This window comes from Mesorhizobium sp. M0019 (genome assembly GCF_040323975.1).
Taxonomy (GTDB): Bacteria; Pseudomonadota; Alphaproteobacteria; order Rhizobiales; family Rhizobiaceae; genus Mesorhizobium.
Genome location: NZ_JAMYVK010000003.1, coordinates 167,802 through 208,808, shown reverse-complemented (window position 1 = coordinate 208,808; position 41,007 = coordinate 167,802). Strand labels below are relative to the sequence as shown.

Annotated in this window: 38 protein-coding genes, 1 tRNA gene and 1 riboswitch (1 of these 40 cut by a window edge); of the genes, 13 read left to right on the top strand and 26 right to left on the bottom strand. The window is 63.5% G+C overall.

Annotation, left to right across the window (positions count from 1 at the left end; genetic code table 11):
- Nucleotides 1-67 precede the first annotated feature (67 nt).
- Together soxR and NKK47_RS04475 are read left to right on the top strand one after the other, a co-directional pair.
- Nucleotides 68-502 carry a redox-sensitive transcriptional activator SoxR gene (gene soxR, locus NKK47_RS04480; RefSeq protein WP_352458231.1) on the top strand — a complete coding sequence of 145 codons (435 nt, stop codon included), beginning with the start codon at nucleotides 68-70 and terminating at the stop codon, nucleotides 500-502.
- A gap of 865 nt (nucleotides 503-1,367) precedes the next feature.
- Nucleotides 1,368-1,742 (top strand): hypothetical protein, encoded by a 375-nt coding sequence (locus NKK47_RS04475; protein ID WP_352575219.1) that lies wholly within the window; start codon nucleotides 1,368-1,370, stop codon nucleotides 1,740-1,742.
- Here NKK47_RS04475 and NKK47_RS04470 read toward each other — a convergent pair.
- Both NKK47_RS04470 and NKK47_RS04465 read right to left on the bottom strand, forming a co-directional pair.
- On the bottom strand, nucleotides 1,702-3,084 hold the full coding sequence (locus NKK47_RS04470) for a DUF6538 domain-containing protein (RefSeq protein ID WP_352575217.1): 1,383 nt from the start codon (nucleotides 3,082-3,084) through the stop codon (nucleotides 1,702-1,704). The two genes, NKK47_RS04475 and NKK47_RS04470, sit on opposite strands and share 41 nt — an antisense overlap.
- Nucleotides 3,085-3,221: 137 nt before the next feature.
- Nucleotides 3,222-3,306: transfer RNA gene (locus tag NKK47_RS04465), tRNA-Leu, on the bottom strand.
- Between the two features lie 175 nt (nucleotides 3,307-3,481).
- Here NKK47_RS04465 and lipB point away from each other — a divergent pair.
- Nucleotides 3,482-4,225, top strand: a complete 744-nt coding sequence (lipB, locus tag NKK47_RS04460; protein ID WP_352450002.1) for a lipoyl(octanoyl) transferase LipB — start codon at nucleotides 3,482-3,484, stop codon at nucleotides 4,223-4,225.
- A gap of 387 nt (nucleotides 4,226-4,612) precedes the next feature.
- Here the strand turns inward: lipB and NKK47_RS04455 are convergent, their stop codons facing one another.
- From NKK47_RS04455 to NKK47_RS04345, 23 genes are all read right to left on the bottom strand, one after another.
- Nucleotides 4,613-5,296, bottom strand: coding sequence for an ABC transporter ATP-binding protein (locus NKK47_RS04455; protein WP_023676610.1), 684 nt, complete (start codon nucleotides 5,294-5,296; stop codon nucleotides 4,613-4,615).
- Nucleotides 5,293-6,579, bottom strand: coding sequence for a lipoprotein-releasing ABC transporter permease subunit (locus tag NKK47_RS04450; protein ID WP_352458234.1), 1,287 nt, complete (start codon nucleotides 6,577-6,579; stop codon nucleotides 5,293-5,295). Before NKK47_RS04450 ends, NKK47_RS04455 begins: the two co-directional genes overlap by 4 nt.
- On the bottom strand, nucleotides 6,576-7,904 hold the full coding sequence (gene proS, locus NKK47_RS04445) for a proline--tRNA ligase (protein ID WP_023676612.1): 1,329 nt from the start codon (nucleotides 7,902-7,904) through the stop codon (nucleotides 6,576-6,578). Before proS ends, NKK47_RS04450 begins: the two co-directional genes overlap by 4 nt.
- A 560-nt stretch (nucleotides 7,905-8,464) precedes the next feature.
- The gene (locus NKK47_RS04440; protein ID WP_254818117.1) at nucleotides 8,465-8,749 is read right to left on the bottom strand and encodes a DUF1467 family protein; all 285 of its coding nucleotides are present in this window, start codon (nucleotides 8,747-8,749) and stop codon (nucleotides 8,465-8,467) included.
- A complete protein-coding gene (gene mce / locus NKK47_RS04435; protein WP_352450005.1) occupies nucleotides 8,746-9,150 on the bottom strand; it encodes a methylmalonyl-CoA epimerase in 405 nt (134 codons plus the stop codon). The genes NKK47_RS04440 and mce overlap by 4 nt, the downstream gene beginning before the upstream one ends.
- A 140-nt stretch (nucleotides 9,151-9,290) precedes the next feature.
- Nucleotides 9,291-10,961, bottom strand: a complete 1,671-nt coding sequence (locus NKK47_RS04430) for a ribonuclease J (RefSeq protein WP_352575215.1) — start codon at nucleotides 10,959-10,961, stop codon at nucleotides 9,291-9,293.
- A gap of 119 nt (nucleotides 10,962-11,080) precedes the next feature.
- Nucleotides 11,081-11,902: a biotin--[acetyl-CoA-carboxylase] ligase gene (locus NKK47_RS04425; RefSeq protein WP_352575213.1), complete on the bottom strand. Its 822-nt coding sequence runs from the start codon at nucleotides 11,900-11,902 to the stop codon at nucleotides 11,081-11,083.
- Nucleotides 11,903-11,906: 4 nt separating this feature from the next.
- Nucleotides 11,907-13,343 (bottom strand): NADH-quinone oxidoreductase subunit NuoN, encoded by a 1,437-nt coding sequence (nuoN, locus tag NKK47_RS04420; protein WP_352575211.1) that lies wholly within the window; start codon nucleotides 13,341-13,343, stop codon nucleotides 11,907-11,909.
- 18 nt (nucleotides 13,344-13,361) lie between these two features.
- Nucleotides 13,362-14,867, bottom strand: a complete 1,506-nt coding sequence (locus tag NKK47_RS04415) for an NADH-quinone oxidoreductase subunit M (protein WP_352575209.1) — start codon at nucleotides 14,865-14,867, stop codon at nucleotides 13,362-13,364.
- Nucleotides 14,867-16,840, bottom strand: a complete 1,974-nt coding sequence (nuoL, locus tag NKK47_RS04410; RefSeq protein ID WP_352458240.1) for an NADH-quinone oxidoreductase subunit L — start codon at nucleotides 16,838-16,840, stop codon at nucleotides 14,867-14,869. Before nuoL ends, NKK47_RS04415 begins: the two co-directional genes overlap by 1 nt.
- Nucleotides 16,841-16,850: 10 nt before the next feature.
- Nucleotides 16,851-17,159 (bottom strand): NADH-quinone oxidoreductase subunit NuoK, encoded by a 309-nt coding sequence (gene nuoK, locus NKK47_RS04405; RefSeq protein WP_023676620.1) that lies wholly within the window; start codon nucleotides 17,157-17,159, stop codon nucleotides 16,851-16,853.
- Between the two features lies 1 nt (nucleotide 17,160).
- Complete coding sequence (locus tag NKK47_RS04400; RefSeq protein ID WP_352575207.1) at nucleotides 17,161-17,781, bottom strand: NADH-quinone oxidoreductase subunit J; 621 nt, start codon at nucleotides 17,779-17,781, stop codon at nucleotides 17,161-17,163.
- A gap of 118 nt (nucleotides 17,782-17,899) precedes the next feature.
- The gene (gene nuoI / locus NKK47_RS04395; RefSeq protein WP_254818109.1) at nucleotides 17,900-18,391 is read right to left on the bottom strand and encodes an NADH-quinone oxidoreductase subunit NuoI; all 492 of its coding nucleotides are present in this window, start codon (nucleotides 18,389-18,391) and stop codon (nucleotides 17,900-17,902) included.
- A complete protein-coding gene (gene nuoH / locus NKK47_RS04390; protein WP_352450011.1) occupies nucleotides 18,391-19,434 on the bottom strand; it encodes an NADH-quinone oxidoreductase subunit NuoH in 1,044 nt (347 codons plus the stop codon). The genes nuoI and nuoH overlap by 1 nt, the downstream gene beginning before the upstream one ends.
- 2 nt (nucleotides 19,435-19,436) lie before the next feature.
- Entirely contained in the window at nucleotides 19,437-21,518 is a 2,082-nt protein-coding gene (gene nuoG / locus NKK47_RS04385; RefSeq protein WP_352575205.1) for an NADH-quinone oxidoreductase subunit NuoG, read from the bottom strand.
- A 74-nt stretch (nucleotides 21,519-21,592) separates the two neighbouring features.
- Nucleotides 21,593-22,288: a helix-hairpin-helix domain-containing protein gene (locus tag NKK47_RS04380; RefSeq protein WP_352575203.1), complete on the bottom strand. Its 696-nt coding sequence runs from the start codon at nucleotides 22,286-22,288 to the stop codon at nucleotides 21,593-21,595.
- Between the two features lie 77 nt (nucleotides 22,289-22,365).
- The gene (nuoF, locus tag NKK47_RS04375) at nucleotides 22,366-23,670 is read right to left on the bottom strand and encodes an NADH-quinone oxidoreductase subunit NuoF (RefSeq protein WP_023676626.1); all 1,305 of its coding nucleotides are present in this window, start codon (nucleotides 23,668-23,670) and stop codon (nucleotides 22,366-22,368) included.
- Nucleotides 23,671-23,680: 10 nt separating this feature from the next.
- The gene (gene nuoE, locus NKK47_RS04370) at nucleotides 23,681-24,748 is read right to left on the bottom strand and encodes an NADH-quinone oxidoreductase subunit NuoE (protein ID WP_352575201.1); all 1,068 of its coding nucleotides are present in this window, start codon (nucleotides 24,746-24,748) and stop codon (nucleotides 23,681-23,683) included.
- Nucleotides 24,749-25,183: 435 nt separating this feature from the next.
- Complete coding sequence (locus NKK47_RS04365; RefSeq protein WP_023676629.1) at nucleotides 25,184-26,374, bottom strand: NADH-quinone oxidoreductase subunit D; 1,191 nt, start codon at nucleotides 26,372-26,374, stop codon at nucleotides 25,184-25,186.
- 51 nt (nucleotides 26,375-26,425) lie between these two features.
- The gene (locus NKK47_RS04360) at nucleotides 26,426-26,821 is read right to left on the bottom strand and encodes a four helix bundle protein (RefSeq protein ID WP_352575199.1); all 396 of its coding nucleotides are present in this window, start codon (nucleotides 26,819-26,821) and stop codon (nucleotides 26,426-26,428) included.
- Nucleotides 26,822-26,842: 21 nt separating this feature from the next.
- Entirely contained in the window at nucleotides 26,843-27,445 is a 603-nt protein-coding gene (locus tag NKK47_RS04355; protein WP_023676630.1) for an NADH-quinone oxidoreductase subunit C, read from the bottom strand.
- 5 nt (nucleotides 27,446-27,450) lie between these two features.
- Nucleotides 27,451-28,032, bottom strand: a complete 582-nt coding sequence (locus NKK47_RS04350; protein ID WP_023670824.1) for a NuoB/complex I 20 kDa subunit family protein — start codon at nucleotides 28,030-28,032, stop codon at nucleotides 27,451-27,453.
- The gene (locus tag NKK47_RS04345; RefSeq protein WP_023676631.1) at nucleotides 28,023-28,388 is read right to left on the bottom strand and encodes an NADH-quinone oxidoreductase subunit A; all 366 of its coding nucleotides are present in this window, start codon (nucleotides 28,386-28,388) and stop codon (nucleotides 28,023-28,025) included. The genes NKK47_RS04350 and NKK47_RS04345 overlap by 10 nt, the downstream gene beginning before the upstream one ends.
- A gap of 336 nt (nucleotides 28,389-28,724) precedes the next feature.
- Here NKK47_RS04345 and NKK47_RS04340 point away from each other — a divergent pair, with 336 nt between their 5' ends.
- The 8 genes from NKK47_RS04340 to NKK47_RS04305 all read left to right on the top strand — a co-directional run bounded on the left by NKK47_RS04340 (nucleotide 28,725) and on the right by NKK47_RS04305 (nucleotide 38,949).
- Nucleotides 28,725-29,924 carry a winged helix-turn-helix domain-containing protein gene (locus NKK47_RS04340; protein ID WP_352575197.1) on the top strand — a complete coding sequence of 400 codons (1,200 nt, stop codon included), beginning with the start codon at nucleotides 28,725-28,727 and terminating at the stop codon, nucleotides 29,922-29,924.
- 29 nt (nucleotides 29,925-29,953) lie between these two features.
- A riboswitch (cobalamin riboswitch) is annotated at nucleotides 29,954-30,157 on the top strand.
- 38 nt (nucleotides 30,158-30,195) lie between these two features.
- The gene (locus tag NKK47_RS04335) at nucleotides 30,196-30,630 is read left to right on the top strand and encodes a DUF1636 family protein (RefSeq protein WP_352458247.1); all 435 of its coding nucleotides are present in this window, start codon (nucleotides 30,196-30,198) and stop codon (nucleotides 30,628-30,630) included.
- On the top strand, nucleotides 30,627-31,667 hold the full coding sequence (cobW, locus tag NKK47_RS04330; RefSeq protein ID WP_352458248.1) for a cobalamin biosynthesis protein CobW: 1,041 nt from the start codon (nucleotides 30,627-30,629) through the stop codon (nucleotides 31,665-31,667). The genes NKK47_RS04335 and cobW overlap by 4 nt, the downstream gene beginning before the upstream one ends.
- A 17-nt stretch (nucleotides 31,668-31,684) precedes the next feature.
- Nucleotides 31,685-35,332, top strand: coding sequence for a cobaltochelatase subunit CobN (locus tag NKK47_RS04325; RefSeq protein WP_352575195.1), 3,648 nt, complete (start codon nucleotides 31,685-31,687; stop codon nucleotides 35,330-35,332).
- Entirely contained in the window at nucleotides 35,329-36,789 is a 1,461-nt protein-coding gene (gene cobG, locus NKK47_RS04320; RefSeq protein WP_352575193.1) for a precorrin-3B synthase, read from the top strand. Before NKK47_RS04325 ends, cobG begins: the two co-directional genes overlap by 4 nt.
- Complete coding sequence (locus NKK47_RS04315; protein ID WP_502903603.1) at nucleotides 36,786-37,433, top strand: precorrin-8X methylmutase; 648 nt, start codon at nucleotides 36,786-36,788, stop codon at nucleotides 37,431-37,433. The genes cobG and NKK47_RS04315 overlap by 4 nt, the downstream gene beginning before the upstream one ends.
- Nucleotides 37,430-38,188 carry a precorrin-2 C(20)-methyltransferase gene (locus NKK47_RS04310; protein WP_352456471.1) on the top strand — a complete coding sequence of 253 codons (759 nt, stop codon included), beginning with the start codon at nucleotides 37,430-37,432 and terminating at the stop codon, nucleotides 38,186-38,188. The genes NKK47_RS04315 and NKK47_RS04310 overlap by 4 nt, the downstream gene beginning before the upstream one ends.
- Nucleotides 38,185-38,949, top strand: coding sequence for a precorrin-3B C(17)-methyltransferase (locus NKK47_RS04305; RefSeq protein WP_352456472.1), 765 nt, complete (start codon nucleotides 38,185-38,187; stop codon nucleotides 38,947-38,949). Before NKK47_RS04310 ends, NKK47_RS04305 begins: the two co-directional genes overlap by 4 nt.
- Here the strand turns inward: NKK47_RS04305 and NKK47_RS04300 are convergent.
- Nucleotides 38,913-39,695, bottom strand: a complete 783-nt coding sequence (locus tag NKK47_RS04300) for a cobalt-precorrin-6A reductase (RefSeq protein ID WP_352456473.1) — start codon at nucleotides 39,693-39,695, stop codon at nucleotides 38,913-38,915. The two genes, NKK47_RS04305 and NKK47_RS04300, sit on opposite strands and share 37 nt — an antisense overlap.
- A gap of 1 nt (nucleotide 39,696) precedes the next feature.
- On the opposite strand from NKK47_RS04300, the gene cbiE reads away from it, so the two are divergent.
- Nucleotides 39,697-40,938, top strand: a complete 1,242-nt coding sequence (cbiE, locus tag NKK47_RS04295; RefSeq protein ID WP_352575191.1) for a precorrin-6y C5,15-methyltransferase (decarboxylating) subunit CbiE — start codon at nucleotides 39,697-39,699, stop codon at nucleotides 40,936-40,938.
- A protein-coding gene (locus NKK47_RS04290; protein WP_023676642.1) for a cobalamin biosynthesis protein crosses the window boundary here: on the top strand, nucleotides 40,935-41,007 show its beginning. It continues 308 nt past the right edge of the window; 73 of the gene's 381 nt are visible here — the first part of the coding sequence; it begins with the start codon at nucleotides 40,935-40,937; the stop codon falls past the right edge of the window. The genes cbiE and NKK47_RS04290 overlap by 4 nt, the downstream gene beginning before the upstream one ends.

The following is a 41,007-nucleotide window of genomic DNA, read 5'->3' as shown; positions in this document are numbered from 1 at the left end:
CCGCATGCCTCTTGCTACAAGTTCAAGTTAACTTGAAGTCAAGCGGGAATTGTGCTTTCGTTCATGCATGGATTCCATGCTGACCATCACCGACGTGTCACGGCGCAGCGGCGTCGCCTCATCGGCCCTGCGCTTCTACGAGGAGCGCGGGCTGATCGGGTCCGAGCGGGCCGGCTCGGGACACCGACGCTATCCGCGATCCGTGCTGCGCCGGATCGCCTTCATCGTCTTCGCGCAGCGAATTGGGCTGACGCTCGAGGAGATCGGCGCCGAGCTGGCCAAGTTGCCAGCCGATCGCGTGCCGTCGCGTCGGGATTGGTCGCGGTTGTCAAGCCAGTGGACCAAGCGCATCGACCAGCGCATCGCCGAGTTGCAGCGCCTGAGGTCGGGGCTTACCGAGTGCATCGGTTGCGGCTGCCTGTCGATCGACCGGTGTAGCCTTGCGAACCCTGCCGATATGGCAGGACGCAAGGGGCCGGGGCCGAGGTATTGGCTGGGGTGAGTTGGCAGCCAAGTGCGAGACGCTGCGGACCGGTAACGTTCAGCGGCGGTATCGTTTGTCGCTGACTTTCTCGATCCACTCGACGGCGTTGCCATCAATTGCTTGCGCCGTCCTGCCAGACGGTTCGTTCCTTCTAAAGATGCGGCTGCATTTCAGCGGGCCAAGCGAAATAAGGAAATACGTCGAACTGCTCCGGGTGCGGCAGTCATCAACCTCTTCAGCCCCCCGAAACGCTGAGCATTGGAGCCGTTGCGCGTTGCCACAGGCTGATCGGATTGATCCGGCGGTTGGCGATACCTTTCTTGCGGCAACGAAGGACGAAAACGGTGTGTAGGCCATCGGTAATGGTAGCCTGTTCAAAATTTCGCCAATCGTTGGCTGATCGCCCGCACGGTACTGCATTCGGACAGCATGACCCAAGACTTTACATTAAGTATTCGAATTTGTTCGCTTTCGGCGCAGTTGGTCCCGCCCATCATTGAACCGACACGAATCTCATGACCGATTTCCTGCCAAGCGATCGCCGTGTGAAGCTTGTCAAACTCACCCCAAAGGTGCCGCAATATCGAGGAATGCTAATGATAAGATAATCATAAGCGACCTCCCGAGATACTCGCGCTCCCACGCACTGATCCGGATCAGCTGATTGCCTCTCCTCAGGTAATTATAGCCCACCAAATCCGGCATTGCCTGCGTCCTCCGATCGGTTTGGTCGGATCGGATGAGGCATTCCGGCCCGCCGACAGCCTGCGGATCGATTCGGTCTCGTGTCCGGTTCAAGGGCATCGACCCGTCTGAGTCCGCTCAGCAATTCATGTGGCCGGATGTGGCTAGCTGCATCTGACAGTGCAGAGTTGCCGCAAGCGTGTTTTCCGATTTCTACGTCGAAGTATCGCCGCTGCACGATGCGGGAGGCAAACCGCTTTTCTCACCTGCGCCTGCTGCCATTATCTCGTCTGTGTCATCGCCGAACAGGAAACAGACGGGACAGACAATGACCTGTGTTCTGCCACAGGTAAGCACTGTTCCTGAGCCCGTGACCTTAGACAGAATTGACCGCGCTCTGGATACGCTCGCCCTAGCTATCCACAAGGCTGGCAACAAAGGACGAGCGTATCTCCCGATTTACGAGCGTTTTGAACGGGAGAAGAAGAAATTGATTGCAGAGATGGGCGCAATGCTGCGCGTCCAGGAACGGCTCAAACGATCTCGGGATCGAAAGGCAAAGCAATTTTTTTGAGTTCGTCTCGTCGCCATTGCAACGATCCGCCCGTACCATACTCTACACGCTCTATCGTATGGCCCATCAAGATTTTGCGAAGCTCGCTGTCGATACCTGCCTCCTTCATACGATCCTCGAAACTGTGCCGGAGCGAATAAATCTTGTGCTTCGGTGTCGGGAAAAGTTTGTGTGTTTTAAAGAATTTATTGAGGTTTGCAGAAAGCGCCTCTTCACGATTGCGGTAGCGCGGAAAGCCCTGCGGATTTTTCTTAAAAACTTCCAGCGCGACGCCTACCAGCGGTACATCTCGCACTGACCATTCGGTCTTGATCTCGCGCGGATCATCGGCGTCCTCTCGTGGGGTAATGCGAACATACGGAACCGGCGTGTCAAGGAAGATCACGGTCTCATCAACATTGCATATCTCGCTTGGGCGTGTGCCTGTCTCGATCAGCGCCAGAACGCAGCGACGCGCTTGAGCATCCAGGGATGCTAAAGCGCCCGGCCTCATGATCTGATCGGTTATCCATTTGGGTTCGAATGACGGCCGTTTACGACGGCGCTTGCCACGCTCCGAAAAGCGGAGGTCATCGAATGGGGTGCCTTTTTGTTCCTCGCCCAAATGAGCGAAATAACGCCTGTAGAGATCCCGCATGTTGCCGAGGTCTCGATTGCCGGCAGACGCCGAATGTGTCGCGGCTCCGATGTCTGGCGGCGGCGCGATGCGCTTGAGCCAGAACCGGTAGAAGGTCAGTCCGTCTTCACGCGTGACGTCGCCGATCGGCTTGTCACCAACCAGGGCAACGAAATTGTTTACGGCTCTCTGCTTTACCTTCTTCCACATTCGGCGCTGCGACTGGCTCTTACCCGCGACTTCATGGGCCATGATCTCATCGGCGTAGAGATCAAAAGCTTTGGAGACTTTGACCGGCGGCACCTGCACCCCGCCGAGGAGAGCGTCGGCGACCGCGGGGGCCGCTTGAACGCGCTCCAGCGCCTCGACACGCTTTAAAATTGAATCGACATTCTGAAAGCCTGCCACCTGTCCATTTGAAAGGTAGGAAACGCCCATGGCTTCAGCCCGGCGAACGGCGTCGCGATACTGATCGAGTGCTGACCTTGTCTCGCCGCCGCAAAGAAGCACCGCCCACAGGGTCTTGTCCGCGTCTTCGAGCTTGTCGCGCATGGCACGTGCGAGGCGGCGTTCGTCCGTTCCCAGGGACTTGCGAATGAACCTGCCGCGATCGTCGATGCCGACCATCTTGGCGGGCATTCGCCGATGATAATAGAAAATTCCGTCGCGCTGGACGAGGTAGCGATCCGGGTCTCTGGCGGGCTCTGCGACGGCCTCTTTTCGCATGGGCCAAACTCGCGATGTATCTCAGTTTGTATCCCAAATTGTATCGCATTTCGGCAAGAACGCCAAGCGCCCTCATCAACGGGTGCTCTGCCGGACTGGAGTTTCAATGGCTTAGAGGGCCAAGTTCACGAATTTGATGGTGCGGTCGAGAAGACTCGAACTTCCACGGGTTGCCCCACAGCGACCTCAACGCTGCGCGTCTACCAATTCCGCCACGACCGCACGTGGTAGGAGCCGGAACCAACCGGCCCGCGGCGTGTAGCAAATCGTTTCCGGTGAAACAAGTGCGCGGCCAGCAATAATCGGCCGGACATCGGCATAACTCTTCAAGGGCCGAACGTGCCGGAACTGGACGTTTGTACCGATTGCCGCCATATGAGTGGCGAGACGAGATATCATGACAGAACGCAGCCAGATCGCCACGTCGTTCCTGCCCTTGCCCGGCTCGGCGCCGGTCGAATGGCGCATCGAGCCCGGGCTCACCGCCTATCCCGATGCGCTCGCCGTGATGGAGGCGCGCGCCGAGGCAATCCGCAGCGGCGCCGCCGGCGAGATGGTCTGGCTGGTCGAGCACCCGCCGCTCTACACCGCCGGCACCAGCGCCCGCATCGAGGACCTGATCGAGCCGGACCGTTTCCCGGTCTTTGCCGCCGGGCGTGGCGGCGAATACACCTATCATGGGCCGGGCCAGCGAGTCGCCTACGTCATGCTCGACCTGAAGCGGCGGCGCGAGGATGTCCGCGCCTTCGTCGCCGCACTCGAACAATGGATCATCGGCTCGCTGGCCGCCTTCAACGTACGCGGCGAACGCCGCGAGGACCGCGTCGGCGTCTGGGTGGTTCGGCCGGACCGCCCCGCTTTGCCCGACGGCTCGGCGGCCGAGGACAAGATCGCCGCCATCGGCATCAGGCTGAGGCGCTGGGTGAGCTTTCACGGCATCGCCATCAATGTCGAGCCGGACCTTAGCCATTTCAGCGGCATCGTGCCGTGCGGCGTCCAGGATCACGGCGTCACCAGCCTTGTCGACCTCGGCCTTCCCGTGACCATGGCCGACCTCGACCTGGCGCTGAAATCCGCTTTCGAGGACGTGTTCGGGCCCGCCGCGGTGTCGCCTGTCGAAGTGTCCCGCAAGGCCGGCTGAAACACTCGCCCAATGCCTGCGCCAATATGCGAAGGCGGCCCTCGCTCATCAGCATCGAGCCCGCCCTTGAGCTCAATCCTCACATCGCGCCGATCCAGATTGCCATGGAAATGAGGAACGTGCTCATGCACACCAGCGAGACGACATCCTGAACAAGATCGGTCATAACTCTCTCCTGTTGTTAGTATGTTCGTATTTTGTTCTAGTTTTGTTCGAATGTCAACGATCGCAGTCCGGGCGTCACCCGAATTGCGCTCGGTCATTTCGACAGGGTTAAGAAAGGGTTGAGAAGGAGATGCCGAGCGTTTCGGGGCCGACAGGCGCGCGAAAGCGGCGGGACGGCGCACGGCAGCTCGCGGGCCGTCATCGCCTCAATTGCAGCGCACCCTAAAGCGGCACAACCTTGCCGTCGGACAGCGTCACGCGGCGGTCCATGCGCGAGGCGAGCTCGTGATTGTGGGTGGCGATGAGCGCCGCCAGGCCCGATTGCCGGACCAGTGCTGCCAGCGCCTCGAACACATAGGAAGCGGTCACCGGGTCGAGATTGCCGGTCGGCTCGTCGGCCAAAAGCACCAGCGGCGCATTGGCGACGGCACGCGCAATGGCGACCCGCTGCTGCTCGCCGCCGGAGAGCTCGGAGGGGCGATGCTGTGCCCGCTTGCCGATCTGCATATAGTCGAGCAATTGCGCCGCCCGCTCGGCCGCCTCCTTGCGCGGCAGCCCTTTTATCAGCTGCGGCATCATGATGTTTTCCAGCGCAGAAAACTCAGGCAACAAATGATGGAACTGGTAGACGAAGCCGACATCGTTGCGGCGGATCGCCGTGCGCTCGTCGTCGGAAAGCCGGCCGCAGGCGCGCCCCGCCAGGATCACGTCGCCGGCGTCCGGTCGCTCCAGCAGCCCGGCCGTGTGGAGCAGCGTCGACTTGCCGGTGCCCGACGGCGCCACAAGCGCCACCATCTCGCCACGCTTCAGCGAAAAATCGGCGCCGTTCAGGATGGTCAGCTTGCGCGGCCCCTGTACATAATGGCGTTCGACGCTCTTCAGCTCGATAATGGCCTCGGCCATCATTCGTACCTCAGCGCTTCGACCGGATCGAGCCTGGCAGCGCGCCACGCCGGAAACAGTGTCGCCAGGAACGACAGCGCCAAAGCCATGAGAACAACCGAGATCGTCTCGCTGGCATCCATGCGCGCCGGCAGCTGGCTCAGGAAATAAAGCTCGGGATTGAACAGCCGCTCGTTGGCCAGCCAGGAGAAGAACTGGCGGATGCGCTCGACGTTGAGGCAGATCACGATGCCGAGCAGCACGCCGGCGATGGTGCCGACAACGCCGATCGCAGCCCCGGTCATCAGGAAGATGCGCAGGATCGCGCCGCGCGTGGCGCCCATGGTGCGCAGGATGGCGATGTCGTGGCCCTTGTCCTTCACCAGCATGATCAGGCCCGAAATGATGTTGAGCGCCGCCACCAGCACGATCAGCGTCAGGATCATGAACATGACGTTGCGCTCGACCTGCAGCGCGTCGAAAAACGTCTTGTTACGCTCCCGCCAATCGACGAGGGTGATCGGCCGTTGCGCCGCCTCTTCGACCTTCGGCTTCAGCGCGTCGATATTGTCGGGATTGTCGGCGTAGATCTCGATCGTCTGCGCCCTGCCGTCCATGTTGAAATAAAGCTGCGCTTCCGAAAACGGCATGTAGACGATGGAGCTGTCATATTCCGACATGCCGACCTCGAAGATCGCGGTTATCGGATAGCCTTTCATGCGCGGCGTCGTGCCGAGCGGCGTGACGTCGCCCTCGGGCGAGATCAGCGTGATGGTATCGCCGAGCACAAGGCCGAGATTCTCGGCCATGCGGCTGCCGATGGCGACGCCCTCGCCGGTGTCGAAGCCGACGATCGAGCCCGCCTTGATGTTGTTGGCGACGATCGTGATCTTGCCGAGATCCTCGCCGCGTATGCCGCGCACCAGCGCGCCGGTGCCGCCGCCGACATTGCCTTGCGCCAGCACCTGCCCGTCGATCAGCGGAATGGCGTATTTAACGCCGGGCACGCCGTTGATGCGGCCGGCGACCTGGTCATAGTCCTCCAGCGGCATGTCGAGCGGCTGCACGATCAGGTGCCCGTTGACGCCAAGGATGCGCGTCAGCAGTTCGGCGCGAAAGCCGTTCATGACCGCCATGACGACGATCAGCGTGGCAACGCCCAGCATGATGCCGAGGAAGGAGATCGAGGCGATCACCGAGATCACCGTCTCCTTGCGGCGCGAGCGCAGATAGCGCCACGCCACCATGCGCTCGAAGCCGGAAAAGGGTCCTGCCGCCGAAGGTTTGGCTGCTGCCGCTTCACTCATACGGCGGCACCGAAACGCTTTTTCACGTCGCCGATCGGCAGCGTCTCGCGCTCGCCGGTCCTGCGGTTCTTGATTTCGACCTCGCCGGCGGCGACACCACGCGGCCCGACGATCACCTGCCACGGGAGCCCGATCAGGTCGGCGGTGGCGAACTTGCCGCCCGGCCGCTGGTCGGTGTCGTCGTAGAGCACCTCCTTGCCGGCGGCGGCAAAGGCGGCATTCAGCTCGCCGCAGACGCGGTCGCATTCGGCATCGCCAGCCTTCATGTTGATCAGGCCGATGTCGAACGGCGCCACCGCTTCCGGCCAGATGATGCCGTTATCGTCATGGCTGGCCTCGATGATCGCCGCTACCAGCCGCGACGGGCCGATGCCGTAGGAACCGCCAGAGACAAAATGATCCTTGCCGTCCGGGCCGGTCACCTTGGCGCCCATCGGCTTGGAATATTTGTCGCCGAAATGGAAGATATGGCCGACCTCGATGCCGCGCGCCGAGACCTTGTCGCCTTCGGAGAGCTTTTCCCATGCCGCCTCGTCATGCATTTCGTCGGTGGCGGCATAGGGCGTCGTCCACGTCTTGACGATGCCGCCGATCTCGGCGTCGTTCGAAAAATCGGTGTTCGCCCCGGGCACTGCCAGCGAAAGATAGTCGCGATGGCAAAACACCTGGCTCTCGCCGGTGTCGGCCAGGATGATGAACTCATGGCTGAGGTCGCCGCCTATCGGCCCAGTGTCGGCGCGCATCGGGATCGCCTGCAGACCCATGCGCGTAAACGTCCTGAGATAGGACACGAACATGCGGTTGTAGGCGGCCTTGGCGCCTTCATAATCGAGGTCGAAGGAGTAGGCGTCCTTCATCAGGAATTCGCGCGAACGCATGACGCCGAAGCGCGGGCGCACCTCGTCGCGAAACTTCCACTGGATGTGATAGAGATTGAGCGGCAGGTCCTTGTAGGACTTGACGTAGGAGCGGAAGATCTCGGTGACCATCTCCTCGTTGGTCGGCCCGTAGAGCATATCGCGGTCTTGCCGGTCCTTGATGCGCAGCATCTCCTTGCCGTAATCTTCATAGCGGCCACTTTCGCGCCACAGCTCGGCCGATTGGATGGTCGGCATCAGGATTTCGAGCGCGCCGGCGCGATTCTGCTCCTCGCGAATGATCCGGCAGACCTTGTCCAGCACCCGCTTGCCGAGCGGCAGCCAGGAAAAGCTGCCCTGCCCCTGCTGGCGGATCATGCCGGCGCGCAGCATCAGCCGATGCGAGACGATCTCGGCCTCGCGCGGATTTTCTTTGAGAATGGGCAGGAAATAGCGCGACAAACGCATGGACTGGTCCGTGAGAGAGGATGGCGGCGCCGGAATCGGCGCAGCGCTGGCTTGCTTGCCCCGGCTTCATAGCCATTTCATGGCGGAATGGAAACCCGGCCCAGGCGCTGCATAGACGCCGCAATTGCCGCACACGGCTTGCTGGGCGTTTCGCAAGCAACGCCTGCCGTACTATTGTGCACTGCAGCACGAGATTGCCTGTTTCCGAGCAAAATTCTTCGTGACATTTTCACCCGCCTTAGGCTAGTGTGCCCCCATAACCGAGAGGGCGGAGAAAAATCTGCCCTCCTACGCGGTCAAAGTCTTGGGAGGATGCGATCTAGGCGCGGTAACTCGCTGCCGCCGGACACCGGAAACAGATCGGACGCGTTTAAATTGCAAGGCCTCGCGCCTTGCATTTTTTTTGTGCAATCATCTGGTTAGCACGACAGATTACCAAACTACATGACGTTGCGTCAGCCCAAACCCGCCCCGGCCTTTACTTTGGGTTGACCTTGCTGGCTCAGCTTGATTTCAGAGCCTCGGCTAGGCTGGGATAGTCGGACACGGTAGGTAGCCGGCTAATGCGCTGGGCTCTGGTTGAAATCCGGCACGATGTGCGGGATGTCGTCGATACCGAGGCCAAGCCCTCTCGTGATGCCGTAGAAGATACCCATGAGGACCAGCGTGGCGATCGTCGTGCGCAGCGCCGCGCGCAGCATGTGCGGTCCGCGCGGTGCGCTCGGAACCGTGCCAAGCGTCACGTCCCGATCCTCGTCCTGCGTCCGCATGCTGAACGGCAGGACGGCGAACAACACCACCCACCATGTGGCGAAGAACAGGGCGACAAACGAAACCCAACTCATGCTTGCTCCAGTTCGACCAGCGTGCCGAAGAAATCCTTGGGGTGCAGAAACAATACCGGCTTGCCATGTGCGCCGATCTTCGGATTGCCGTCGCCCAGCACGCGCGCGCCGCTGGCCTTGAGACGGTCGCGCGCCGCAACAATGTCGTCCACCTCATAGCAGACATGGTGCATGCCGCCGGACGGATTCTTCGCGAGGAATGCGGCGATCGGCGAGGCTTCGCCGAGCGGCTCGAGCAACTCGATCCTGGTGTTGCCGACGTCGACGAACACCACCGTAACGCCATGCTCCGGCAGCGCCTGCGGCGCGGTCACGCGCGCGCCAAGCGTATCGCGATAGACCGCCGCAGCCGCGGCCAGATCCGGCACCGCAAGCGCGACATGGTTGAGGCGTCCGAGCATAGCGTACTCCCGGGTTAGGGGAGTAGGGGAGTAAGGCAGTAGGGGAGTAGGGAAAAAAGGATCTAGAAGTGCATCTGTTTGCGCTCCTACCTCCTACTTCCCTACTCCCTTACTGCCCTACTCCCCTACTCCCTTGTTCGTCACCTCGTGACGAACACCGTCACCAGCGGCTTCTTGCCCCAGGCTTCGTTGGCCGCGCCGCGCACCGCGCGCCGCACCGCCTCCTGGACCAGGTCGAGGTCTTTTCGGCGCTGGCGGGGGATGGAGTCCACGGCGCCGATTGCCGCATCGATCATCAGGTCTTCCAGGCTCTCGCCGCTGCCGTCGGCCTCGGCGACGCCGATGGCGACGAGATCGGGATCGCCGGCAAGCTCGTATTTGTCGTCGAGCACGACATTGACGGCGACATGGCCGGCAAAGGACAGCTTGCGGCGGTCGCGAATGCCCATCGCCTGGTCGGTGCCGATCAGCCTTCCGTCCTTGTAGATGCGGCCGAACGGCACCTGGTCGATGATGGCGGCGGCACCCGGATACAGCCTGAGCATGTCGCCGTCGCGCACCTGCGCGACCTGGCCGATGCCGGACGTCGACATCAGCGAGCCGTGCGCCACCAGATGCGCCGCTTCGCCATGCGCGGGCACGCCGATCTGCGGCCGCACCCATTCATACATCTTGCGCAATTCGCTGCGGCGTGGATGGCCGGAGACATGCACCAGCGCATCGCCGTCCTCGATGATCTTGATGCCGAGATCGATCAGGCGGTTTTTGATTTCGAGGATCGCCTTCTCGTTGCCGGGAATGGTGCGCGAGGAAAACACCACCGTGTCGCCGGCCGTCAGCGCCACCGACTTCATCTCGTCGCGCGACAGCTTGGCAAGTGCGGCAAGCGGCTCGCCCTGGCTGCCGGTGCAGATGATGACGAGGTTTTCGCGCGGGATGAAGCCGTAATCCTCCTCGGCGATGAATTCCGGCAACCCGTCCATATAGCCGAGTTCATCAGCCACATCGATGACGCGCTTCATCGAGCGGCCAATCACCAGGCACTGGCGGCCGGCATCCCGCGCCGCCTTGGCGATGGAGACGATACGGCCGACATTGGAGGAGAAGCTGGTGACGGCGACCCGGCCCTTGGCGTTCTGGATGACGCTCTTGAGGCCCTCGCCCACCGCCACTTCGGACGGCGATTCCCCTTCCCGCATCGCATTGGTGGAATCGCAGACCAGCGCCAGCACGCCCTTGTCGCCATAGGCTCGGAAGCGCGCCTCGTCGGTCATCGGCCCGACCGTCGGCGCCGGATCGATCTTCCAGTCGCCGGTATGGATGACGACGCCGGCCGGCGTCGTGATCGCCAGCGACATCGGTTCGGGAATGGAGTGCGCAACAGGGATCGCCTCGATCTCGAACGGGCCGACGGTGAATTTCTCGCCGGCCCGGTAGATCGTCACCGGGATCTTCGGCGCCCCTTGCTCGCCCTGCCGCTTGGCTTCCAGCAGGCCGGCGCTGAACGGCGTCATCCACACCGGCGCCTTGAGCTTCGGCCAGATGTCGTGGAGCGCGCCGTAATGGTCCTCATGCGCATGGGTGATGACGATGCCGCGCAGATTGGCGACGTTCTCCTCGATGAAACGCGTGTCGGGCAGAACCAGGTCGACGCCGGGCAGGGTTGCATCGGGAAAAGTGACGCCGACGTCGACCACGATCCATTCGCGCGCATTGGCCGGCCCATAGCCGTAGAGGGCGAAGTTCATGCCGATCTCGCCGACACCGCCGAGCGGCACGAAGACAAGTTCGGCGTTTTCCGCTATCGCCATGGTCTTTCCTTCCTTGCCGGTCAAAATTGTGGGCCGGTCAAAATTGTCGGCCGGTCAAAATTGTCGGCCGGTCAAATTCAAGCTGGTCAAATACCTGGCCAGTCAAACGTATTGGCCGGTCAAACGCCGGCCGAGGCAACCGCGCCGAAATGCACGTCGCCGGCGGCGATCGTCAGAACCGAACCTTGATCGTCGCGGATCACGAAACGGCAGTCCTCGTCAATGGTCTCGAAGGTGCCGCGCACCACATTACCGTCAATTCTGACAGCAACCTGCCCGCCAAGCCCCGCCGCACGCGCCAGCCAGCGCCGCCTGACGGCGGCAAGCCCGCGCCCTTCGTTCCACAGCCGCGCATTCTCGCTCCATGTATCCGACAGCGCCAGGAACAGCGTCTCGGCATCGCAAGCAGACCCCAGCGCGCTGAGCGACGTCGCTGGATAAGGCAAATCCTTGGGATAAGCCACCACGTTGACGCCGACACCGAGAGCCACCGCGGAACGGCCACCATCCAGCATCGCCGATTCCAGCAGGATGCCGGCGAGCTTGGCGCCCGAGGCAAGCACATCGTTCGGCCATTTCAGTTCGAAACGGTTCTTGCCTTGGCTCGCACCATCGAGGCCGATCGCGATCCTGCCCTTCGGCACGACAGCGTCGAGCGCGTCGGCCAGCGCCAGTCCGGCAACGAAGCCGAGCGTCGCGGCAAGCCGAAGCTCGGTGTTGGTGATCACCAGCAGCGTCGCCGCCAGATTGCCCTCGGGCGTCGCCCAGACGCGGCCACGGCGGCCACGCCCGGCTTCCTGCTTTTTTGAGACGACCCAGAGTTTGCCCGGATCGCCGGCCCGTGCGTGCTCCAGCGCCAGCGCGTTGGTGGAGCCGACCGTGTCGTGCGCCTCGAGCCGGAACCCGTCCGAAGCCGCGGTTGGGGCCAGCCTGAACGTCATTCCGTCAGAAGAAGGTCTTGGCCGCGGCAGCGGCGTAGGTTCCGATCGGGCCGCCGATCAGCACGTAGAACAGCACGAAGGCGCCACAGACACCGAGCACGACGCGCAGTTCGGACGCCATCGGCACGAAGCCGCCGACCGGTTCGTCGAACCACATGATCTTGATGATACGCAGATAATAGTAGGCGCCCACCACAGAGGCGAGCACGCCGATGATCGCCAGCGCGTAGAGGTTGGCATTGATGGCGGCGAGGAACACGTACCATTTCCCCCAGAAGCCGGCGAGCGGCGGGATGCCGGCCAGCGAGAACATCAGGATGGTGAGGATCGTCGCCATGATCGGATTGGTCGCCGACAGGCCGGCGAGATCGCTGATCTGCTCGACATTGCCCTCCTTGCGCCGCATGGCGAGGATGAAGGCGAAGGTGCCGAGCGTCATCACCAGATAGATCAGCATGTAGATGGCGACGCCGCGCACGCCGTCCTGGCTGTTCGCGGCAAGGCCGACCAGCGCATAACCCATATGACCGATGGAGGAATAGGCCATCAGCCGTTTGATGTTGGTCTGGCCGATGGCGGCGAAGGCACCAAGCGCCATCGAGGCGATCGAGATGAAGACGATGATCTGCTGCCAGTCGGCGGCGATCGGCTTGAAGGCGCCCATGGTGACGCGCACCATCAGCGCCATCGCCGCCATCTTCGGTGCCGCCGCCAGAAAAGCCGTCACCGGCGTCGGCGCGCCTTCATAGACGTCGGGCGTCCACATATGGAACGGCACCGCCGAGATCTTGAAGGCAAGGCCGGCCAGCACGAAAACCAGGCCGAAGACGAGCCCAAGCTGGCGCTCACCGCCGCTCAGCGCCGTGGCGATCTCCTGGAAGCCGGTGTTGCCGGTGTAGCCGTAGACCAGCGAGATACCGTAAAGCAGCATGCCCGACGACAGCGCGCCAAGGACGAAATACTTCAGCCCGGCCTCGGTCGAGCGCAGATTGTCCCGGTTGATCGCCGCCAGCACGTAGATCGCCAGCGATTGCAGCTCGAGGCCGAGATAGAGCCCGATCATGCCGTTGGCCGAGATCATCAGCATCATGCCGAGCGTGCAGAGCAGGATCAGCACCGGATATTCGAACTTGTCGAAACGCTCCGCCTGGGCAAAGCGGACCGACATGACCAGCGTCACCGCCGAGCCGACGAGCGCCAGCACCTTCATGAAGCGGGCGAACGGATCCTGGATGAAGGCTTCGCCATAGGCGTTGCCCTGTCCCGGCGAAAAGACCAGCCAGGCGCCGGCGATCACCAGCACGGCGACGGCAAGGCCGCTCACCGTGACGGTGGTGTTGGCGCGCGAATAGGCGCCGAGCATCAACAGCGCCAAGGCGCCGATGGCGAGGATCAGCTCTGGCGTCGAGAGCGACAGGCTTGAGAGAAGGTCCGGCGTCATGTTTCGCAAAACCCCCAGTCAGTTCGCCGCCGCGGTCTGCGCGGCGCCGATGGATGCGGTGACATTGGTAACGAGCGCCTTGACCGATTCGGCGGTCGCGTCGAAGATCGGCGCCGGATAGACGCCGAAGAAGATGACCAGCGCGACCAGCGGATAGATGATCACCTTCTCGCGCGTCGACAGGTCGAGCAGGCCTTTCAGGCTTTCCTTGGTCAGCGCGCCGAAGATCACCTTGCGGTAGAGCCAGAGCGCATAGGCCGCCGAAAGGATGACGCCGGTGGCGGCGAAGAACGCTACCCAGGTGTTGACCCGGAACACGCCGAGCATGGTCAGGAACTCGCCGACGAAGCCGCTGGTGCCGGGCAGGCCGACATTGGCCATGGTGAAGATCATGAACACGGTTGCATATTTCGGCATGTTGTTGACCAACCCGCCATAGGCGTCGATGTCACGCGTATGCATGCGGTCATAGACGACGCCGACGCAGAGGAACAGCGCGCCGGAGACCAGGCCGTGCGACAGCATCTGAAAGATCGAACCCTGGACGCCTTCCTGGTTCATCGCGAAGATGCCCATGGTAACGAAGCCCATGTGAGCGACCGACGAATAGGCGATCAGCTTCTTCATGTCCTCCTGCATCAGCGCCACCAGCGAGGTGTAGATGATGGCGACGCCGGAGAGCGTGAAGATCAGCGGCGCGAACATTTCGGATGCGATCGGAAACATCGGCAGCGAAAAGCGCAGGAAGCCGTACCCGCCCATCTTGAGCAGGATGGCGGCCAGGATCACCGAGCCGGCCGTCGGCGCCTCGACATGCGCGTCCGGCAGCCAGGTGTGCACCGGCCACATCGGCATCTTCACCGCAAAGGACGCGAAGAAGGCAAGCCACAGCCAAGTCTGCATATCGGCCGGGAAGTTGTGGGTCAGAAGCGTCGGGATGTCGGTGGTGCCGGACTGGAAGAACATCGCCATGATGGCGAGCAGCATCAGCACCGAGCCGGCCAGCGTATAGAGGAAGAACTTGAACGAGGCATAGACGCGCCGCTTGCCGCCCCACACGCCGATGATGATGAACATCGGGATCAGGCCGGCTTCGAAGAAGACATAGAACAAGACGATGTCGAGCGCGCAGAACACGCCGATCATCAGCGTCTCGAGCAGCAGGAAGGCAATCATATAGGCCTTGACGCGCTTCTCGATCGATTCCCACGAGGCGAGGATGCAGAGCGGCATCAGGAAGGTGGTCAGGATGACGAACAGCATGGAGATGCCGTCTACGCCCATATGGTAGGAGATGCCGGAATCCAGCCAGGCAAACTTCTCGACGAACTGGAAGCCGGGCTGCGAATTGTCGAAGCCGGTCCAGATGAACAGCGAAATCACAAACGTGAACGCGGTCGTGAACAGTGCTATGGCGCGGATGTTGCGGCGCGCGTTCTCGCTGTCGTCACGCACGAAAAGGATGAGCAGCACACCAACCAGCGGCAGGAAGGTGACCAGCGATAGGATCGGCCAGGCGGTCATCAGAGCATCATCCAGGTGACGAGTGCGGCAACGCCGATCAGCATGGCGAAGGCATAGTGGTAAAGATAGCCGGTCTGCAGCTTGACGACCCGGTTGGTGACGTCGACGACGCGCGCCGAAATGCCGTCCGGCCCGAGCCCGTCGATGACGGTGCCGTCGCCGGTCTTCCACAGGAAGCTGCCGAGGCGCTTTGCCGGCCGCACGAACAGGAAGTCGTAGAGCTCGTCGAAATACCATTTGTTGAGCAGGAAGGCGTAGAGCAGGCGATGATTGGCGGCGACGCTCCGAGGCATTTCCGGCGCGCGAATATAGAACTGCCAGGCAATCGCAAAGCCGATCAGCATGGCGATGAACGGTGACAGCTCGACCCACAACGGCACTTCGTGGATTTCGTGCAGGATGTGGTTGTCCGGCAGCGTGAACAGCGACGCCTTCCAGAATTCGGCATAGCCCTCGCCGATGAAGGCGCCGTGGAAGATCACGCCGGCAAACAGCGCGCCCGCCGCCAGGATGAACAGCGGCACCAGCATGACCGGCGGCGATTCATGGACGTGGTGCATGACCTCGTGGCTGGCCCGCGGCTCGCCGTGGAAGGTCATGAAGATCAGTCGCCACGAGTAGAAGGAGGTGAAGCAGGCAGCAATGACCAGCAATATGAAGGCAAACGCGGCGACCGCATTGTGGCCGGCGAAGGCCGCTTCGATGATGGCGTCCTTGGAGAAGAAGCCGGCCGTGCCGATGATCGTTACCGGGATGCCGACACCGGTCAGCGCCAGCGTGCCGATCACCATCATCCAGTACGTTTTCGGAATGAGCGTCCTCAGGCCGCCCATCTTGCGCATGTCCTGCTCGTCGGAGACGGCGTGGATGACCGAGCCCGAGCCGAGGAACAGCAGCGCCTTGAAGAAGGCGTGCGTGAACAGATGGAAGATCGCCGCGCCATAGGCGCCGACGCCGAGCGCCACGAACATGTAGCCGAGCTGCGAACAGGTCGAATAGGCGATGACGCGCTTGATGTCGTTCTGGACGAGACCGACGGTCGCCGCGAAGAAGGCGGTGAAGGCGCCGATGAAGGTGACCACCGTCAGTGCCGAATGCGACAGCTCGAACAGCGGCGACAACCGCGCCAGCATGAACACGCCTGCCGTCACCATGGTGGCGGCATGGATCAGTGCCGAGACCGGCGTCGGGCCCTCCATGGCATCCGGCAGCCAGGTGTGCAGCGGCACCTGCGCCGACTTGCCCATGGCGCCCATGAACAGGAGCAGGCAGACGACCGTCATCGCGGCCTGCTTGTCGAGCGCATAGCCGAGGAAGGTCAGCACGGCCGCACCTTGCGGCGCGCCTTCCGCCGGAATGAACGTCGCCGCATTGGCGAAGATGGTGCCGAGATTGACCGAGCCGAACAGCACGAACACGCCGAATATGCCGAGCGCAAAGCCGAAATCGCCGATGCGGTTGACGATGAAGGCCTTGATTGCAGCCGCATTGGCCGACGGCTTCTTGTACCAGAAGCCGATCAGCAGATAGGAGGCAAGGCCGACGCCTTCCCAGCCGAAGAACATCTGCACGAGGTTGTCGGCCGTCACCAGCATCAGCATGGCGAAGGTAAACAGCGACAGATAGGCGAAGAAGCGCGGCCGGTCCGGATCGTGATGCATGTAGCCGATCGAGTAGATATGGACCAGCGACGACACCGTGTTGACGACGACCAGCATCACCACCGTCAGCGTGTCGATCCTGAGCGCCCAGGACGCCTCCAGCCCGCCCGACTGGATCCAGCGCATCACCGGCACGGTGAACACCTCTCCGCCGCCGAAGCCGACCGAGAAGAAGGCGACCCACGACAGCACAGCCGCAATCACCAGGAAACCGGAAGTGATGTATTCTGAAGCTTTGGCGCCGAGCGAAGTGCCGAACAGGCCGACGATCAAGAAGCCGAGCAGCGGAAGGAAGACGATGGCCTGATACATGGTGGTTCCGTCAACCCTTCATCATGTTCACGTCTTCGACCGCGATCGAGCCGCGGTTGCGGAAGAAGACGACGAGAATGGCAAGGCCGATCGCCGCTTCGGCCGCCGCGACCGTCAGCACGAACAGTGCGAACACCTGGCCGACCAGATCGCCGAGCGCCGCCGAGAAGGCGACGAAATTGATGTTGACCGCAAGCAGGATCAGCTCGATCGACATCAGGATGACGATGACGTTCCTGCGGTTCAGGAAGATGCCGAACACGCCGAGCGTAAACAGGATCGCCGATACGGTCAGGTAGTGCGCGATGCCGACGACCATCTCAGAGTCCTTCGCCCGTCTTGACCTTGCGGATTTCCACTCCGGTTGCCGCCGTGCGGCCGACCTGGGCGGCGATCGACTGCCGCTTGACGCCCGGCTTGTGGCGCAGCGTCAGCACGATGGCGCCGATCATGGCGACCAGCAGCACCAACCCAGCCACCTGGAAGTAATAGAGGTAATCCGTATAGAGGATGTCGCCGAGCGCTGCCGTGTTGGAGCGCGCGGCCAGGTCCGGAATGGGTTTCGCGACCGTCGCCGCCAGTTTCGGCGCGAATGTATAGCCGCCGAGCACCACGATCAGCTCCGCCGCCAGGATCAGCCCGACCAGCGCGCCGATCGGTGCATATTGCAGGGCGCCTTCCTTCATTTCGGCGAAGTCGACGTCGAGCATCATGACGACGAACAGGAACAGCACCAGCACCGCGCCGACATAGACGACGAGCAGGATCATCGCCAGGAACTCGGCGCCGGTCAGCATGAACAGGCCGGCGGCGTTGAAGAAGGTCAGGATCAGGAACAGCACCGAATGCACGGGATTGCGCGCCGAAATGACCATGAACGCCGATGCCACCGCGACAAAGGCGAAGAGGTAGAAAAAGGCCGCCTCTAGTCCACTCAGCATGGGTTCCCTCGGGTTTCCTGTCAGAACAGGACGTTCGTCCTGTTTTTTGCCACCGCCTCCGGTCGGCAAGTTGCGTGTTCCTTAAACGAGGCCCCTCGCCCCGTCCATGCGTCAAATATCAGCGGTAAGGCGCATCCAGCGAGATGTTGCGCGCCAGTTCACGCTCCCAGCGGTCGCCATTGGCCAGGAGCCTGTCCTTGTCGTAATAAAGCTCCTCGCGCGTTTCCGTCGCGAATTCGAAATTCGGGCCCTCGACAATGGCGTCGACCGGGCAGGCTTCCTGGCAGAAGCCGCAGTAAATGCATTTCACCATGTCGATGTCGTAGCGCACCGTGCGCCGCGTGCCGTCATTGCGGCGCGGGCCGGCCTCGATGGTGATGGCCTGCGCCGGGCAGATCGCCTCGCACAATTTGCAGGCGATGCAGCGTTCCTCGCCGTTCGGATAGCGGCGCAGCGCATGCTCGCCGCGGAAGCGCGGGCTGACCGGCCCCTTCTCATGCGGATAGTTGATCGTCTCCTTCGGCGCGAAGAACTGGCGCATCGACAGGAAGAAAGCGCCGACGAAATCCTGCAAAAGCAGTGACTTGGCGGCCTGGGATAATGCTGACATCAGGCAAACCCGGTGAGTTTGAGGAAAGCGGCGGTAGCGACCACCATGAACAGCGAGATCGGCAGGAAGACCTTCCAGCCGAGCCGCATCAGCTGGTCGTAGCGGTAGCGCGGCACGAACGCCTTCACCATGGAGAACATGAAGAACACCAGGCAGACCTTGAGCACGAACCAGATCAGCCCCGGCACCCAGGTGAACGGCGCGAAGTTGAAGGGCGGCAGCCAGCCACCGAGGAACAATATGGTGGCCAGCGCGCACATCAGGACGACGGCGACATATTCGCCGAGGAAGAACAACAGGAACGGCGTCGAGGAATATTCAACCATATGGCCGGCGACAAGTTCCGATTCGGCTTCCACAAGGTCGAAGGGCGGCCGGTTGGTCTCGGCCAATGCCGAGATGAAGAAGACGATGAACATCGGGAACAGCGACAGCCAATGCCAGTCGAGGAAGGTGTTGGGCAGGCCGAGCCGCGTGCCCAGCCCGTCCTGTTGCGACAAGACGATGTCGGACAGGTTGAGCGAGCCGACGCAAAGCAGCACGGTGACAATGACGAAACCGATGGAGACTTCGTAGGACACCATCTGCGCCGCCGAGCGCAGTGCGCCGAGGAAGGGGTATTTCGAATTGGAGGCCCAGCCGCCCATGATCACGCCATAGACCTCGAGCGAGGAGATGGCGAAGACATAGAGGATGCCGACATTGACGTTGGCGATCGCCCAGCCTTCATTGACCGGTATGACCGCCCAGGCAGAGATCGCCAGCACCGCCGACACCAAGGGCGCCAGCAGGAAAACGCCCTTGTTGGCGCCGGACGGGATCACCGGTTCCTTGAAGACGAATTTCAGCAGATCGGCGAAGGCCTGCAGCGTGCCCCATGGGCCAACGACATTCGGGCCTCGGCGCAATTGCACCGCCGCCCAGATCTTGCGGTCGGCGTAAAGCACATAGGCGACGAAGATCAACAGAACGACGATCAGCACGACCGACTTCAAAAGGATCAGCAGCGCCGGCAGCACGTAGAAGGAGAAGAAGGTGTCCATGTCTACTCCGCCGCCTGCCTGAAGCCGTTTTTCGCCAAAGCCGAGCACTCGGCCATCACCGCGGAAGCCCGCGCGATCGGGTTGGTCAAGTAGAAATCCTTGACCGGCGAGGTGAAGGTGCCCTTGTTCAGCCGCCCGCCGAGCTTGGCAACCCTGGCGATGTCGGCCGGGTCGCCGGCCGCGACATGGTCGATGCGGGCAAGATGCGGGTATTCCGCATAGAGCTTAGCGCGCAGCTGCGGCAGCGAATCGAACGGCAGCTTCTTGCCGAGCACATCCGACAGTGCCCGAAGGATCGCCCAGTCCTCGCGCGCCTCGCCGGGCGCGAAGCCGGCCCGGTTGGTCTGCTGCACGCGCCCCTCGGTGTTGACGAAGGTGCCCGACTTCTCGGTATAGGCGGCACCCGGCAGGATGACGTTGGCGCGATGCGCGCCCTTGTCGCCATGCGTGCCGATATAGACGACGAAAGCGCCGCCGGTCTTGGCCATGTCGATTTCGTCGGCACCGAGCAGGAACAGCACATCGGTCTCGCCCAGCATGCCGGCGACATTCCTGCCGCCCTCGCCCGGCACGAACCCGACATCGAGGCCGCCGACGCGTGCCGCGGCGGTGTGCAGCACGGCAAAACCGTTCCAGTCGGCCCTTGCGGCATTGACGGCGACGGCGAGCTTCGCCGCCTGGCCAAGCACGGCCGCGCCGTCCGGACGCGCCAGCGCACCCTGGCCGACGATGATCAGCGGATGGGTCGCCTTCTTCAGCAGCTGGAAGAACTTGCCGTTGCCGTCGGCCAGATCCTTCAGCGATTCCGGCCCGGCGCCGAGCTGCTCGTAATCATAGCGCGTATCGCCGACATCGCCGATGACGCCGACCGGCAGATTGCCGGCCCGCCAGCGCTTGCGGATGCGGGCGTTGAGCAAGGATGCCTCGAAGCGCGGATTGGCGCCGATAATCAGCACCGCATCGGCCTGTTCGATGCCTTCGATGGTCGGGTTGAACACATAGCTCGCCCGGCCGAGCGACGGATCGAGTGCGGCGCCGTCCTGGCGGCAGTCGGTGTTCTTCGAGCCGAGCGAAGCCATCAGAAGCTTCAGCGCGTAGATCTCCTCGACGGCGGCAAGATCGCCGGCAATTGCACCGATCTTGTCGGGTGCCGCATTCGACACCGCTTCCTTGATCGCGGCAAAAGCCTCGGCCCAGCTTGCCGGGGCCAGTCTGCCATCCTTGCGCACATAGGGGCGGTCGAGGCGCTGCGTGCGCAAGCCGTCCCAGATGAAGCGGGTCTTGTCGGAAATCCATTCCTCGTTCACCGCCTCGTTGGTACGCGGCAGGATGCGCATCACTTCGCGGCCTCGGCTATCGACGCGGATCGCCGAGCCGACGGCGTCCATCACGTCGATGGATTCTGTCTTGGTCAGTTCCCACGGCCGTGCCTGGAAGGCGTAAGGTTTGGAGGTCAGCGCACCGACCGGGCAAAGGTCGATGACATTGCCCTGCAGTTCCGAAGTCATCGCGCTTTCGAGATAGGTGGTGATCTCGGCATCTTCGCCGCGGCCGATCAGGCCGAGTTCCGATATGCCGGCAATCTCGGTGGTGAAGCGGACGCAGCGCGTGCAATGGATGCAGCGGTTCATGATCGTCTTGACCAGCGGCCCGATATACTTGTCTTCGACCGCCCGCTTGTTCTCATGGTAGCGCGAGGAATCGACGCCGAACGCCATCGCCTGGTCCTGCAGGTCGCACTCGCCGCCCTGATCGCAGATCGGGCAATCCAGCGGGTGGTTGATCAGCAGGAATTCCATCACGCCTTCGCGTGCCTTCTTGACCATCGGCGTGTTGGTGAAGATTTCCGGCGGCTCGCCATTCGGACCGGGGCGCAGGTCGCGCACGCCCATGGCGCAGGACGCCTGCGGCTTGGGCGGGCCGCCTTTCACCTCAATTAGGCACATGCGGCAATTGCCGGCGATCGACAGCCGCTCGTGGAAGCAGAAGCGCGGCACTTCTGCGCCGGCGTCCTCGGCCGCCTGCAGCAGCGTGTAATGGTCGGGTACAGTGATCTCTTTCCCGTCGACCTTGAGCTTTGCCATTTCGCCTCAAACCCCTGCGGACGTTCCGCAATCTTTCCTTCCGGGCGCGGCCGAGACCGCGCACGATATTGAATTCACTTTTTGGCCCCGGCCAACGCGGCCGCCTGACCGATCCAGCCGTCACGGCCGATGCGGCCCTTCAACGACAGGTAATCTTCGACCCAGGCGATTTCTTGCGGCGTCCACGCGGCGATCTGGGCGTATGTCCAGATGCCAAGGCCGTTCAGCACCTTTTCCAGTTTCGGCCCGATGCCCGATATCGCCTTGAGGTCGGCGGGCTCGGCGGGCCGGTCCATCGGCCTGGGCTGCTTGAAATCCTCCGGCATCAGCCCGGCCGACGCATCCGCTGCAACGGTGCTGGCATTCGCCAAGCTCCGCGCAGCGGTGCTCGACGCAATGTCGGTCACATCGTTGGCGAAGGACTGCGCCTCGGCAATCAGGGTTTTGGTCGCCGCGCGCGCCTTTATCGATGAGCTTTTGCCGGTCGCGGAAACGCGTTCCGTTCGAGCCTCGAAATCCTCGGCGACCGGCTGCCAAAGCCGCTGCGAGGTCTCGGCCGCGCCTGAAAGCACGCCCATCCAGATACCAAAGGCGTGGTTGGCAAGGCCGATGCCGAGTGCCGTCATCGCCGCCGCGCCCGCGACAGGATGCGCCAGGAGATTGACGGCATTGGCCATCTCCTTCGGCATCATCCTGGTCAGATCCTGGTTCATCTTCAACAACGGGTCCATATCGGGCGTAAAATCGTCGGGTGTCGAAAACAGCGACATAGGTGGTCTCCTGGTCGTTTCCGTCTGCCCCGCGCTCGTTTCCTCGTGTCGGACATTCGTCCGCATTTTGAATTCTTCTATTCCGCCGCCGCCAGCACCGGTTCGGCGCGGTGCGCGTTGCGCGAAAACTCGTCGATGCGCCGCTCCACCTCGCCGCGGAAATGCCGCATCAGGCCCTGGATCGGCCATGCTGCCGCATCGCCCAGCGCACAGATCGTGTGGCCCTCGACCTGCTTCGTCACGTCGAGCAGCATGTCGATCTCGCGCTTCTGCGCCTCGCCGCGCACCAGCCGTTCCATCACCCGCCACATCCAGCCGGTGCCCTCACGGCAGGGCGTGCACTGGCCGCAGCTCTCGTGCTTGTAGAAATAGGACAGCCGCGCGATCGCCTTTACGATATCGGTCGATTTGTCCATGACGATGACAGCCGCCGTGCCGAGGCCCGATTTCAGGTCGCGCAGCGCGTCGAAATCCATCGGCGCGTCGATGATCTGCTCGGCCGGCACCAGCGGCACCGAGGCGCCGCCCGGAATGACCGCCAGCAGATTGTCCCAGCCGCCGCGAATGCCGCCGCAATGCGTCTCGATCAGTTCGCGGAACGGGATCGACATCGCCTCTTCGACGGTGCACGGATTGTTGACGTGGCCGGAGATGCAGAACAGCTTGGTGCCGACATTGTTGGGCCGGCCGAAGGACGAGAACCAGGCCGCACCGCGGCGCAGGATGGTTGGCGCGACAGCGATGGACTCGACATTGTTGACCGTCGTCGGGCAGCCATAGAGGCCGACATTGGCCGGAAACGGCGGCTTCAGCCGCGGCTGGCCCTTCTTGCCCTCGAGGCTTTCGAGCAGCGCCGTTTCCTCGCCGCAGATATAGGCGCCGGCGCCATGGTGCATGTAGATGTCGAAATCGTAGCCGGAGGTATTGTTCTTGCCGATCAGCTTGGCCGCATAGGCCTCGTCTATGGCGCGTTGCAGCGCCTCGCGCTCGCGGATGAACTCGCCGCGCACATAGATGTAGGCGGCGACCGCGCCCATGGCGAAGCCCGCAAGCAGGCAGCCTTCGACCAGCGTGTGCGGGTCATGGCGCAGTATGTCGCGGTCCTTGCAGGTACCGGGCTCGGACTCGTCGGCATTGACGACGAGATAGCTCGGCCGGCCGTCGCTTTGTTTGGGCATGAACGACCATTTCAGCCCGGTCGGGAAACCGGCACCGCCGCGGCCGCGCAGGCCCGATGCCTTCATCTCGTTGACGATCCACTCGCGCCCCTTGGCAACGATGCCGGGCGTGTTGTCCCAGGCGCCGCGCGCCATGGCGCCGGCCAGCGACTTGTCGAAGCGGCCGTAGATATTGTTGAAGATGCGGTCTCTGTCCTGAAGCATTGCTCGTTCCTCAGACCGGCTTCTTGCCGGTCGGCCGGCTCCTGTTTTCGGGCGACGGCTTGGCCGCCTTGGCGACAGCCTTCGCCGGTTTAACCTTGGCCTCCGGCGCCTTGAAGGCAGACGCCGGCTCGGCCTTGTTCTTGGGGCCCTTGCGCTGTTTCGAGACGTCCTCGACCTGCGGCTCGGCCTTGTTGGCATTGGCGGCCGAATGCAGAGGCGCTGCGACGCTCGCCGCCTTCTCCACCGCGGGCGCGACTTTTGTCGCCGATGGCGATTTCAGCGCCGGGCTGGTCTCGACCGCATCGGTTTTCGGCTTGCTGGCATTCGAGGGCGCAACCGGCGCCGGTGCAGGCGCGGCCGAAGCCGCTGGCGGAACTGGTGCTGCGGCGGCAGCCGCCGGCTCTGCATCCTTGGCGGCCTTGGTCGCCGCCCTGGTTTCCCGGTCGCGGGTCGCCTTGAGGATCGCCTTTTCGCTCTTGAGGGTCGTCAGGCCGCTGGCCGGCTCCGAGGTGATGCGGCCGTTTTGCGGTCCTGGCGTCACCGAAGCACCTTTGCCGGCGTCATAGAGGTCGATGATCTCGGCAAGCCGCTCCGGCGTCAAATCCTCAAAAGTATCCCTAAAGATCATCACCATCGGTGCGTTGACGCAGGCGCCGAGGCATTCGACCTCTTCCCACGACAGCGTGCCCTTGTCGTTGGTGTGGAATTGGTCGTGATGGATTTTCGAGCGGCACACATCCATCAGCGCTTCCGAGCCGCGCAGCATGCAGGGCGTGGTGCCGCAGACCTGGATATGAGCGCGCGTGCCGACCGGATTGAGCTGGTATTGCGTATAGAAGGTGGCGACTTCCAGCCCACGGATATAGGGCATGTCGAGCATGTCGGAGATCGTCTCGATCGCCGCCTTGGTCACCCAGCCTTCCTGTTCCTGCGCCAGCATCAGCAAGGGAATGATCGCAGACTGTTCGCGCCCCTTCGGATATTTCTTGATCCACTGCTTCGCCGCCGCCGCATTCGCCCGGTTGAAGGCGAAGGAGGCTGGCTGGAGGCTGGCTTCTGCGAGACGGCGGACTGACATTGCGATTTCGCTTCTTCGGTTTCTACTGGCTGGAGCCATAGGCACGATAGCAATCCTCGGATCGCCCCAAAACGCATACGAACTCTTCATTTCCACGCTTCAGGCGGATGTATCCGTCATAGCGGCTATACACCCAAGCTATTGGCTTGCAACGATATTCTTCGGGGATCAATGACGCTACGAGGTTGTCATGAACCGCGCAGTTGGACGATGTCGACGGCCGGCCATGGACAAGAATGCCCTCATCCATTGCTGGGGTCTGGGTGCTCAAGCCACGGACTGTAAGCAGATCGCCTTCTGCAATAAGCTTGAACCCCTCTTTGAGAAGATCGGTTGACGAGGGACCCTCACCGGACCCAGCAAGCGACACTTCAGCGGAAGCCGCAAGGCATGCCGCGGCCAGAAACGCCTTTGACGGTCGAGCCATTCCCATCATCACCGATCGACCTCACCAAACACGATGTCGAGTGAACCCAACACGGCGGTGACGTCGGCCAACATGTGGCCGCGACACAAAAAGTCCATGGCCTGGAGATGCGCGAAGCCGGGCGCGCGCAGCTTGCAGCGGTAGGGCTTGTTGGTGCCGTCGGAGACGAGATAGACGCCGAACTCGCCTTTCGGCGCCTCGACGGCCGCATAGACCTCGCCGGCCGGCACGCGGTAGCCTTCGGTGTAGAGCTTGAAGTGATGGATCAGCGCTTCCATCGAGCGCTTCATCGCCGCACGCTTCGGCGGCACCACCTTGCCGTCGAGGTTCGACACCGGCCCGCTGCCTTCCTTGCCGAGCAACAGGTCGACGCACTGGCGCATGATCTTGGCCGACTGGCGCATCTCTTCCATGCGCACCAGATAACGGTCGAAACAGTCGCCGTTCTTGCCGATCGGAATGTCGAAATCCATCTCGGCGTAACATTCATAGGGCTGCGATTTGCGCAGGTCCCAGGGTGCACCCGAGCCGCGCACCATGACGCCCGAAAAACCCCAGGCCCAGGCGTCGGCCAGAGACACCGTCGCGATGTCGACATTGCGCTGCTTGAAGATGCGGTTGCCGGTCAAGAGCGAGTCGAGGTCGTCGAGCGATTTCAGGAACGGGTCGATCCAGCTGCCGATGTCCTCGATCAGCTTCTGCGGCAGGTCCTGGTGGACGCCGCCGGGGCGGAAATAGGCGGCATGCATGCGCGAGCCGCTGGCACGCTCATAGAACACCATCAGCTTTTCGCGTTCGACGAAGCCCCACAGCGGCGGCGTCAGCGCGCCGACATCCATCGCCTGCGTCGTCACGTTGAGGATGTGCGACATGATGCGGCCGATTTCCGAATAGAGCACTCGGATCAACTGGCCGCGCTTCGGCACCTCGATGCCGAGCAGACGCTCGGCGGCAAGCGCAAAGGCATGCTCCTGGTTCATCGGCGCGCAATAATCGAGCCGGTCGAGATAGGGCACGGCCTGCAGATAAGTCTTGGCCTCGATCAGCTTTTCCGTGCCGCGGTGCAACAGCCCGATATGTGGATCGACGCGATCGACGACTTCGCCGTCAAGCTCCAGCACCAGACGCAAAACGCCATGCGCCGCGGGATGTTGCGGGCCAAAATTGATGTTGAAGTTGCGAACGGAGGTTTCAGCCATGAGCGTGTTGCTCGCGCGCCACGTGAATGGTGAATGGTGAATGGTGAATAGTCATTGGCCTGAATCGACCTCCAGCGATCGAATGAACGAACGCATCATCTTCCCTAACTTCTCGAACCTGACCGACAACAGCCCTGCACTCTTCTCGTCCAACAGTCCCACGCTCATCGAAAGAAGCGTATGGGTTTCCAGTTCCTTCAACGAACCTTGCGCAATACGAAGGAACTGAACGAAGGGCTTGCGCTGACCGCGGCCGAAACCCTCGGCGATATTTGCCGGTATCGACGATACCGCGCGCCGCATCTGGGATGTCATGCCGAACATTTCCTCTCGCGGGAATGCTTTCGTCGCGAGATAGATGTCCGCAGCCAATACCATCGAATCCTTCCATACGTTCAGATCTCGATAGTCGTTGATTTTCCCGGACGTTCCATCCCGCTTTTCCATTCACTATTCACAATTCACCACTCACTGCTTTGCCTTCTCGTCGCCCGGAAGGACGTAATCCGTCCCCTCCCAAGGGCTGAGAAAATCGAAATTGCGGAATTCCTGCTTGAGCTCCACCGGCTCGTAGATGACGCGCTTGGCTTCGTCGTCGTAACGCACCTCGACGAAGCCGGTCAGCGGAAAGTCCTTGCGCAGTGGATGGCCTTCAAAGCCGTAATCGGTCAGAATCCGGCGCAGATCCGGATGGCCTGAAAACAGCACGCCGTAGAGATCGTAGGTCTCGCGCTCGAACCAGTCGGCGCCGGGATAAATTCCGGTGATCGACGGCACCAGCGTCTCTTCGTCGGCCTGGACCTTGATGCGGACGCGGATATTCTGTCTCGGCGACAGCAAATGATAGACCACATCGAAGCGCTTTGCGCGCGATGGATAATCGGCGCCGCAAACGTCGATGATCGAAATGAACTGGCATTTCGGGTCGTCGCGCAGGAAGGTCACCACCTCGATCAGGTCGCGCGGCTCGACCGAGATGGTGAGTTCGCCATAGGCGAGCACCGCCACGCCGATCCGGCCGATCAGCTTCTCGCCGAGATAGGTCGAGAGGTCATTCAACGCCTGGGTCATGCCGCTCACCGCTCGATCGTGCCGGTGCGGCGGATCTTCTTCTGCAGCAGAAGGATGCCGTAAAGCAGCGCTTCAGCGCTCGGCGGGCAGCCGGGCACGTAGATGTCGACCGGCACGATGCGGTCGCAGCCGCGCACCACCGAATAGGAATAATGATAATAGCCGCCGCCATTGGCGCAGGAGCCCATCGAGATGACGTAGCGCGGCTCCGGCATCTGATCGTAGACCTTGCGCAGCGCCGGCGCCATCTTGTTGGTCAGCGTGCCGGCAACGATCATGATGTCGGACTGACGCGGAGACGCGCGCGGCGCGACACCGAACCTCTCCGAGTCATAGCGCGGCATCGACGTATGGATCATCTCGACCGCGCAGCAGGCGAGACCGAAGGTCATGAACATCAACGAGCCGCTGCGCGCCCAGGTGATCAGCGCCTCGGTCGAGGTGACGAGAAAGCCCTTGTCGGCGAGCTCGTTGTTGATCTCCAGGAAGAATGGATCGTCAGACCCTACCGGCCTGCCGGTGTTGGGGTCGATGAGGCCCTTGGGCTTCGGCGCGACGAGCGTGCCGGAACTGTCGTTCAATCCCATTCCAGCGCTCCTTTTTTCCATTCATAGGCAAAGCCGATGGTCAGCACCGCCAAAAACACCATCATCGACCAGAAACCGAGCATGCCGATCTGACTGAACGACACCGCCCAAGGAAACAGGAAGGCCACCTCCAGATCGAAGATGATGAACAGGATCGATACCAGGTAGAAGCGGATATCGAACTTCATGCGGGCGTCGTCGAACGAGTTGAAGCCGCACTCATAGGCCGAAAGCTTTTCCGGATCGGGGTTGCGGTAGGCCACCAGGAAGGGTGCGGCGAGCAGCGCCAGCCCGACGATCAGCGCCACGCCGATGAACAGGACGATGGGCAGGTACGAACCTAAAAGTGCGTTCATGCTGCAGTTTCCGTTGGCGGCCAATCCACTCTGATTACAGCACCGGACCCACTTGCGGAAGCGTGACAGTTTAACCACTGAACCGTTTTAAGGGGGCTCTATGCTGCAACGCGGCGAGGGTTAGCGCAGCGCTTTCGGCGAAGCAAGTCAAACCTTGTTCAAATCGCGGTGCTGGACGGGCATATCCGGGAAAACTGGTCCGATCCGCTCCTGTTTGATTTCCTGCACTTTTTACTCCACTTTTCTCTCCTGACATGGATGCCGCCAAAACCCTGCTAGCATGGCACGGAATCGTAGGTCATTTTCTCTGTCTAAAATTGTCCGGATGCCGCCTTCATGAAGGAAAAAATCTCGCTTGCCACGGCCCGCCGCATCGCGCTGGCGGCACAGGGATTCAATGACCCCCGACCCGCCGGTACACCCGACCGCCGGCATCTGGCCCGCGTGCTTGCCCGTACCGGCCTGCTGCAGATCGATTCCGTCAGCGCCGTGGTGCGCGCCCACTATATGCCGCTCTATTCGCGGCTTGGCCCCTACAAGCTGGCGCTGCTCGACGACGCCGCCGTAACGCGCAAGCGCATGGTCTTCGAGTATTGGGCGCATGAAGCCTCGTTCTTGCCGGTCGAGACCTATCCGCTGATGCGCTGGCGCATGCAGCGGGCCGAACGCGGCGACCAAATGTACAGCGGACTGGCCAAATGGGGCCGCGAGCACGCCGCCTATATCGAAGACATCTATCGCGAGGTCGCCGAACGAGGCCCGATCGCGGCGTCGGCTTTCGAAGGGCAGAAGGGTTCGGGCGGCTGGTGGGGCTGGAGCCATGCAAAGCACGCCTTCGAATGGCTGTTCTGGGCCGGCCGCATCACCACGGCGCATCGCCGCGGCTTCGAACGGTTCTACGATCTGCCGGAGCGCGTGCTGCCGCCAACAATACTGAGTCTGCCAACGCCCTCCCCCGAAGACGCTCACCGCGAATTGCTGCGCATCTCGGCCCGTGCCCACGGCATCGCCACGGCAGGCGACCTGCGCGACTATTTCCGCCTCTCGCCCGCCGACATCAAGGGCCGCATCGAGGAGCTGGTCGAGGCCGGCGAGCTGTTGCCGGTGAGCGTCGACGGCTGGAACAAAACAGCCTATCTCCACAAGGACGCCCGTTTGCCGCGCAAGATCGAGGCGCGCGCCTTGCTCGCGCCGTTCGATCCCGTCGTCTTCGAACGATCGCGCACCGAGCGGTTGTTCGATTTCCACTACCGCATCGAGATCTACACGCCGGCCGAAAAGCGCCGGTATGGCTATTATGTGCTGCCATTCCTGCTCGGCGACAGCATCGTCGGGCGTGTCGACCTCAGGGCCGACCGCCCGGCCGGCGTATTGCGCGTCCATGCCGCCTATGCGGAGCCCGGCGCCCCGCCACAAACCGCTGCCGAACTCTTCGAGGAATTGAAGCAGATGCAGGGCTGGCTCGGGCTTGAGCGCATCGAGGTGACAGCTGCCGGCGACCTTGGCCAGCCGCTAGCGGATATCGCCGCGTCATAGACGTGCGTTGACACGACTGCCTCCACAAGCCTAAATCCGTTCCAGACGGTCCCCTGCCCGCAACGGCAGGGGCCAAGAGGGAATGCGGTGCGAAATCTCGATTTCAAATCCGCGGCTGTCCCCGCAACTGTAAGCGACGAGCCTCGGCCGAAAACCACTGGGATATTCCCGGGAAGGCGGCACCCAGGCGATGACCCGCGAGCCAGGAGACCTGCCGTCTAGGACATAAGAATCCGATCGCCTGGCGGGTTTTCCGGGCAAGGAGCCTGATTTGGAACGCGACAGCAGTTTTCCGGCTGAGACAGCGGATTTATTGTCCGGCCATGGTGATTCCCCGGCCGGCGTTACCGTCATCGTCTGCTCGTCCTGCCGTGACGAGACCGGTTCGGACGCTCATCCGCGCGCCGGCGAACTGCTCGCAGAGGACACGCGCCGCGCCGCTTCCAGCGAAAACATCAAAATCCGTACCGTCGAATGCCTCGGCAATTGCAAGCGCCGGCTCAGCGCGGCCATGCTGCGCGACGGCTGCTGGAGTTACGTCTTCGGTGATCTGACCACGACCAGCGGCGCCGATCTCGTCACCGGGGCAAAGCTGTTCGCCACCTCGACGGATGGGCTCATTCCATGGCGCGGCCGTCCCGATTGCCTGAAGCGCGGCCTGGTTGCCCGCATCCCTCCCCTTGACCTTTTGAAGGACCTGACATGACCGCTGCCTCCCTTTCGCGCGTTCCCTGCACCGTGGTCACCGGCTTTCTCGGCGCCGGCAAGACGACGTTGATCCGCCATTTGCTCGAAAACGCCAAAGGCAAGCGCCTGGCCATCATCGTCAACGAGTTCGGCGACATCGGCATCGACGGCGAGATCCTGAAGGGCTGCGCCATCGACACCTGCCCCGAGGAAAACATCGTCGAGCTGGCCAATGGTTGCATCTGCTGCACCGTCGCCGATGATTTCGTCCCGGCGCTGGACCAGATCCTGTCGCTGACGCCGAGGGTCGACCACATCCTGATCGAGACATCCGGCCTCGCTTTGCCCAAGCCGCTGGTCCAGGCCTTCCAGTGGCCGTCGGTGAAAAGCCGCGTGACGGTGGACGGCGTCATTGCCGTGGTCGACGGACCGGCGCTGGCTGATGGCCGCGTAGCCAACGACATGGACGCCCTGCAGGCCCAGCGCGCGCAGGACGAGACGCTCGACCATGACGATCCGGTCGAGGAAGTGTTCGAAGACCAGCTCGCCTGCGCCGACCTGATCATCCTGTCGAAGAGCGACCTGATGGACGCAGCCGGCTCGGTCCGTGCCAATGCCGTCATCGGCAAGCACGTTGCTCGGGCGGTGAAGATCGTGCCGACTTCGCAAGGCAAGGTCGACCCGTCGGTGCTGCTCGGCCTCGGCCTCGCCGTCGAGGACGACATCGAGAACCGCAAGACCCACCACGACGACGAGCTCGACCACGAACATGACGATTTTGACTCGTTCGTCATCGACATCACGTCTGTGTCCAACCCGGACGAGCTCGCACAACGGGTCGCCACGGCGGCGGAGGAAGAAAACGTGTTGCGCGTCAAGGGTTTCGTCGAAGTCGGCGGCAAGCCGATGCGGCTCCTGCTGCAGGCCGTCGGTCCGCGCGTCAACCACTATTACGACCGCGCCTGGACCGCCGAAGACGACCGCCGCTCGCGCCTGGTCGTCATCGGCCTGAAAGGGCTGAACCGCCCGGCCATCGAGCGTATCCTCGCCGGCTGACCCAGGTACGAGCCGCGATGCACATCCTCACCACCACATCCGCCTCGCTCGACGATCTCGCCGAGCCTGTCGATCTCAGGCAAACGCCTGCGGATGTCGTGGCGCTGTCCTTCACCGACAGCGACCTGGCCGGGCTGGCGGCGGCGTGGAAGGCAGATGCGCACCGCCTGCCGTCGATGCGGCTCGCCGCCTTGCGCGACCTGCGCCATCCGATGTCCGTCGACCTGTGGATCGACAGTGTCGCCCGCCACGCCAAGGTCATTCTGGTCCGCATCCTCGGCGGCTACGAGTGGTGGCGCTATGGCTGCGACCAGCTCGCCGTTATCGCGCGAAATCGCGGTATCAAGCTGGCGCTGCTGCCCGGCGAGAGCCACGACGAGGATTTGCGGCTGATCGAAGGCTCGACGCTGCCGCGCGAGGAGTTGGACGGCCTGCTTGGCTATTTCCGCGAGGGCGGACCGGCGAATATGACGGCGCTGGTGCAGAGGCTGGCAAGTCTCGCTGGATCGGGTGCGGCGGTAGCCGAACCTGTTAGCGTGCCAAAGGCGGGATTTTACGAGCCGGGACTGGGGGTCGTAGAACGCGGCGTCCCCCTCCCCCTCGAGGGGAGGGTCCGGCCGCAGGCCGGGGGTGGGGTCCTCTCCGAAGCGCGCCTACACAAAACGTCGCGCATTGCCGTGACGACCCCACCCGGCTCTGCGGGCCACTCTCCCCTCGAGAGGGAGGGGGACGTCGTGCCAATTCTCTTCTACCGTTCGATGCTGCTCGCCGCCGATGTTGCGCCCATCGACGCGCTTTTCGAAGCCCTGCGCCACCGCGGGATGGCTCCCGTGCCTATGTTCGTCTCCAGCCTCAAGGACCCGGCGTCGCTCGCCTTTGTCGAAACCGCGCTCGCAACCCTGAAGCCTGCCGCCATCATCACCGCCACGGCTTTCGCCTCGGGTGCCGAGCCCGGCGTTGAAACCCTGTTCGACCGCGCCGGCGTGCCGGTGTTCCAGGTCATCGTCGCGACCACCCGCCGCGACATCTGGCAAACCAATCAGCGCGGCCTGGCGCCCGCCGACCTTGCCATGCATGTCGTCCTGCCCGAGCTCGACGGCCGCATCCTGGCCGGCGCCATTTCATTCAAGGGCGAAAGCGAAACCGACCCGGCGCTGGCCTTCCGCGCCTTCGCCAACCGGCCTGAGCCCGACCGCGTGGCGCAAGTGGCGAACCGTGTCGAGGCCTTCGTGCGCCTGCAGCGGACGCCGCGTGCGGAGCGCAAGCTCGCCATCCTGATCCCCGACTATCCGAGCGCCCCCGGTCGCACCGGCTACGCGGTTGGTCTCGACGTGCCGTCCAGCGTGCTGGCAATGCTGCACGACCTGAGCGAACAGGGCTACGCCGTTGAAAGGATTCCGCAAACGCCGCGCGAGTTGCTGGATGCGTTGGGGCGTGGAGGTGAAGGGTTGGGGTTTGAGGACTATCTCGAATACTCGGCGGAATTGCCTGCTGAGGCGATAGCTGCCGTGACGGCCGCATGGGGGAATGCGGCAGATGACACAAGTTTGTGCGAGGCACCCCCCTCTGTCCTGCCGGACATCTCCCCCTCAAGGGGGGAGATTGGCAGTTCCGCCACCGGCTCTCCCTTAAGGCCCTCGGTAATTGGCGAAAGCAGAGACAACAGCGCAATCTCCCCCCTTGAGGGGGAGATGTCCGGCAGGACAGAGGGGGGTGTTCAAGCGCCTGCCGCCGCAAAATTCGCCTTCCGCGCAGCCACCTTCGGCAACGTCACCGTGGCACTCGCACCTGACCGCGGGCGCTCAGCCGACCGCCGCGCCGACTATCACGACCCGACGCTGCCGCCGCGCCATGCGCTGGTCGCCTTTGGCCTCTGGCTGCGCAAGTCGCTCGGCATCCATGCAATTGTCCATGTCGGCGCCCACGGCACGCTGGAGTGGCTGCCCGGCAAGACCGTGGCGCTCAGCGAAAACTGCTTTCCCGAGATAGTCACCGGTCCCCTGCCCATCATCTATCCCTTCATCGTCTCCAACCCGGGAGAGGCAGCACAGGCCAAGCGGCGCATTGCCGCCGTCACGCTCGGCCATCTGCCGCCGCCGCTGACCGGCGCCGGGCTGGACGAAAACCAGCACAGGCTTGAACGACTGGTTGACGAATATGCCCAGGCCGACGGGCTCGACCGCCGCCGCCGCGACCGCCTGGCGAAGCTGATCGTCGAGACGGCGGAAAAGACCGGCCTCGCCTCAGAGGCAGGCGTCGCCAGGGCCGACGCAGCCGACGAGGCTTTGCGCCGCATCGACGCCTGGCTCTGCGATCTCAAGGATTTCGCCATCAAGGACGGCCTGCATATTTACGGCCGCTCGCCCGAAGGCGAGACCGATCCGTTGCGCCGGCAAAGCGCGGCAGCTGAAAAGGCCGCAGTGCTTGCGGCCCTCGACGGCCGCCATATCGCTGCCGGTCCGGCCGGTGCGCCGGCGCGTGGCCGGCGCGATGTGCTGCCCACCGGCCGCAATCTGTTTACCGCCGATCCGCGCACCATGCCGACGCCGACCGCCTATGATCTGGGCAGGGTGGCAGCGGAGGAAGTCGTCCGCAGCTACATGCAATCGCATGGCGACTGGCCGCGCTCGCTGGTCATCGATCTCTGGGGCTCGGCCTCGCTGCGCACCGGCGGCGAGGAGATCGCGCAAGGCCTGGCGTTGATGGGCTGCCGGCCGCAATGGGATTCCGCCACCGGCCGCATCACCGGCATAGATGTGCTGCCGCCGGCAACACTCGGCCGTCCGCGCATCGATGTCACCTGGCGCATATCGGGCCTGTTCCGCGACATGTTCCCGACCCAGATCGCGCTGATCGACGCCGCGGCCAACGCGGTGGCGACCCGCGACGAGGATGATTCGGAAAACCCGCTCGCCGCTAGGACCCGCATCGACGGCAAGATCAGCCCGCGCATTTTCGGCACCTCGCCGGGCACTTACGGCGCGGGCGTCGAGGACTTGTTGTCGAGCGGCGACTGGGCCGCGCGCGAAGAGATCGGCCGCACCTATCTCGCCGCCACCTCGCACGCCTATGGCGGCTCCGAGGGCAAAGGCATTTCGGCGCCCGGCGCGTTCGAGGATCGCCTCGCCGAGGCCGATCTTCTGGTTCATACCGGCGACGACCCCGGCCGCGACATCCTCGAAGGCTCGGCCGACGTCGCCTTCATCGGCGGCTTTTCGGCAGCACTTGCCGCGCTCGGCAAAAACGCCGACGTGATCGTGCTCGACACCACGGACCCGCAAAGACCGAAGCCGCGCTCGATCAGTGAGGCCGTGTCGCGCGTCGTGCGGGCACGCGCCGTCAATCCGCGCTTCATCGCCGGCCAGATGCGTCATGGCCCGCGCGGCGCCTCGGAATTCGCCGAGACGGTCGACCGGCTTGTCGGCTTTGCTGAGACTACCCATGCCATATCGGGCACGCTGATCGAGGCGGTGCACGACGCCTATCTTGGCGACCCCGTGGTGCGCGCCTTCATCCTGCGCGAGAACCCGGCGGCGGCGAAGGTGATTGCCGAGCGTTTGCTGTCGGCACGGCGGCGCGGGCTCTGGCATCCGCTGCGCAATTCGATCGATGACGATCTCGCCGCACTGATTGCCGAAGCGCAAGCTCTGGGAGTGGCGGCATGAACGCTTTCTCGCGCCGTGGCGCCTGCCCTGCCTTGTCCGCGCCGATGCAGACCGGCGACGGGCTGCTGGTGCGGCTCAATCCGGTCGCTGGAGGACTGTTGCCGAAGTCGTTGATCGGACTCTGCGAATCTGCCTTGCGCCATGGCAACGGTATCATGGAAGTGACCGCCCGCGGCAGCCTGCAGATCCGCGGCCTGACGCCGGCAAGCGCGCGGCTGCTGGCGATGGAGGTCGATGCGCTCGGCATCGCGGTGCGCACCGGCGTGCCGGTCGAGACCGGCCCGCTGGCCGGGCTCGACCAGGAGGAGATAGCCGACCCGCGCCCAATGGCGCGGCGGATTCGGGCGGCAATTGAGGACGCCGGTGTTACGCAACGCCTTGGCCCGAAGGTGTCGGTGATTGTTGACGGCGGCGGGCAGCTGACAATGGATGCGGTTACGGCCGATGTCAGGCTGGTCGGGGTGCGGGCCGCCGACGGAATTAAGTGGCGGGTATCGCTCGCCGGAGATGCGCAGGGTGCCACGCCGCTGGCGATGTCCGAGGAAGATGCGGCTTGTGACATCGCCGTCGCCATTCTCAGGATGGTTGCCGAAAAGGGCCGCGATGCCCATGCGCGGGATTTGACGGCGAGGCAGCTGAGATCTCTCGCAAGTTGGCGATCCGTCGCGCCCCCCTCTGTCCTGCCGGACATCTCCCCCACAAGGGGGGAGATTGCGCCCTCATCTCGGCTTTCGCCTATCACCCGAGGTCCTGAGCCGCCGCTGAAGCTGCCGATCTCCCCCCTTGTGGGGGAGATGTCCGGCAGGACAGAGGGGGGCGCGACGGAACGCCAGCCCATCGGAGTTTTTAACCTAGCCGCCGCAATCGCCCTCGGCATCGGCCTGCCGTTCGGCAGCATACCAGCGCAAAAACTTATCGATCTCACCCAATACGCCCTCACCCTCGGCACCACCGAAATCCGCCTGGCGCCGGGTCGCGCGCTGCTTTTGCTTGGCCTCTCCCCAGCCGCATGTCTTTCACTCCAGAAAACCGCCGCAACCCTCGGCTTCGTCACCGACGCAGCCGATTCGCGCACCAGGATCGCCACCTGCCCCGGCGCACCCGCCTGCGCCTCCGGCCGGATCGCCACCCGCGACATCGCCGAGATCATCGCTACAGAAAACCGCGACATCCTCGATTCCTCCTTAACGCTGCACATCTCCGGCTGCGCCAAGGGCTGCGCCCATCCCGGTCCGGCGGCGCTGACCCTGGTCGGTGGCGAAAACGGAGCCGGACTTGTCGTGGACGGGACGGCAAAGGCATTGCCCGCCGGATACAGGCCGGGCTACGACGCCGCGCACGGCATCGGCCGCGTTGCAGCGGTGATCCGCAGCGCACGACATCCCGGCGAAACCGCTGCCGCCTGCCTGGCGAGGCTCGGCGCGGCCGGCATCACCGAAATCTATCGACAGGAATGAGCATGCCCGCCCAGAACGCCTACGACTACATCCGTGACGGCACGGCGATCTACGAGCGCTCCTTCGCCATCATCCGCGCCGAGGCCGACCTGTCGCGCTTTTCCGAAGCCGAGGCCGACGTCGCCATTCGCATGATCCATGCCTGCGGCCAGGTCGACGCTTGCAGGCACTTCGTTTTCTCGAGCGATTTCGTCGCCGCCGCGCGCACGGCCCTGGGCGCCGGCGCGCCGATCTTCTGCGACGCGCAGATGGTCTCGCACGGCGTCACGCGCGCCCGGCTGCCGGCCGGCAACGATGTGATCTGCACGCTGCGCGATCCGCGGACCGCTGACATCGCGAAAAAGATTGGCAACACCCGCTCGGCCGCCGCGATCGACCTGTGGGGCGAGCGCATGGCCGGTTCGGTCGTCGCCATCGGCAATGCGCCGACAGCCCTTTTCTATCTGCTGGAAAAACTGCGCGACGGCGCGCCGAAGCCGGCGGCGATCATCGGCATGCCGGTCGGGTTTGTCGGCGCCGCTGAATCGAAAGATGCGCTGGCCGAAAATTCCTATGGCGTGCCTTACGCCATCGTGCGCGGCCGGCTGGGCGGCAGCGCCATGACCGCCGCCGCCCTCAATGCATTGGCGAGGCCGGGCCTATGAATGCGATTGCAAAAGGCAGGCTTGTCGGCGTCGGCACCGGACCCGGCGACCCGGAACTCTTGACGCTGAAGGCAGTGCGCGCGCTGGCTGAGGCCGATGTCGTCGCGCATTTCGCCAAGCGCGGCAACAACAGCAATGCGCGCGCCATCGTCGGCGCCCATTTTCGCCCTGATTTGATAGAGTTGCCGCTGCTTTATCCGGTGACGACCGAAATTAATAAGGATCACAGCGATTACCGCTCGCAGATCACCGATTTCTACGAGGAATCGGCCGAAAAGGTCGCCGCGCACCTCAGCGCCGGCAGGATGGTCGCGGTGCTTTCGGAAGGCGATCCGCTTTTCTACGGCTCCTACATGCATCTTCATGTCCGGCTGGCGCACCGTTTTCCGACCGAAGTCATTCCTGGCGTCACCGCCATGTCCGGCTGCTGGTCGGCGACCGGCCTGCCGATCGTCCAGGGCGACGACGTGCTGACGGTGCTGCCGGGCACCATGAGCGAATTCGAGCTGACGCGGCGCCTCGCCGACACCGACGCTGCGGTGATCATGAAGGTCGGCCGCAACCTGCCCAAGATCAGGCGCGGGCTGGAGGCAACCGACAAGCTGGCGCGGGCCATCTATGTCGAGCGCGGCACCATGCCGGGCGGCGTCTCGATGCGGCTGGCCGATAAAAAGGACGACCAGGCGCCTTATTTCGCCATCGTGCTGGTGGCCGGCTGGTCGGGCCGGCCAAGCGCATTGAAAGCCGAAGCATGAGCGGCCGCCTCACTGTCATCGGCCTCGGGCCCGGCAACGCCGACCAGGTGACGCCGGAGGCAAGCCGCGCCGTTGCCGAGGCAAAATTCTTCTACGGCTACAAGCCTTATCTCGACCGGCTCGATCTGCGCCCCGACCAGATTCGCGTCGCTTCCGACAATCGCGAGGAACTCGCGCGCTCCAGGGACGCGCTGCTCAAGGCTGTGGAAGGCCACGATGTCGCCGTCGTGTCGGGCGGCGATCCGGGCGTCTTCGCCATGGCCGCGGCCGTCTGCGAGGCGATAGAGGCGGGCCCACCCGAATGGCGCGCGGTCGACATCGCCATCGTGCCCGGTATCACCGCCATGCTCGCCGTCGCCGCCCGCATCGGCGCGCCGCTCGGCCATGATTTCTGCGCCATCTCGCTGTCCGACAATCTGAAGCCGTGGGACCTGATCGAGCTACGCCTGCTGGCGGCAGCCGGCGCCGGCTTCGTCATCGCGCTCTACAACCCGATCAGTAAGGCGCGCCCATGGCAGCTAGGCCGCGCCTTCGAATGCCTGACGGCGATCCTGCCCGGCACCACGCCGGTGATCTTCGGCCGTGCCGCCGGCCGTCCCGACGAGCGCATCGAGGTTTTTCTGCTGGCCGACGCCGATGCCGCGAAGGCCGACATGTCGACCTGCATCATCATCGGCTCGCCGGAAACCAGGATCATCAAGCGGGGTGACAAGGCCGCGCTGGTCTACACGCCGCGTTCGGCAGCGGGCCCAAGAACATGACCGACCAGAAAATGATCGACCATCGCGGCAAGAGATTCGACGGTCTCAGCCGACGTGACGTCCGGCAGCGCCGGCCTGCGGATCATCACCACCTCGATTCCCAGCGCTCGCGCCGCCGCGATCTTGCCGTAGGTCGCCTCGCCGCCGCTGTTTTTGGAAACAACGACTTCGATGCCACGGCTTCCGAGCAGCGCGCGCTCATCGACCTCATGAAACGGCCCGCGCGCCAAGAGATAGGTCGCGTCGGGCACAGCGAGCCTGGGCTCGACCGGGTCGACACTGCGGATGAGATAATGATGCTGGGGAGCGGCCTTGAAGGCAGCGACCTCCTGTCGCCCGAGCGCCAGGAACACGCGGCGCGGCACCGATCCCAGAGCCGTCACCGCGCTGGCAACGGTGTCGACCAACATCCAGCGATCACCTTCGACCGCCTCCCATCCGGGACGCCTGAGCGCAACGATAGGCACGCCGGTCATGCGCGCTGCTTCCGCCGCATTGGCGGAGATTCGCGCCGCATAGGGATGCGTGGCGTCGATCAGCAGGTCGATCTTGTTCTGGCGGAGATACGCCGCCAGCCCGCCGGCACCGCCGAAGCCGCCGACCCGCACCGGCACCCCCTGCGCGGCCGGGTTTTCGGTGCGGCCGGCCAGCGACAGTATGACCGAAATATCCGCGCGCGCGGCCAGCTTTCCGGCCAGTTGCCGGGCTTCGGTGGTTCCGCCGAGGATCAGAATGCGGTGGGTCATCATGCCTGCTGAACCTCCGCGCGGCGCCAAGCTCACCTCAAAGTGGCTCACGATCATCGGCATCGGCGAGGACGGTGTAGCGGGTCTCGGCGACGAGGCCAAGCGGTTGATCGCGGAGGCCGAATTCGTCTTCGGCGGCAAGCGCCACCTTGCCCTCGTCGCGTCGCTCGCCAAAGGTGAAGTGCGCGCCTGGCCGGCCCCTTTCGATGCCGAAATGCGCGACGTGCTGGCACTGGCCGGCCGACGCGTCTGTGTGCTGGCCTCCGGCGACCCGTTTTTCCATGGTGTCGGCGCCACCCTCGGCCGCAAGCTGGCGGCGGAGGATATGCGGGTGATCCCTGCGCCCTCGGCCTTCTCGCTGGCCGCCGCCCGCCTTGGCTGGCCGCTGCAGGATATCGAGACCGCCTCGCTGCATGGTCGCTCGCTCGACCTGATCCGGCCGTTGCTGCATCCTTGCACCCGCATTCTCGCGCTGACCTCGGACAGCGATGCACCGGGAGCGATTGCCGGTCTGCTGACAGAGCTCGGCTTCGGCGCCTCGCAGCTGACCGTTCTGGAGGCGCTCGGCGGTCCGAACGAAAGGCTGCGCTCGGCGAGCGCCGGCACCTTCGATCTCGAAAAGATCAACCCACTCAACGTGCTCGCGATCGAAGTTGAATCGACTTCGCAAGCACGCATCCTGCCGCTGACAGCGGGACTTGCCGATCATTTGTTCGAGCATGACGGCCAGATCACCAAGCGCGAAGTGCGCGCCGTCACCCTGTCCGCTCTCGCGCCAAGACGCGGCGAACTGCTGTGGGACATCGGCGCCGGATCGGGCTCCATCGGCATCGAATGGATGCTGGCCCATCCTTCCATGCGTGCGATCGCCGTTGAGGCCGATCCGGCCCGCGCCGCGCGCATCCGACGCAACGCCGCGGCTTGCGGCGTTCCCGGTCTTGCCGTCGTTGAAGGTTCGGCACCGCAAGCGCTTGCCGGGCTGGAGACGCCCGCGGCGATCTTCATCGGCGGCGGCGGCAGCGATGCCGGCGTGCTGGAAGGAGCCATCCATGCCTTGTCTGCCGGCGGCCGCCTCGTCGCTAATGCGGTGACCCTGGAGATGGAGGCGCTGCTGCTTTCCCGTCACGCCGCGCACGGCGGCCAGCTCACCCGCATTGCTATATCCCGTGCTTCGCCGGTTGGTTCGATGCAGGCCTGGCGGCCGGCTATGCCGGTCACTCAATGGAGCTGGGTGAAGCCATGATGGTCGCGGGCATCGGCAGCCGCAAAGGCGTCAGCGCGCGCGACGTGCTTGCCGCGGTAGAAACCGCAC

Coding starts and splice junctions, on each gene's coding strand:
- cobG (WP_352575193.1), top strand. CDS start 35,329: ATGAACGCTTTCTCGCGCCGTGGCGCCTGCCCTGCCTTGTCCGCGCCG.
- nuoG (WP_352575205.1), bottom strand. CDS start 21,518: ATGGCAAAGCTCAAGGTCGACGGGAAAGAGATCACTGTACCCGACCAT.
- NKK47_RS04425 (WP_352575213.1), bottom strand. CDS start 11,902: ATGACGTTCAGGCTGGCCCCAACCGCGGCTTCGGACGGGTTCCGGCTC.
- NKK47_RS04440 (WP_254818117.1), bottom strand. CDS start 8,749: ATGAGTTGGGTTTCGTTTGTCGCCCTGTTCTTCGCCACATGGTGGGTG.
- NKK47_RS04430 (WP_352575215.1), bottom strand. CDS start 10,961: ATGGCGATAGCGGAAAACGCCGAACTTGTCTTCGTGCCGCTCGGCGGT.
- NKK47_RS04340 (WP_352575197.1), top strand. CDS start 28,725: ATGAAGGAAAAAATCTCGCTTGCCACGGCCCGCCGCATCGCGCTGGCG.
- NKK47_RS04350 (WP_023670824.1), bottom strand. CDS start 28,032: ATGGGATTGAACGACAGTTCCGGCACGCTCGTCGCGCCGAAGCCCAAG.
- NKK47_RS04325 (WP_352575195.1), top strand. CDS start 31,685: ATGCACATCCTCACCACCACATCCGCCTCGCTCGACGATCTCGCCGAG.
- nuoK (WP_023676620.1), bottom strand. CDS start 17,159: ATGGTCGTCGGCATCGCGCACTACCTGACCGTATCGGCGATCCTGTTT.
- nuoH (WP_352450011.1), bottom strand. CDS start 19,434: ATGGACACCTTCTTCTCCTTCTACGTGCTGCCGGCGCTGCTGATCCTT.
- NKK47_RS04300 (WP_352456473.1), bottom strand. CDS start 39,695: ATGACCCACCGCATTCTGATCCTCGGCGGAACCACCGAAGCCCGGCAA.
- NKK47_RS04400 (WP_352575207.1), bottom strand. CDS start 17,781: ATGCTGAGTGGACTAGAGGCGGCCTTTTTCTACCTCTTCGCCTTTGTC.
- nuoN (WP_352575211.1), bottom strand. CDS start 13,343: ATGACGCCGGACCTTCTCTCAAGCCTGTCGCTCTCGACGCCAGAGCTG.
- nuoI (WP_254818109.1), bottom strand. CDS start 18,391: ATGTCAGCATTATCCCAGGCCGCCAAGTCACTGCTTTTGCAGGATTTC.
- NKK47_RS04455 (WP_023676610.1), bottom strand. CDS start 5,296: ATGATGGCCGAGGCCATTATCGAGCTGAAGAGCGTCGAACGCCATTAT.
- NKK47_RS04355 (WP_023676630.1), bottom strand. CDS start 27,445: ATGACCCAGGCGTTGAATGACCTCTCGACCTATCTCGGCGAGAAGCTG.
- nuoL (WP_352458240.1), bottom strand. CDS start 16,840: ATGTATCAGGCCATCGTCTTCCTTCCGCTGCTCGGCTTCTTGATCGTC.
- nuoF (WP_023676626.1), bottom strand. CDS start 23,670: ATGCTTCAGGACAGAGACCGCATCTTCAACAATATCTACGGCCGCTTC.
- NKK47_RS04315 (WP_502903603.1), top strand. CDS start 36,786: ATGAGCATGCCCGCCCAGAACGCCTACGACTACATCCGTGACGGCACG.
- mce (WP_352450005.1), bottom strand. CDS start 9,150: ATGCTCGGACGCCTCAACCATGTCGCGCTTGCGGTGCCGGATCTGGCC.
- proS (WP_023676612.1), bottom strand. CDS start 7,904: ATGCGTTTGTCGCGCTATTTCCTGCCCATTCTCAAAGAAAATCCGCGC.
- NKK47_RS04470 (WP_352575217.1), bottom strand. CDS start 3,084: ATGCGAAAAGAGGCCGTCGCAGAGCCCGCCAGAGACCCGGATCGCTAC.
- soxR (WP_352458231.1), top strand. CDS start 68: ATGGATTCCATGCTGACCATCACCGACGTGTCACGGCGCAGCGGCGTC.
- NKK47_RS04345 (WP_023676631.1), bottom strand. CDS start 28,388: ATGAACGCACTTTTAGGTTCGTACCTGCCCATCGTCCTGTTCATCGGC.
- NKK47_RS04365 (WP_023676629.1), bottom strand. CDS start 26,374: ATGGCTGAAACCTCCGTTCGCAACTTCAACATCAATTTTGGCCCGCAA.
- cobW (WP_352458248.1), top strand. CDS start 30,627: ATGACCGCTGCCTCCCTTTCGCGCGTTCCCTGCACCGTGGTCACCGGC.
- NKK47_RS04305 (WP_352456472.1), top strand. CDS start 38,185: ATGAGCGGCCGCCTCACTGTCATCGGCCTCGGGCCCGGCAACGCCGAC.
- cbiE (WP_352575191.1), top strand. CDS start 39,697: ATGCCTGCTGAACCTCCGCGCGGCGCCAAGCTCACCTCAAAGTGGCTC.
- lipB (WP_352450002.1), top strand. CDS start 3,482: ATGACAGAACGCAGCCAGATCGCCACGTCGTTCCTGCCCTTGCCCGGC.
- NKK47_RS04310 (WP_352456471.1), top strand. CDS start 37,430: ATGAATGCGATTGCAAAAGGCAGGCTTGTCGGCGTCGGCACCGGACCC.
- NKK47_RS04415 (WP_352575209.1), bottom strand. CDS start 14,867: ATGACCGCCTGGCCGATCCTATCGCTGGTCACCTTCCTGCCGCTGGTT.
- NKK47_RS04450 (WP_352458234.1), bottom strand. CDS start 6,579: ATGAGTGAAGCGGCAGCAGCCAAACCTTCGGCGGCAGGACCCTTTTCC.
- NKK47_RS04380 (WP_352575203.1), bottom strand. CDS start 22,288: ATGTCGCTGTTTTCGACACCCGACGATTTTACGCCCGATATGGACCCG.
- NKK47_RS04360 (WP_352575199.1), bottom strand. CDS start 26,821: ATGGAAAAGCGGGATGGAACGTCCGGGAAAATCAACGACTATCGAGAT.
- nuoE (WP_352575201.1), bottom strand. CDS start 24,748: ATGTCAGTCCGCCGTCTCGCAGAAGCCAGCCTCCAGCCAGCCTCCTTC.